The organism is Actinomycetospora aeridis, from assembly GCF_037400275.1.
In the GTDB taxonomy this organism is placed as follows: Bacteria; Actinomycetota; Actinomycetes; order Mycobacteriales; family Pseudonocardiaceae; genus Actinomycetospora; species Actinomycetospora aeridis.
Genome location: NZ_JBBEGL010000003.1, coordinates 1 through 56182, shown reverse-complemented (window position 1 = coordinate 56182; position 56182 = coordinate 1). Strand labels below are relative to the sequence as shown.

The window sequence follows — 56182 nt, the reverse complement described above, 5'->3', positions numbered from 1 at the left end:
GGGTCGCGGGTTCGAGTCCCGTCGTCCGCTCGGGAGGCCTCTCGCCTACTTCTCCACGGTGAGCCGGACGACCTCCGGAAGCCTGGCGCAGTGGCCGAGTGGCTTAGGCAAGGGCCTGCAAAGCCCTGTACGCGGGTTCGATTCCCGCCTGCGCCTCGGGCGATTAGCTCAGTGGGAGAGCACTACCTTGACACGGTAGGGGTCACTGGTTCAATCCCAGTATCGCCCACCACAAAGGCCCTGGTCACAGCCCCGCGAGGGGCACCGACCGGGGCCTTTCGGTGTTCCGGGCCGGAGTCGACGTGCGGCCTCGCCGCCGTGGCCGTGGCGGCGTTGCCGCAACCCGGTGATCGCGAGAACATCGTCGCGTGAGCGAGCTGTCGAACGAATTGCAGCTGGACGACTCGGGTGTCGCCGTCGGACTCCCCCGGCCGACCTCGGACGTCGATCAGATCGCGGACGTGCCCTACCGCGCGGTCGCCTTCCGGGACAACGATCTGGCCTCGGCCCTGGAACGCTCCGCGAGCTGGTTGCGCAGCACCGAGGCGTGGCTCGGCGAGGCCCTCGACGTGTCCGCGATCCATCTCGACTACGACAACGGGGCCGACTCGCCGTACTTCGAGGTGAAGCTCCTGTGCAACGAGGAGGACCTCGCGGGGGCACCTCTCCTGCGGCGCCGGCACGAGCACCGGCCGTGACCCGGCCCTCCCCCGCGGAGCTCCCCGACGACGCCGGCGGCGACCCGGCGTGCTGGATGCACCGGGTCTGCCCGGAGTGCGGTCGCCTCGCCGACGAGGACCCCCCGACGACGTGTCCGGGATGCGGGCAGGCGCTCGAGGCGGACTGACACGGTTTCCTCAGAACGGGATCGTTCCGTCGGCACGGAGCCGTCCCTAGGATCACGTGTCGTGACGATCGAGCTGCCGCTCCCCCGGTCGGGCGATGCCGGACCGACGCGATCGCCGTCGACGCCCGCGCCGGGCACGCTCCGTGCACTGCGGATGCTGGCGGCTCACCCGGAAGGGGTCGACCTCGCGACCCTGGGCAGCCACCTCGGGCGCACGAGCACAGGCGTCCTGCCCGTCGTCCAGGGTCTGCTGCGCTCCGGGCACGCCGAGCGCACCGACACCGGCGCCTACCGCCTGCGCCCGGGTCCCGCGTGGGGCGGGGCCGACCGGCCGGCCCTGCGCCACGAGCTGCCCGAGGTGCTCTCGGCCGCCGTCACCGAGCTCTACCGCCGCACGCGCGCCTGGTCGTACCTCGTCGAGTGGGCCGACGACGACCACCTCGACGTCGTCGACCTGCGGGGTCACCAGGGGCTCGGTCTGTGCCCCGAGCTCCCCGCCCGCATCCCGCCGTCGATGGCGCACGCGCTGGCGGTCAGCAAGGTGCTCGTCGCGTTCGCCCCCGACCGGCGGGCCCGCCTGGCCCCGGGGTGGACGGCCTACACGCCCGAGACGATCACGACGCCCGAGGCCTACGACGCCGAGCTCGTCCGCGTCCGGCGCGACGGCTACGCGCTCGACCGCGAGGAGTACGCGACGGGCTTCGGCTGCGTCTGCGCCCCGATCGCCGACCCCGGCGGCCGGGTCAGCGCCGCGATCGCGGTCTCGCTGCCCGCGTCGCGGTTCCGTGCGGAGCTCGACGAGCTCGTCGCCGACGTCACCGAGGTCGCGCGCCGCGCGCACCGTCGGTGGTACCGCTGAGCCCCAACTCTCGTCGGCTAGCTCTCGTCGTATTTGTCGGCCGCCTCGGTGCGCTGCTTCGCGATCTCCAGCGCGTGCTCGGCCGTCTCCTTGTCGGGGTACGGGCCGAGACGGTCCGCGGAGCGGCAGCCGTCCCACGGCTCCACCCGATGGTGCTTGAGGCAGTAGTACCACTCGTTCTCGTGGGCCACGGTCCCATGCTGGCACGTCCGCTCAATCCCCGTCGTCGAGCTCCGCCGCGGACAGCGTCGGCGGCGGCCCGAGCGGCGGCGGGCGCCCGGTCACGGGGTCGAGGAAGCGGGCGGCGAGGTCGCGCAGCCGCGCCTCCCCGACGCGCTGCGGGTCCGGCCGGGCCGCGTCGCGGCGGACGCACTCCTCGAGATCGGTGACGACGTCCTCGACGTGCCAGCCCGCCCCGCACGCCTCGGCCAGCGCGAGCCAGCGCCGCGCGGGCCCCGCTCGCAGGTTGGTGGCGTCGACGACGACGTCGACCCCGTCGCGCAGCGCCCCGCGGACCAGGCGCCACCCCACGTCGGAGATCCGCCGCTCCACCGCGTCGACCGGCGCCGAGTACGCCGGGTCGATCATCATGCGGCGCAGGTCGTCGCGGTTGACCCGCAGGATCGAGCCGGGACGCCGCGACGCGACGAGCGCCCGCGCCCACGTCGTCTTCCCCGACGCCGGCAGCCCCCGGGTCAGGGTGAGGGTGGGCACCTCACCGGCGGGGCCGCGTCGCCGCGAGCACGAAGTCGGCGACGAGCGCGGGGTCGTCGCCCATCGGGACGTGCCCGCAGCCCGGCAGCACGTAGACGGCGGCGTCGGGCAGGGCGCGGCGCAGGCGCTTCGACTGCCATCGGGGCAGCAGGAAGTCCCGGGCGCCCCAGCCCACGGTGGTCGGGACGGCGGCGCGGTGCGGCAGGGTCCAGCGGTCCAGCCCTGCGAGCATCTTCGCGAACGACGACCGCGGGTGGCTCAGGCCGTGCAGGTCGCCGGTGATCTGCTCCGGGTCGACCCGCGACGGGTGGGCGAGCAGCACCCCGAGCAGGAGCGTGCGCAGGACCGGCGTGGCCAGCAGGCGCCGCAGCCGCGCCGACGGGATCACGGCGAGCACGGCGTGCGCCCCGCCGAGCACGCCGCGGACGTAGACGCGCTCGAGCCGCGACCAGAACCCGGCGGGCGAGAGCGCCGTCGCCGAGCGCACCGTGCCCCGCGCGGCGAGCTCGAGGGCGATGAGCCCGCCGAGGGAGTTGCCGACGACGTGCGGGCGGTCGAGCCCCTGCGCGCGGCAGAACGCCTCGACCGCGTCCGCCAGCGGGGCGATGTCGCCGGTGTACTCGACGGGCAGGTCGGGCGACTCGCCGTGGTCGGGCAGGTCGAGCGCCCACAGCTCGCGGTCCTCCGCGAGCAGGGGCACCACGAGGTCCCACCCCTGCCGGCGGTGGGTGATCCCGTGCAGGAGCAGGACGGGCTCGCCGGTGCCGGTGCGGGTGTGCGCGAGATCCACTAGCTCTCCCGGGGGTGGACGACGACCTTGCCGGTGACGCGCCGCTCGGCCAGCTCCGCGATCGCCGCGCCGGCCTGCGAGAGCGGGTAGGTCGCGCTGATCGGCGGGGCGAGCAGACCGCTCGCGACGTCGTCGCGGATCGCGTCCCACTGCCGGCGCATGAACCCCGGGCGCTTCGACGCGTACGCGCCCCAGCCGGCGCCGACCACCGAGGTGTTGTTGAGCAGCAGGCGGTTGACCTTGACCGTGGGGATGTCGCCGGCGGTGAACCCGACGACCGCGAGCCGGCCGTCGTCGCCGAGGCTGCGCAGCGAGTCGGTGAACCGGTCACCTCCGACCGGGTCGACGACCACGTCGACGCCCTGCCCGCCGGTCAGCTCCTTCGCGGCGTCCTTGAAGCCGTCCACCGGGATCCAGTGGTCGGCCCCCGCGGCCGTCGCCACCTCGCCCTTGGCCTCCAACGAGACGACGGCGATCACCGTCGCCCCGCGGGCCTTGGCGAACTGGATGCAGGCGACCCCGACGCCGCCCGCGGCCCCGTGCACGAGCACCGTCTCGCCCGCCACGAGGTGCGCGCGCGTCTCGAGCACGAAGTGCGCGGTCAGGTAGTTCATCGGCAGGCACGCGCCGACGTCGGACGACACCCCGTCCGGGAGCGGGAACACGGTCTCGGTCGACGACGCGACCGTGCCGGCGAAGCCGCCGAGCACGGGGAGCGCGGCCACCCGGTCGCCCGCCGAGAAGCCGGAACCGTCGGGGGCCTCCCGCACGGTGCCGGCGACCTCGCTGCCCAGCAGGAACGGCAGCTCGGGCCGCATCTGGTACTGGCCGCGGGTCAGCAGGAGGTCGGGGAAGACGACGCCCGCCGCCTCGACGTCGATGAGCACCTGGTCGGCGCCGGCCGTCGGCTCGTCGACGTCGCCGACCTCCACCGCCTCCGGTCCGTCCAGCCGGACGACCTGCACCGCGCGCACCGCGCCTCCCGACACCGCCGAAGAACCGTCAGAGGTGACGGTTCTATCAGGCGGGTTCCGGTCACGTGAACCGGTAGACCGTCGTGCGGGTGGTCGCCCCGCCCTCGAGGTCGGCGGTGCCGGTGATCTCGTAGCTGCCCAGCGCGGTGCAGCGGCGCCGCGGCAGGTACTCGCGGCCGGGGTCGCCGACGACGACGTCGACGCCCGCGCCGCTGGCCTCGTCGCAGAAGCGCTCGACATGCCGCGCCATGGGCTGCTCGTAGAACACGTCGCCGGCGAGGACGAGGTCGACGTCGAGCTCGACCCCGTCGACCAGCACGTCGCCGACCACCTCGACCTCGACCCCGTTCGCGGCCGCGTTGAGCGCGACGGCGGCACGGGAGCGGGCGTCGGTGTCCGAGGCGATCACCGCCGTGGCGCCCGCCTGCGCGGCGGCGATCGCCACGAGCCCGGAGCCCGACGCCAGGTCGAGCACACGGCGGCCGCGCACCAGCTCCGGGTGGTCGAGGACGTGGCGCGCCAGCGCCTGCCCGCCGACCCACGCGAACGCCCAGAACGGCGGCGCCTCCTCGTCGATGGCCGACCAGGTGCGGTGCATGTCGTCGGCGAGCAGGAGCGTGATCTCGGGGACCAATGGCGCGGTGCCAGGGGAGGTCCAGTCACGCACGCCGTCACCGTTCGTCACCGCTTGCCTCCGAAGGGACGCAGCGCCGGACGGTATTGATCCCTACGCTGGATCCGACGCACCATCCGTCCACCCACGAGCGCACCGGGGAGGCCGCCGTGACAGACGAGGACGCCGTGCTGCTCTACGTGGGCGGACCGCTCGACGGCCGCGTCGAGGTGCGCGAGGCGCGCCACGGCGCGCCCCTGCCCGTGGTCACCCACACCCACCTCCACGACGGCCCGAAGGTGGTGCACGTCTACGACCTGCACCCGCTCACCCCGGCCGCCGGTGTCTACCACCTCCGCGCGGCCGAGGTCGCCGAGGTCGCCGCCGATCAGTCGCCGGCCGCGAGGTAGCCCAGGGCGCACAGGGCGCCCCAGCCCGCGGCGACGCCCGCCGCCTTCGCCCGGTACTTCTGGTCGGGCAACGAGGTCCCGAGCAGCACCAGGTCGACGACGTCGGAGCCGACCCGCACGGCCACGGCGGTGCGCAGCGCCTTCCCCGCCGGCGCGAGGGCCATCGCCAGGCCCGAGGCCAGGTCACGGCCGCCGAGCGCGCGCACCCCGATCGCGGTGGCGGTCGGCAGCGGCGCCCCCTCGGCCTGCAGACCGGTGGGCTTGGCGAACAGCGACGGGTTGGCGATGATCGCCACGCTGTAGCCGGCGGTGGCGACGCCGAGCAGGCGCGGGAACCAGGTCAGGTCGCGGGTCTTCTTCGTGGTCACGCGCCTGTCGTACCCGCTGGGAGATCGCTTCGATCGGGAGCGATGAGTTCGGGTCCCGGGCGGCGTCACACTCCCCGACGATTCCCTCTCCTCCGGAGGCCCCCGTGACCGTCCCCGCCGCGACCCCGATCTCCGACGCCCTCGCCGTGCCCGGCGCCCGCCTCCACCACGAGGTCCGCGGCGCCGGCCCGCTGGTGGTCCTGCTCGGCACGCCGATGGACGCCGACGCCTTCGCGGGCCTCGCCAACCTGCTCGCGGCCGACCACACCGTGCTCACCACCGACGTCCGCGGCATCGGCCGCAGCCCGGTGGACGACCCGGACGCGTCGCCCACGCTGTCCACCCGCGCCGACGACGTGGCCCGCCTGATCCGCCACGTCGGCGCCGACGGGCCGGTCACCCTGTTCGGCTCCAGCGGCGGCGCCGTCACCGCGCTGGCCGTGGCGCTGGAGCATCCCGACCTCGTCGACACCGTCGTCGCCCACGAGCCGCCGCTGGTCGAGCTGCTGCCCGACCGCGACGAGCGCCACGTCGGCGAGGACGTCGTCATCGAGCGCTGGTTCGCGGGCGACCACGCCGGCTCGTGGCGCGCGTTCCTGGAGAACGCGGCCATCCGCATGCCCGAGGAGGTGTTCCAGATGGTGTTCGCGGGCGAGCCCGACGCCGCGGCGAAGGCCGACGGCGACTACCAGAACGCGCACCTCCTGCGGCCGACGACGCACTTCCGGCCCGATGTGGACGCCCTGCGCACGGGCACGCCGCGGATCGTCGTCGGCATCGGCGAGGACTCGGCCGGCCAGCTCTGCGACCGCACCTCGCGGGCGCTCGCCGACGCGCTGGGGATCGCACCGACGCTCTTCCCCGGCGACCACGTCGGCTTCGCCGAGGACCCCGCCGCGTTCCTCCCGGTGCTGCGGGCGGTGCTGCCCGGCCGCGCCACGTGACGGTCAGTCGGGCAGGTGCAGGATCAGCCGCAGCACGCGGCTGTAGAGGTCGGCGGGCACGCGCTCCTCGCCGAGGACGCGGCGCAGCCGGATCATGCCGTGGAACAGCGCCGCCGCGGCGACGACGAACTCGTCGTCACGGACCACGCTGCGCACGGCGGGGTCCATCGCGTCCCAGTCGTGCGAGAGGCGGTCGTTCGCGAAGCGGGCCATGCGCATCTCGTGCTCGGCGAGGCGGTCGGCGAACTCCGGGTGGCGCACGGCGTAGAGCCAGGTCTCGGCGTCGAGCAGCGCCTCCTCGCGGGAGTCGGCGACGTCGGAGACGAGGCGGTCGAGCGCGGCGAAGGTCTCCTGGGGGTCGTCGTGCACCACCGCGGACATCGCGGTCACGTCCGCCGAGGTCTGCGCCTCGACGAGCGCGGTGAACAACGCCTCCTTGCTGGCGAAGTGCACGTACACCGAGCCGACCGAGACGCCCGCGGTCCGCGCGATCTCCTCCACCGACGCGGGCCCGTACCCGCGCTCGGCGAACACGCGACGTGCGGCCTCCAGCAGGGCCTCGCGGGTGCGGGCCTTGGTCTCCGCGCGCCGACCGGTCCGCGGCCGCGTCGTCACTTCGTCACTCCGGGTCACGCCTACTCCTCCTGCCACCGAGCGGCCCAACGACGGCAGGCGCTTCCAGTGACGCATCGTAACCCGCGGGGCTCCTCAGGAGTGGCGCCCGATCCACGACAATGGGCACCGTGACCACCTCGACCGCGCTCCTGCCCACGCCCGGCGCGGACCCGGACGACATCTACGAGGGCTTCGCCGCGTGGGCCGCCGAACGGGGTCTCGAGCTCTACCCGGCGCAGTCGGAGGCGCTCATCGAGCTCGTCTCGGGGTCGAACGTCATCCTGTCGACGCCGACGGGCTCGGGGAAGTCGCTCGTCGCCCTCGGCGCCCACGTCACGGCGATGTCGCGCGGGCAGCGGTCGGTGTACACGGCGCCCATCAAGGCGCTGGTCTCGGAGAAGTTCTTCGCCCTGGGCTCCCAGCTCGGGTACGCCAACGTCGGGATGCTCACCGGCGACGCCGCCGTGAACCCCGAGGCGCCGGTGATCTGCTGCACCGCCGAGGTGCTGGCCAACTGGGCGCTGCGCGAGGGTCGTGACGCCGAGGTCGGCCAGGTCGTCATGGACGAGTTCCACTACTACGCCGACGCCGAGCGCGGCTGGGCCTGGCAGGTCCCGCTGCTCGAGCTGCCGCAGGCCCAGTTCCTGCTCATGTCGGCGACCCTCGGTGACGTGTCCTTCTTCGCCGAGGACCTGACGCGGCGGACCGGCCGCGAGACCGCCGTCGTCGCCCACACCGAGCGCCCGGTCCCGCTGTCGTTCCGCTACGCGACCACGCCGCTGCACGAGACGATCACCGAGCTGCTCTCCGGCCAGCAGGCGCCGGTCTACATCGTCCACACCACCCAGGCCGCCGCGATCGAGCAGGCGCAGGCGCTGATGAGCCTGAACGTGTCGTCGAAGGCGGAGAAGGAGCGGATCGCCGACCTCATCGGCGCGTTCCGCTTCACCGCCGGCTTCGGCAAGACCCTCTCGCGCCTCGTGCGCCACGGCATCGGCGTGCACCACGCCGGCATGCTGCCCAAGTACCGCCGGCTCGTGGAGACACTCGCCCAGGCCGGGCTGCTCAAGCTCATCTGCGGCACCGACACCCTCGGCGTCGGCATCAACGTCCCCATCCGCACGGTGCTGTTCACCGCGCTGACGAAGTTCGACGGCCAGCGGGTGCGCCACCTGCGTGCCCGCGAGTTCCACCAGGTCGCGGGCCGCGCCGGGCGCGCGGGGCACGACGTCGCCGGCTACGTCGTCGCCCAGGCCCCCGAGCACGAGGTGGAGAACGCGAAGCGCCTCGCCAAGGCCGGCGACGACGTCAAGAAGCAGCGGCGCGTGGTGCGGGTCAAGCCGCCCGAGGGCTTCGTGTCGTGGTCGGAGAAGACCCTCGAGCGGCTGATCGAGGCCCAGCCCGAGCAGCTCACCAGCCAGTTCCGGGTGTCGACGGCGATGCTGCTGCAGGTCGCCCAGCGCCGGCAGCCGTTCTTCGCCGCGATGCGCCACCTGCTCGAGGACAACCACGCCGACCGACCGACCCAGCGCCGCCTGATCCTGCGCGCGATCGCGCTCTACCGGGGGCTCATCGAGGCCGACGTCGTCGAGCGGATCGAGGGCCCCGACGGCCCCGACGTGCGCCTCGTCGACGACCTCCAGGTCGACTTCGCCCTCAACCAGCCGCTGTCGCCGTTCGCGCTCGCGGCGTTCGACCTGCTGGACAAGGAGTCGCCGACCTACGCGCTCGACATGGTCTCGGTGGTCGAGTCGACCCTCGACGACCCGAAGCAGATCCTGCGCGCGCAGGAGAACCAGGCCCGCGGCGAGGCCGTGCAGGCGATGAAGGCCGAGGGCATCGAGTACGACGAGCGCATGGAGCTGCTCGAGGACGTGACGTGGCCGAAGCCGCTCGCCGAGCTGCTCGAGGGTGCCTACGAGTCCTACCGCTCCGGCCACCCGTGGGTCGCCGACCACGAGCTCTCGCCGAAGGCCGTGGTCCGCGACCTCTACGAGCGCGCGATGACGTTCACCGAGTACGTGTCGTACTACAAGATCGCGCGCTCCGAGGGCCTCGTCCTGCGCTACCTCACCGACGCCTTCCGCGCGCTGCGCCAGACGATCCCCGAGGCGGCGCGCACCGAGGACCTCGACGACCTCGTCGCCTGGCTCGGCGAGCTCGTCCGCCAGACCGACTCGTCGCTGCTCGACGAGTGGGAGAACCTCGCCAATCCCAGCGAGCTGGACGCGGCCGGTGACGACGCCCGCCCCGTCGACCAGGGCCCGCCGCCGGTGACGCGCAACGAGCGCGCGTTCCGGGTGCTGGTGCGCAACGAGATGTTCCGCCGGGTCGAGCTGTTCGCCCGCCGCTCCCCCGCCGAGCTCGCGGCGCTCTCCGACGACGGCCCGGGCGCCGCGTTCTGGACCGAGGCGATCGAGGGCTACTTCGCCGAGTACGACGAGCTCGGCGCGGGCCCCGACGCCCGTGGGCCGGCGTTCTACCGCGTCACCGTCGACGGGCGGACCTGGCACGTCCGCCAGGTGCTCGACGACCCCGAGAACGACCACGACTGGTCCATCACCGCCGACGTCGACCTCGACGCCTCCGACGAGCTGGGCGCGGCGGTCGTGCACGTCACCGCCGCCGGTCCGATGTCCGGCACCTGAGCGATCAGGAATCGAGAAGCCCGGCCCGCGGTGGGTTCCCTAGCGTCGGTGATCCCCTGATCGCCCGACGAAGGAGTGGACCATGGCCCGTACGAGTCGCGTGGTGCGGCAGACCCACCGCTGGATCAGCATGCTGTTCGTGGTGACGGTCGTCGCGACCACGAGCGCCCTGGCCCTCGGCAGCACCTAGTGGCGGGCCCACCACGGCAGGGCCGGGTCGGCCTCGCACCGGGCCCGGCGTTCGGCGAGGATGCGACGCCGGACCGTGCCCTCCGCCATCGCCCGGGCGTGGGTGAAGAGGACGTCACCGAGCCGCACGACGACGCCGGCGACGAGCGAGTGCCGGCCCTCCCGGATTCCCCGCTCGGCAACGAGCACGCGGACCTCACGCCGGAACTGGCCGCGGAGGTCGGCGAGCAGCTCGTCGCGTGCCCGGTGCGGCCTCAGGCGGACGTGGATCTCCTGCTCACGGTCCCGGGCGAGCTCCCGCACCACGTGGCCGTCGGCCTCGAGACGGCGCAGCATCTTCGCGACGGCGCTGCGCGTCAGCCCGAGCTGCTCGCCGAGCCGGCCGCTCGAGATCGGTCCGCGCCGCCGGCAGAGGTCGAGACAGAGCGCCTCCGTCGCCGAGAGCCCGAGCCGGCGGGCGACCTCCTCGCGGTACCACTGCACCGCCGGCCCGAGCTCGTCCAGCACCACGGTGACCAGCTCGTCGGTGGCGTCCTCCTCCTGCTGCTGTCGCTCGGTGTGGTCCACGCGGGCCAGGGTCGCGGACCGCCGGCCGCTGCAGGGCCGGAACAGCAGAAGCCGACCCGTGTCCTCAGGACACGGGTTCGCGGGGGCACCTCGCCCTCCCGCGGCCCCGACCCCACCACCACCACCGCAGGCGACCCGTGTCCTGAGGACACGGGTCAGCCACCCGCTCACGCCCCGAGCAGCAGTTCCTCCCCGCGCGGGCGGGCGCGGACGGAGCCCGGCGGGGTGCCGACGACGCGGCGGAACGCCCGGCTGAACGCCGCCTCGGAGCGGTAGCCCAACGCCGCGGCGACGGCGGCCACGGTCGTGTCGCCCTCGCGCAGGCGGTCGTGGGCGACCAGCATCCGCCAGCGCGTCACGTACGCCATCACCGGCTCGCCGACGAGGGCGGTGAAGCGGGCGGCGAAGGTCGAGCGGGACAGGGCGAGCTCGCGGGCCAGGCCCGCGACCGTCCAGTCGCGTGCGGGGTCGGCGTGGACGAGCGCGAGCGCGCGGCCGATGTCGGGGTCCGCGAGCGCGCCGAGCCACCCGGTGCGGGCCGCCGGGTCGTGGGAGAGCCACGCGCGCAGCATCTGCACGACGAGCACGTCGGCGAGGCGGGTGATCACGGCTTCCCCGCCGGGGCGGGTCTCCTCCACCTCGAGCGCGATCAGCCGCAGCGTGTCGTGCAGGCGGGCGGTCAGCGGCGAGACCGGCACGTGGACGATGTCGGGCATCAGCGCGACGAGCCGCTCCGCCATCGGGTGCTCGAGGCGGACCGCGCCGCAGATCATGGTCGTGGGCGCGCCGTCGCCGCCGTAGGTGATCGTCGCGTAGCGGTCGCCGTACCAGGTGTGCGGCAGCGTCAGGACGTTCGGCGCCGGTGAGCGGGGCGGCGGGTCGACCGAGCGCAGCTCGTGGCCCTCGCCGCGCGGCAGCAGCACCACGTCGGACGGCGCCAGCGTCACCTCGTCCTCGGGGTCGTCGCCGACCACGATCGTCGCCGTGCCCGAGGTGACGACGTGGAACCAGAGACAGCTCGGCGTGCGGGGCAGCATCAGGGCGAACGGCGCCCGCAGGTCCGACGAGCAGTAGAACGTCCCGTTCATCCGCAGGACGTGCAGGGCCGCGCCGACGGCGTCGGACGGGGTCCAGGGCGGCTGGACGACGGTCACGGCAGCCAGGCTCCAGCACCGTGGACGATCGAGCAAGACACTCGGCGTCACGGTGATGGTTCGTCCGGCTCTCCGGCAGCAGGCTCGGAGCAGCAGATCGAGCCACACCGAGGAGACGCCATCATGATCACTGTTCTGGGAGCGAGTGGGAACACCGGCGGCCGGGTCGTCCGCCGGCTGCGGGATGCCGGGGTGCCGGTGCGTGCCGTCGGGCGTGACGCCGCCCGCCTCGCCGACGCCGTCGCCCGCGGCGCCGAGCCGACGGTCGGCGACATCACCGACTCCGGGTTCCTCACCGACGCGATGACCGGTGCCGACGCGGCCTACGTCCTCATGCCGCTCGACGTCACGGCACCCGGCTACCGGACGCAGCAGGAGCAGGTGGGCCGCGCGATCGCGACGGCGCTCGCGGCGGCCCGGGTCCCGCGGGTGGTCGCGCTGAGCTCGCTGGGCGCCGACATCGAACGCGGCACCGGCTTCCTCGAGACGCTGTACGCCCAGGAGCAGCGGCTGGACGCGCTCGACGCGCAGGTGACGCTCCTGCGCCCCGGACTGTTCTTCGAGTCGTTCCTGCCCTCGCTCGCGCCGATGCAGGCGACCGGCGTGCACCACGACACCGTCGACCCGGACGTCGTGCTGCCGATGGTCGCCACCGCCGACGTGGGCGACGCCGCCGCGCAGGCGCTGCTCGACCCGTCCGCCTCCGGGGTGCGCGAGGTGCAGGGACCCGAGGACGTGACCATGCCCGACGCCGTCGCCCGGCTCGGCGCGGTGCTGGGCACGCCCCTGCGCTACGAGCAGGCGCCCGACGACGTCATGCGCGCGGTGCTGGTCGAGGCCGGGCTGCCCGCCGACCTCGTCGAGGAGCAGCTCGCGATGAACGCGGCGTTCAACCGCGGCACCGTGCGCAGCCGCGCGGGCCGGTCCCCGGCGACCACGAGCCCGACGACCCTCGAGCAGTGGGCCGCGACGCTGGTGAGTACCGCGCGCCCCTGACGGGAACGCGCCCCCGTGACGACCGTGTGCCTGTTCACCCGCGACCTGCGGGTCCACGACCAGCCCGTCCTCCACGCCGCCGCCGAGCAGTCCGACGGGCAGGTCGTGCCGCTGTTCGTCGTCGACGACGCGATCGAGGGCTTCCGGGTGCCGAACCGGGCGCGCTTCCTCGCCGAGTCGCTGGCCGACCTCGACGCGGGCCTGCGTGACGCAGGAGCGCGGCTGGTCGTGCGGCGGGGTGACGTGGCCGCGGAGGTCCGGAAGGTCGCCGAGGAGGTCGACGCCACCGCCGTGCACGTCGCCGGCGACGTCAGCGCCTACGCCGGGCAGCGGCGCGGGGCGCTCGAGGACGCCCTCGGCGACCGGGAGCTCGTCGTGCAAGACGCCGTCGTCACCGTCGTCTCCCCCGGCACGATCACGCCGACCGGCGGCGACCACTTCAAGATCTTCACGCCGTACCACCGGAAGTGGGCGGACGTGGAGACCCGCGAGCCCCTCGACCCGCCCCGCGGGCTCCGGCTGCCGAAGGGCGTCAAAGCCGGCGCGGTGCCGAAGGCGAAGGACCTCACCGACGGGGACACCGCGCCGGGCCTGCTGCCCGGTGGCGAGAAGGCCGCCCGCGCGCGCCTCGACGACTGGCTCGACCGCATCGACGAGTACGCGCAGGGCCAGGACCTCCCGGCCCGGGACGGGACGTCGCGCCTCTCGCCGTACCTGCACTTCGGGTGCCTCTCGCCGACGGAGATCGCGCGGCGGGCCGGGACGGGGTCCGAGGCGGCGGCCCAGTTCGTCCGCCAGCTGGCGTGGCGGGACTTCCACCACCAGACGCTCGCCGCCGTGCCCCGCGCGTCGCGGCAGGACTACCGCGACCGCGGCGATCGGTGGCGGCGGGACGACGACGAATTCGCGGCGTGGGCGGAGGGCCGCACCGGGGTGCCGATCGTCGACGCCGGCATGCGCCAGCTGCACCACGAGGGCTGGATGCACAACCGCCTGCGGCTGATCACGGGGAGCTTCCTGACCAAGTCGCTCTACCTCGACTGGCGCCTCGGCGCGCGGCACTTCCTCGACCACCTCGTCGACGGCGACGTCGCCAACAACCAGATGAACTGGCAGTGGGTGGCGGGCACGGGCACCGACACGCGCCCGAACCGCGTCCTCAACGTCATCACCCAGGCCCGCCGGTACGACCCCGACGGCGAGTACGTGCGCCGCTGGGTGCCGGAGCTCGCCGAGCTGGAGGGCAAGAAGATCCACGAGCCCTGGACGAGCGGCACCGAGGTGGACTACCCGGACCCGATCGTCGACCTCGACCACGTCGGCGAGACGTTCCGGGCCGCGCGGGGTGCCTGAGCGCTACTTCTTGCGCGAGCCGCCCTTCTTGGCCCCGAGCGAGGGCGGCGGCACCACGGGACCGATGTCGCCGTCGGGCGCCTCGTCGAGGTCGAGGATCACCGGCGCGTGGTCGGACGGACCGGAGCCCTTGCGCGCCTGGCGGTCGACCCAGAGCGCGGCACGCCGCTGCGCCACCGGTCCGCCGGCGAGCACCAGGTCGATGCGCATGCCGCGGTCCTGGTGGAACGCGCCGCCGCGGTAGTCCCAGTAGGTGAAGACCTTCTCGTCGGGCCAGCGCTCGCGGGTGACGTCGTGCAGCCCCGTCTTCAGCAGGGCCGCGAGGGCCTCGCGCTCGGGGGGCGTGACGTGGGTGGACTCGGCGAACGCCTCGACGGAGTAGACGTCGGGGTCGGCCGGCGCGATGTTGAAGTCGCCCGCGACGACCGCGGAGTCCGCCCCGGCGGACTCGACGCGGGCGCGCAGCGCGGCGAGCCACTCGAGCTTGTAGGCGTAGTGGGGATCGGCCGGGTCGCGGCCGTTGGGCACGTACACCGACGTCACCCGCAGGCCGCCGCACGTCGCGGTGACCGCCCGCGCCTCCTGGTGGGGGTAGCCGGGGCCGCCGAGCAGCCCCTCCTCGACGTCGTCGAGCCCGACGCGCGAGAGCAGGGCGACGCCGTTCCACCGGCCCTCGCCGTGGTGGGCGACCGCGTACCCGCGCTCGGCCAACGGGGCGGCGAACGACTCGGCGAACGCCTCGTCGGACAGCTTCGTCTCCTGCAGGCAGACCACGTCGGGCGCGCGCTCGTCGAGCCAGCCGAGCAGCCGCGGCTCGCGCGCCTTCGCCGAGTTCACGTTCCACGTCGCCAGTCGCACGCCCGTCACGCTATCCGGGGGCACCGACGGGCACGCCGACCGGCGTCGTCACCGGAGATGCTGATTCGTTTCGGTGCCAGGAGCGTTCCGTGACGTCGGGGGCGCGTACTAGCGTTCCGCCCCATGACGGCGTCGAGCTCCGTGACCGACGAGGATCGGCTGCGGCGCATCGAACAGATCACCGACACGACGCTCGCGCACCTGGACACGGAGGACCTGCTCGTCGAGCTGCTCGACCGTGTCCGTGTCCTGCTCGGGGCCGACACGGCCGCCGTCCTGCTGCTCGACGCCGCCGGCGACAACCTCGTCGCCACGGCCGCGCGGGGCATCGAGGAGGAGGTGCGCCAGGGGGTCCGCATCCCGGTCGGGAAGGGCTTCGCGGGGCGCATCGCCGCCGAGCGCCGGCCGGTCGTCATCGACGAGGTCGACCACTCGAACGTCATGAACCCGATCCTTCGCGAGAAGGACATCCGCTCCCTGCTGGGCGTCCCCCTGCTCATCGAGGGCAGCGTCCTCGGCGTCCTGCACGTCGGCACCCTGCGCCCGCGGCTGTTCACCTCCGACGACGCGGACCTGCTGCAGACCGCGGCCGACCGCATCTCGCTGGCCACGCGCACCCACCTCGCCGGCCTCGACCGGGCCGCGGCGTCGGCGCTGCAGCGCAGCCTCATGCCGGGCGCGCTCCCGCGGGTCACGGGCATCGACTTCGCGGCGCGCTACGTGCCCGGCGAGGCCGGCGGGCTCGGCGGCGACTGGTACGACGTGTTCGGACTGCCCTCGGGACGGCTCGGCGTCGTCATCGGCGACGTGGTGGGGCGTGGCCTGCAGGCCGCGGTCGTCATGGGCCGGCTGCGCAGCGCGCTGCGGGCGTTCGCCCTCGAGGAGGAGGACCCGGCGGAGGTGCTCGAGCGGCTGGACGCGAACGTCCAGCACTTCGAGGAGAACGTGATGGCGACCGTGCTCTACGCGATCGTCGAGCCGTCGCTGGAGTCGTTGTCGCTGTCGACGGCGGGGCACCTGCCGCCGGTGATGGCGCGGTCGGGCCACCCGGCGGCGCTGGTCAACGTGCCGGTGGACCTCCCCGTGGGCGTCTCGGTCGGGCCACCGCGGCGGACCACGACGATCGAGCTCCCACCGCAGTCGCTGCTCTTCCTCTACACCGACGGCCTCGTCGAGCGGCGGGGGCGCTCGCTGGACAGCGGGCTCGACGCGATGTGCGAGGTGATCGACGCGGACACCGACGCCGACGCCGTGTGCGCCACGGTGCTGCACCGCATGATCGGCGGGGACCCGGTGCACGACGACGTCGCCATGCTCGTGGTGCGGCGGGGGGTGACGCCGGCGGTGGTGCCGCTGAACATCGTCGTCCCGGCCGTGCCGAAGGTGCTCGCCGACATCCGGGCCGCCGTGCGCCGCTGGCTCGCCGCCGCGGGCGCCACCGGCGAGGACATGGCCGACATCCTCGTCGCCGCGGGGGAGGCCGCGTCCAACGTCGTCGAGCACGCCTACGGGCCGTCCGGCGGCACCCTGACGCTGCAGATGGAGCGCGAGGGCTCCTCGGTGGTGACGACCGTGCGGGACAACGGCCGGTGGCGCTCGGCGCGCGGACACAACCGCGGGCGCGGCACGGCGCTGATCCGGCAGTGCAGTGACGAGATGGACGTCATCGCCGGGGCCGGCGGCACGACGGTGACCTTCCGACGACGCATCACGGGGGACGTGCGATGACCGACGCGAGCGTCGTCGTCCGGCCGGACGGCCACGACGTGCGCATCCGGATCGGCGGCGAGGTCGACCTCGAGAACGCGAACGACGTCGAGGACCAGCTGGCCGCGGCGATCCCGAACGAGACCAACGCCGTGACCCTCGAGCTGGCCGAGCTCGAGTACCTCGACAGCGCGGGCCTGCGCGTCCTGTTCGCGCTGGCCGCGCGCCTCGAGGTCCTGCAGATCGAGCTGCGCGTGGACGTGCCGCCCGGCTCGCACACCCGCCGGGTGCTGCAGCTCTCCGGGTTCGAGAGCCTGGCGTCGCTGGAGGCCTGAGGGGTCCGGGTCCTAGGCCTCGGCCCGGCGGCGCACCGCGTCGAGGGTCTCCTCCATGCCGCGTCGGTTGGCGGCGGGCACGTCCCACGCCCGGGCGCGGCCGACGACGTTGGCGAGCGGTGTGCGGCGGTCCTGCCAGAACTGCTCGACGCGCGTCCCGCCGTCCTGCGGCGTCAGGCGGAAGCCCCACCGCGCGACCGACTGACCCATGAGGGCGACGTCCCAGCTGATCTCGCGCTGCGGGGCGTACTCGACGACGGTGCCCGTGGTCGACCAGCGCAGCAGGCCCTTGCGGTTGTGGCCCTTGAACCGCGCGCCCGGCGCCGGCCCGGTGGCGCCGCCGAGCCAGTCGACGCGGTGGCACTCCGGGGAGATGGCCCCGATCCGGGCCGGGTCGCCCACGAGGTCCCACACGCGCTCGGCGGGGGCCTCGACGGTGCGGGTGACGACGATGTCCTCGGCCACGGGGACCTCCGGGGTCGGCGGGAGATGATCTGGGAGCAGGCGCACTGTAGGGACCGCGGGCGGGCGGCGCTGGGCTATCGTGACCGATACAGACCCGGTAGCACCGTCGCGCCGGTCCCGTGCCCGCCGATGACCCGGGAGTCTCCCGTGACGCTCGAGCTCGACGATCTGCGCGTTCGCACCCTCGGCGAATGCCACCACGATTCCCCGTTCGCCGAGATGCTCGCGACCAAGCGGACGTCGCCGCACTACGTGCACGAGGACGACCGCGTCCTGGTCGACGACACGGTGTCGGTGCTGCTCTCCCGGGGCGTCCCGATCGACCGGCTGCCCAGCCTCGAGGCGGCCGGGCCCCGCCGGAAGGTCTACTTCGACCCGGCGGCCACCCGCGTCGGCATCGTGACGTGCGGGGGGCTGTGCCCCGGGCTCAACGACGTCATCCGCGGCATCGTGCAGGAGCTCACCGAGCACTACCACGTGGCCCGCATCTACGGCTTCCGCAACGGCTACGCCGGGCTGACGCGCCAGCACCGCGAGCGCGTCGTCGAGCTGGACCTGCACGCCGTCCGCGACATCAACAACGACGGCGGCACGATCCTCGGCAGCTCGCGCGGCGACCAGAGCCCCGAGGAGATGGTCGACACCCTCGTCGAGCTCGGCATCCACGTGCTGTTCGTCATCGGCGGCGACGGCAGCATGCGCGGCGCCATGAAGATCACCCAGGAGATCGACTCCCGCGGGCTCGACGTCGCGGTGATCGGCATCCCGAAGACGATCGACAACGACCTGCCCTACACCGACCAGAGCTTCGGGTTCCAGACGGCGTTCGCGCAGTCCACCGAGTTCATCGCGTCGGTGTTCGTCGAGTCGCAGGCCGCGGAGAACGGCGTCGGCATCGTCAAGCTCATGGGCCGGCACTCGGGCTTCATCGCCTGCTACGCCGCGCTGTCCAACAACGACGCCGACTTCGTGCTGATCCCCGAGGTGCCGTTCGTGCTCGAGGGTCCGCACGGGGTGCTGCGCCGCATCGAGGACCACGTCCGCCGGCACGGGCAGGTGGTCATCGTGGTCGCGGAGGGCGCGGGTCAGGAGCTCCTCGAGCAGGAGGGCGGCACCACCGACGCGTCGGGCAACACCAAGCTCGGCGACATCGGGCTCTTCCTCAAGCAGAAGGTGACCGACCACCTCACCGAGGTCGGACTTCCGCCGACGGTGCGCTACCTCGACCCCAGCTACGCCATCCGCAGCGTCGCCGCGAACGCCTACGACAGCGTCTACTGCGTGCGACTCGCCCACGCCGCGGTGCACGCCGGGATGGCCGGGCGCACCGAGACCGTGGTCGTGCGGTGGCGTCGCCGGTTCGTCCACATCCCGATGGGGCTGATCACCTCGCACCGCAACCAGGTGGATCCCGACGGCGACCTGTGGATGTCGGTGCTGGAGGCCACGGGCCAGCCGGCCTCGTTCGAGCCCTGAGCGCACGTTCCGTCAGCACTGTTGGCCCATGTGGGCGATGTCCGAATTGCTCGTGCCCGGTAGTCGTCGCACAATGTGACGGTGGGTGTCGCGGTCGGGCCGCCCGGCCGGGTGCTGCTGGCGCGCGCCCGCGCCCACGAGGGGGCGGGGCGGTACGAGCAGGCGTGGAGCGACCTGCGCCGCGCGGCCGCCGCGGCCCGCGAGGCCGACGACCCGGACCTCGAGATCACCGTGCTGCGCCGGCTCGGCGGCGACGTCCCGATCGCCCTCGGCGTGCCGCCCACCGAGTGCGTGACGCACCTGCGCCACGGGCTGCGCCGGGCCGCGTCCGTCGGTGACCGCGCCGCGGAGGCCGACCTCCGCGCCCGCCTCGCCGTCCTCGCGACCCACGACCTGCGCTTCGGCGAGGCCCTCGAGCAGGGCCGCCGCGCGGTGGCGGCCGGCCGGGCCGCCGGGGACGGGCACGCCCTGCTCGCCGGGCTCGACGGGCTGCGGACCGTGTACGCCCATACGGGGATGGTCGACGAGCTCGCCGGCGTGGTCGCGGAGCTCGCGACGGTGCCGGACCCGCGGTCCTGGACCGTGTTCGAGGGCGCCCTCCCGGCGGTCGCCGCCGGCCGCTTCGGCGAGGCCCGCGCCCGGGTCGCGGAGGCGATCGTCCTCGCCGGGGACGGCGCGCACGCCGGCTGGTTCCTCGCGCACGAGGGCTGGATCGCGCGTCAGCAGGGCGACCTCGACGAGGCCGCCGAGGTCGGCCGGCGCGCCGTCGCGCTGACCACGGCGCCGATCGGGGAGCACCGGTGGTGGACGGCGGCCGCGTGCGCCCTGCTCGCCACGACGCTGCTCGCCCGCGGCGAGACCGCCGAGGCCCGCGGCGTCGCCGGGCACGGGCTGGCGGCCGCCGGACCGGGCGCCGTGGCCGGGGCGCGGTTGCGGTGCCTGGCCGTCCTGGCGGAGGCGGGGGACGCGGTCGAGCATCCCGCGCTCCCCGCCGACATCGCGCTCCTGGAGGCCGATCGCCTGCTCGCCGGCGTGACGGGGCCACCGGCCACGGCCTGGCTGCTCGGCGCGGACGCCTACGCCTCGGTGGCCCGCGCCTGGCGCGCCCGCGGCCGGGCCGCACGGGCGCGGGACACGCTGGACCCGCTGCTCGCCGCGGCTCGGGCCCACGGCTGGCGCCGGCTGGCCGAGCAGGCCGAGCGGCTCTAGTTGACCTTGACGAGGTCCACGACGAACACCAGGTGCGCGTTCGCCGGGATCACCGGCGGCACACCGCGGTCGCCGTAGCCCTGGTGCGGCGGGACGACGAGGATCCGCCGGCCGCCCTCACGCATCCCCGAGATGCCGAGCTTGAAGCCGTCGATGACACCGTTGAGCGGGAACTCGACCGGCTGGCCGCCGCGGCCCCAGGACGAGTCGAACTCGCCGGAGTCCGAGACGCGGATGCCCTGGTACTGAACCTGCACGGTGTCGCGCGGCCCGGCCTCGGTGCCGCCGCCGACCACGAGGTCGGTGATGTCGAGGTCGTTCGGCAGGGTGTCGGGGGTGACCGACGCGCCGGGGGCGCGGGTCAGGTCGTCGGTGTTGTCCACGGTGACTGCCATGTCCGAGACCCTACGGACGTGACGAGCCGGCCCCGGCAGCGGTCGCGAGCTCCTCGTCCTCGCGCGGGTCGTGGTCGCGGCCCAGCGCCAGCCCGACCGCGGAGAGCACGCAGGCGAGCGCGACGTAGCCCGCCGCAGCGGCCCAGCCGAGGTCGGCCTGCAGCGAGGTGAGCAGCAGCGGGGCGAGCGCGCCGCCGAGGACCCCCGCGACCGTGTAGCCCAGCGACGAGCCGGTGGAGCGCAGGCGCGGGCTGAACTGCTCGGTGATGAACGCCGCCTGGGGTCCGTAGGCGGCGGCGTGCAGCGCGAGCCCGACCACGACGCCGAGCACGAGCAGGCCGAACGAGCCGGAGCCGACCATGGGGAAGAGCGCGAACACCCAGACGCCGATGCCCACCACCGCGGCCAGCGACACGGCGCGGCGGTTCCAGCGGTCGGACAGCGCCCCGAACGCCGGCACGAGGCCGAGCTGCAGCGCCGAGCCGACGAGCACGGCGGAGAGCACCGCGGCGCGCTCGAACCCGGCGGTGCGGGTGGCGTAGGTGAGCACGTAGACCGTCAGCAGGGAGTAGGCGACGTCGGGCCCGAGGCGGGAGAGGATCGCGGCGGCGAGCCCGCGCGGCTGGGTGGTGACGACCTCGCGGACCGGGCTGGCCGCGGTCTCCCCCGACTCCTGCAGCGCCCGGAACACCGGCGTGTCCTCGAGCGTGAGACGGATCCACAGCCCGAACGCGACGAGCACGGCCGAGAGCAGGAACGCGACGCGCCAGCCCCACGACAGCAGCTGCTCGCCGGTGAGCGTGGCGGCGAGGACCGCGAAGACGCCGTTGGCCATCAGGTTGCCCGCCGGCGGCCCGATCTGCGCCGCCGAGGACCAGAACCCGCGACGGCGGGGATCCCCGAACTCCCCGGAGAGCAGCACCGCGCTCCCCCACTCGCCCCCGACGCCGACACCCTGGGCGAAGCGCAGCAGCACGAGCACGATCGGCGCCGTCACACCGATCGTCCCGTAGGTGGGCAGCAGGCCGATGAGCACGGTGGCCGCGCCGATCAGCAGCAGCGTCGTCACCAGGACGCGCTTGCGCCCGAGGGTGTCGCCGAGCCGCCCGAACACGAACCCGCCCACCGGCCGCGAGATGTAGCCGACCGCGAACGTCGTGAAGGCGAGCAGGACGCCGGTCAGCGGGTCCGAGCCCGGGAAGAACAGCTGGGGGAACACCAGCGCGGACGCCGTGCCGTAGACCGCGAAGTCGTAGTACTCCAGCGACGTCCCCGACAGGGACGCGACGAACGCCTTCCCTCTGGCTGCCATGTGAGTGAAATTCCCGGTCATGGCCGGGAATATCACTCACATGGCTAGGTCTTCGGTGGGAGCCCCAGGACCGAGCGCGCCTTGGCGCCGACGGTCTCCCGGATGCCGTTGGCGATGATCGACAGCGCGTCCGGGTCGCCCGCGATCTGAGACCGGGCGGTGTTGAGGGCCTGCTGGATCGTCACGTGCGGCGGCACGAGCGGGATGTCCTTGTCGACCTTCGCGTCGACCACGAACGGCCGGTCCGCGGCGAGCGCCCGGTCCCAGACGGCACCGATGTGCTCCCGCTCCCGCAGCTCGATGCCGTCGAGGCCGAGCAGCATCGCCCACCGGGCGTAGGGCACGTCGGGCACGGCCTGGGACTGCGGGTCGGGCGCCTCGCCGAGCATCCCGCGGGTCTCCCAGGAGACGTAGGACAGGTCGTCGTTGGAGAGCACGAGCACGACGAAGCGCGGGTCGCTCCACTGCTCCCGGTAGCGCGCCACGGTGATCAGCTCGTTGACCCCGTTCATCTGCATCGCGCCGTCGCCGACGAGCGCCACGACGGGCCGGTCGGGGTGCGCGTTCTTCGCCGCGATCGCGTAGGGCATGCCGCCGCCCATGGAGAGCAGCGTCCCCGACAGCGAGCCGTACTGACGCCCGTGCAGGGTGACGTCGCGGGCGTACCAGGACGTCGCCGTGCCGCAGTCGACGGCGAGCAGCGCGTCGTCGGGCAGGCGGTCCGAGAGCTCGCGGACCACGAGCTCGGGGTTGAGTGCACTGGTGTGGGCGTGGGCCCGCTGGAGCGAGTACTCGTCCCAGGCGCTGGTCCAGCGCTCCACCTGGGCGCGCCACGCGTGGTCGCCGCGGGTCCGCAGCCGCGGCAGCAGGGCCGACAGGGTGGCGCCGGCGTCGCCGGTGAGGTTGACCTCGGTGTCGTAGCGGATGCCGCACCGCGCGCCGTCGACGTCGATCTGCACCGCCCGCGCCTGGCCCGGTGCCGGGTAGTACTCGGTGTAGGGCATGGTCGAGCCGACGATGAGCAACGTGTCGCACTCGCGCATGAGGTGCCACGACGCCGTCGTCCCGAGCAGCCCGATCGCCCCGGTGACCCACGGCGAGCGCTCGTCGACGACGCCCTTGCCGAGCAGCGCCGTCGCCATCCCCGCCCCGAGGACGTTCGCGACCTCGGTGAGCTCGGCGGAGGCCCCCAGCGCGCCGGCGCCGGCGAGGATCGCGACCTTCTCCCCCGCGTTCAGCAGCTCCGCCGCGGCGTCCAGCGCGGCCTCCGGCGGGGTCGTGATCGCGGACGAGGGCACCGCCGAGGTGTGGTAGTAGCCGTGGGCGTCCGGGGGCTCGGGCACCGCGTCCTGCTCGAGGACGTCGGAGGGCAGGATGATCGCCGTGACGGTGCGGTCGGCCAGGGCGGTGCGGCAGGCCCGGTCGACGACGTGGCGCACCTGGCTCGGGTCCTTCACCTCGGCGAGGTAGCCCGTGACGTCGGCGAGCAGGGCGCCGAGGTCGAGCTCCTGGTAGTAGCCCCCGCCCTGCGCGGTCTGCGCGGTGTGGCCCACGAGGGCGACGACGGGCTGGTGGTCGAGCTTCGCGTCGTAGAGCCCGTTGAGGGCGTGCACCGCGCCCGGCCCGCTCGTGACGACGCAGCAGCCGATCGGGGAGCCGCCGTACTTCACGTCGGCGCAGGCGGCGAACGCGGCGGTCTCCTCGTGCCTGACCTGCACGAGCTCGGCGTCCTCCCGCTCGGGGAGCGCGGTGAAGATGCCGCCGATGCCGTCGCCGGGGTAGCCGTAGTACCGGTGGACACGCCACTCGGCGAGGCGGGCGAGCACGTGCTGGGCCACGTTCTTCGGGGTCGTCGATCCACTCACCCCGGAGGGCTCCCCGGAAGCACCGCCCGCCACCCGTCGACGAGCAGCGCGTCGTACCGGTGCCCGTGGTCGGGCGGCACCGACTGGGCGCGGGCCAGGTCGACGGTGGTCACCCAGAACGTGATCACCGGGAGCCAGGGCTGGCGACGGGGGACGTCGAACCCCGCCGGCTCGGCGAGCCGGTCCGGGCGGCGCCAGAGCAGGTCCGGCGACCACCAGACCACGGGGTCGGACGGGTGCTGGAGGTAGAGCACGCGCGGCCTCTCCCATGGCGTCGCCGACGCCAGGTCGCTCGCCCGCCCCGCGAACCGCACCGCGCGCCCGCCGTCGACCAGCGGCAGCACCTCCGGCGACGCCGGGTCCCGGCGGGCGGCGAGCCCCGCCCAGGGCTCGCTCGCGTGGGGTGGCCCGACCCACAGGACGCCGTCGACCTGCGCACGGACCTCGTCGAGCGAGCCGAACGCGGCCTGGGAGCCGAACGAGCCCAGCGACTGGCCGTACAGCAGCAGCCGCGGCCGTCGGTCCGGCGGTCGCCGGTCGAGCCGCTCCCGGACCGCGGCCACCAGCGCGCGCGTCTGGTCCTGCGCCGCGGTGCCGTCGAGGAGGAACGACAGGTCGCTGGGCAGCGTCGAGTACTGCACGGCCGCCATCGCGGTGTCGCCGCCACCCGCCAGCTCCAGGCTGTCGGGCACCTGGGGGTCGACCGCGCCCGACCCGGTCGGGGTGGCGAGCGCGAGCACCGCGCGGTCGAACCCGCCCGCACGCTCGATCTCCGCGGCCGCGAGCGCCGCCCGCTGCGGCGGGTCCGGCGCGCTCGTAAGACCGACGTACACCCGGACCGCGCCCGGCGCGCCGCCGGTGACGAACCGTTGCCCGTCCCGTCCCAGGGTGTCCCACGCGACGAGCGAGGTCGGCGAGCCCGACCGGGTCGTGCCCACCGGTGCGGTCGCCGCCCCGGGCTCCCCGTTGCGCGCCAGGAACGCCCGCTCGGTCAGCGCGAGCCCGCCCCCCACCACCGCGGCGACGACCAGCAGCGTCACCGCGACGACGACCAGCGCGGCGCCACCCCGGCGGCGGACGCCGCGCCGCCGGACGAGCCGGGTCAGGGCGCGGAACCCCCGGCCCACGGCCGCGGCCACCACCACCGCGCCGACCGTGACCGGCAGCGCCAGCAGGAACTCCGGCGTCGACGGGCCGCGGGCACCGATCAGCGCGGCGGCGTCGCGCTGCCACCCCGCCGCGACCACCAGGGCGGCCCCGAACACCGCGACACCCACCAGGGCGACCACGCGGCCGCCGCGGGGTCGTCCCACGACCGACGAGAGCAGCGCCCCCACCCCGTACCCCAGGGCCGCCACGCCCCCGGACACGACGCCCTGGACGATCCCGTCCCGGGGCAGGAGCCCGGGGGCCAGCGCCAGCACCGCGACGGCGGACGCCACGCCGGCCCCGAGCGGGTCGACGTGCCACCACCGCGTCACACCGCGAGCCTCACATGTCCAGCGGCGGCAGGGGGCGCAGCGGGCCCTCCAGCGGCTCGGGCGGGGTGCCCTCCGGCCCGAACGGCGAGCCGCCGAGCTCCTCGCGGTGGTGCGGCTCGAGCCAGGCCGACGGCTCGGGCCCCAGCGGCACGATCTGGGTCGGGTTGATGCTCGTGTGCACCTGGTAGTAGTGCCGCTTGATGTGGTCGAAGTCGACCGTGTCCCCGAAGCCCGGCGTCTGGTAGAGGTCGCGGGCGTAGGGCCACAGGTGCTCGAACTCGGCGAGCTTCTGCCGGTTGCACTTGAAGTGGCCGTGGTAGACGGCGTCGAAACGCACGAGTGTCGTGAACAGCCGGATGTCGGCCTCGGTGATGTGGTCGCCGACCAGGTAGCGCTGGTTCGCCAGGCGCTCGTCGAGCTCGTCGAGGCGGGCGAACAGCGCGGTGTAGGCCTCCTCGTAGCGGCTCTGCTTCGTCGCGAACCCCGCCTTGTAGACGCCGTTGTTGACGTCGTGGAAGACGCCCTCGTTCACCGCGTCGATCTCGGCGCGCAGCTCCGGCGGGTAGAGCGTCGGCGCGCCGGGGCGCGCGAACTTCGCCCACTCGATCCCGAGGTCGATCGTGATCTGCGGGAAGTCGTTGGTGACGAGCAGCCCGGTCGATTCCTCCACGAGCGCCGGCACGCTCACGCCGTTGTCGGTGCCGTGCTCCGGGTCCCGCGCGAGGTAGGCCTCCTCGAGGTAGCGGTACCGGAGCACGGGGTCGAGGCCGTCCTCGTCGAGCGAGAAGCGCCAGGACCGGTCGTCCTGCAGCGGGTCGACGATCGCCAGCGAGATCGCGTCCTCGAGTCCCATGAGGCGCCGCACGATCAGCGAGCGGTGCGCCCAGGGGCACGCCAGCGACACGACGAGGCGGTAGCGCCCGGCCTCGACCGGCCACTCGGTGTCGCCGGAGGGCTCGGCCACGACCCGGTCGGTGAACTGCGGACCGTGCCGGCGGTAGGAACCGCTGGCGTCGGCGGAGGGCTTGTTGCCCACGGACCCGTCGGTGGGAGTGCTCACGGTGCTACGGGTGCCCCACCGGCGGGGCCGGGCAACGTGACGCTCCTGCGCGACCGCAGGATCCACCACTCCGCGATCAGCAGGTTGACGATCCAGCTCGTCCACACCGACGCCGTCGCCGCGTGCGGGATCAGCTCGGGGTCGGTCGGGTCGACCAGCGAGAGCAGCACGACGTAGACGACGACCCAGAGGCGGTTGACGACGATCGAGAACGTCAGCGCGACGCTGCGGATCATCCAGGCGCGGTGGTCGGCGTACCGGCGTGCGCGGACGGCCCAGTAGCCCGCGACCGACGTGGCGATCCAGAGGACGGCGAGGAAGGTGTTGCCGACCGCCGAGGCGAACCCCGTGCTGCTGACCGGCGCGACGCCCAGCACGACGAGCCCGCCGGGCAGCACGCCGCCGAACAGGTAGGCGCGGCCCGACCAGCGGTGCACGCGCGGGTGCCGTCGCCGCAGCCACGGCCAGATCTGCAGGCAGGCGGTCAGCAGGGCCACCGAGCCGAACACGATGTGCGCCCACAGCAGGGGGTAGTGCAGCGCATAGTCGGCGCGCACCGGGACCCGCGACCGCGCCGGGTCGAGGCCGAGGTAGGCCGGCAGCTCGAGGACGAGGAACACGACGCACACGAGCGCCGTGAGCGCGAGGCCGACCCGCACGCGGCGCGGGTCGCGGCGGGGTCGCCGGTGGGTGGTGGGTGGAGCCGTGGTCGCCATGCGCGTAAGCCTTACGCACAACGCGTAAGTCTGTCTACACTGAGGTCGTGCGACCATCAGTGCCGTGTCCGATCCCCGCTGGGCGCCCGCGGCTCCCCCGACCGCCCGCCGTCCGTTGACCCGGGCCGCGATCGTCGAGGCCGCCGTGGCCCTGGCCGACGCCGAGGGGATCGAGGCCGTGTCGATGCCCCGCCTGGCCCGCACGCTCGGGGCGGCCCCGATGTCGCTCTACCGGCACGTGCCGCACAAGGACGCGCTCGTCGACCTCATGCTCGACGCCGCGATCGGCGACCCGCCGCGGACCGACGGCTCCTGGCGCGCGACCCTCGAGGCGTGGGCACGGGCCAACCGGGCGGTGTTCCTCGACCACCCGTGGACGCTGCCGCTGGTCAGCGGTACCCGGCGGATGGGCCCCGCGGAGTGCGCCTGGGCCGAGGCGGCGCTGCGGGCGGGCGTCGACGCCGGCCTGTCGGTGCCCGACGCGCTCGCGGTGCTGCACGCCGTCAACAGCTACGTCCGCGGCGCCTCCGCCCCGCTGGGCGACCGCGCGCCGCGCGCGGAGGACCTGCACGGTTCCGGGCGGGCCGCGGAGTTCCCCCTGCTCCTGCGGCTCCTCGAACCGGCCCCGGAGGACGTGCCCGCCGAGGACCCGTTCGAGAACGGCCTGACCCGCGTGCTCGACGGCGTCGCGGCCCATGTGGACGACCCAGCAAGGATGCCGTCCTGACCCTGCTCGTCCGTCCGGGATCACCGGCTCTTGACCAAGACCTGGAGCGCCGCCCGACGTCGGGGTGACCGGACACACCGAGCACCCAGGAGCACTCGATGCGCACCGTCAGCGCCAACATCACCCTCTCCCTCGACGGCTTCGCCGCCGGCCCCGGTGGCGACATGTCGTGGCTGATCCGGACCGCGCTGGACGAGCAGTGCGCGTCCGGCTTCGCCGGCTGGTACCGCGGCGTCGACACCGTCCTGCTCGGCCGCACCAACTACGAGGGCTTCCACGGCTACTGGCCCGCCGTCGCCGACGACCCGGCCGCGGACCCCCGCAGCCGCGACTTCTCCCGCTGGTTCGACGCCGTCGACAAGGTCGTCCTGTCCCGCACCCTGGACGAGGCGACCTGGGCGAACGCCCGCGTGGCCCGCGACCTCGAGGCGAGCGTGAAGGAGCTCCGCGAGGCCGCGGGCGGCACGATCGCGGTGTTCTCCAGCATCAGCCTCATCCGCGCCCTGCTCGCCGCCGACCTGCTCGACGAGCTGCGGATCACCCGCGTGCCGGCGGTCCTCGGCGCGGGCGTGCCGTTCTGGCAGGCGGGCGTCGCGCGCTCGACCTGGGCCCTGGCGTCGCTGCAGACGATCCCGACCGGCGCCGTCGTCACCACCCTCGTGAAGGAGACGTCATGAGCAGGATCGTGCTCTTCATGTGGATGTCCCTCGACGGGTTCGTCACCGGACCCGACGACGGGCCGGGCCAGGGCCTCGGGGTCGGCGGCGAGCGCCTGCACGACTTCCTGACCTTCGACGGTCCCGACCACCCCGGGGCTGCGCACACCGCCGACGAGGTCGGGGCGGCCGTCATGGCCGCGGCGATGGCGAGCGGCGCCGTGCTCACCGGCCGGCGCACCTTCGACCTCACCGACGGCTGGGGTGGCGACCACCACGACGGCGTCCCGATCATCGTGCTCACCCGCTCGCCCCGGCCCGCGTCCGGGAACGTCCGCTACGTCGCCGACGTCCGGGAGGCCGCCGCCCTCGCCCGGGAGGCCGCCGGCGGGAAGGACGTCCTCTTCCACGGCGCGGCCGCCGCGCAGGCCCTCCTGCGGGCCGGGGAGCTGGACGAGATCGCGATCCAGATCGTCCCCGTCCTGCTCGGGCAGGGACGCCGGCTGTTCGACGATCTCCCGCCCGAGCACGTGGAGCTCGAGCTGATCGACGGCCGCGACGGGCCGGGCCAGGTGCACCTGCGCTACCGCGTGCTGCGGGGTGGGTCGTGACGGCGATCCGGCTCGACATGACGATCTCGCTCGACGGCTTCGTCGCCGGCCCCGACGACGGCCCGCAGGATCCGATGGGCAAGGGCGGCTTCCGCCTCTTCGACTGGCTCGACCGCCGGAACGACCCCGGCCCGAGCGGCGAGGTGTTCGCCGAGGCCATGGCCACCCGTGCCGTGCTCTCGGGCCGGCGCACCTACGAGCTGGCCGGGCGCTGGGGCGGGGACCACCACGACGGCGTCCCGATCGTCGTCCTCACGCACGTCGTGCCCGACGAGCCCCCGCCGGGCTCCGTCGTCTACGCCACCGACGTCCGCCAGGCCGCGGCGCGGGCCCGCGCAGCGGCCGGTGACGGCGACGTCATGGTGCACGGGGCCGGTGCCGCGCAGGCCCTGCTGCGGGCCGGCGAGCTCGACGAGATGGAGCTGCACCTCGTCCCCGTCCTGCTCGGGCGGGGCCGGCGGCTGTTCGACCACCTCGCCGTCGAGCACCCCGAGTACATCGAGCTCGAGCTCGTCCGCCGCCTGACGACGCCGGACAGCGAGGACCTCGCGCGGCGGGTGACCCACCTGCGATACCGGGTGCGCCGAGCTGTCGATTCCCGGGACGGCTCCGTGGACGGTTAGGCGGGCCCCGTCACCGCGAACCGCAGGTGCGCCCCGCCGGAGGGGAACACCTCGCCGGTGATCTGGCGCAGGCCCAGGGGTCGGCCGACCAGCGGCGTCCCGCGGCCGAGCGCGACCGGGGCGACGAACAGGTCGAGCTCGTCGACCTGACCCGCGTCGATCAGCATGCGCATGAGGGCCAGGGAGCCCCAGACCAGCACGATCCCGCCGGGCTCGGCGCGCAGCCCCCGCACGTGCTCGACGGCGTCCGGCACGACCCGGGCGGGCGCGTGGTCGCCCCAGGGCGCCGCGGCCAGGGTGGTCGAGGCGACGACCTTGGGCACGGCGTTGACCAGCGGGGCGACCGGCACGTCGCGGGCGGCCTCGGTGGGCCAGAACCGCACGAACGCCTCGTAGCTGCGCCGGCCCAGCAGCACGGTCTCGACCTCGGGGATCAGGGTCTCGTTGAGCTCCATGCTCCGGGCGTCGCTCTCCGCGGGCACGCCCGCGAAGATCTCGGTCTCGTCGGTCGGGCCGGCCGCGAACCCGTCGACCGAGATCCACTGCTGGGCGACGACGCGGCGGTGCACGGGCTCACCCTACGAACCGTCGCGTGCACCCGGTACCGGGTGCGAGCATCGGACGATGACCAAGGCGGTCCAGGACATGATGGTCGCGGTCGAGCGCACCCTCGACGCGTTCACCGCGGCCGTCGGTGCGGGCGACGTGGACGCGGCGCTCGCCCTGGTCACCGACGACGTCACGCTGACGACGCTCCCGGCGGGCCTCGGTGCCCGCGGCGCGGACGCGGTGCGCCGCCACCTCGCCGAGGACGTGCTGCCGCACCGTCCCGCGGACCTCACGACCACCCGCGTCTCGCGCACCGGCGACCGCTGGCGGGTGGTCGACGAGCAGCGCGTCGCGTTCACCCACGACCGCGAGCTGCCCTGGCTGCTGCCCGGCGTCGCGGCGACCGGCCGGCGGGTCGAGGTGCTCGCGATCTCGGTGGTCTCCGTGCGGCGCGAGCGGATCACCGAGCACCGCACGCTCTGGGACCACCACGGCCTGCTCGCGCAGCTCGGCCTGCTGCCCGCCGACGTCACGGTCACCGCCGACGCCTGAGCAGGTGTCCCGGCGCCCGATCGGGGGCACAATCCCCGGGCGTCCCCACCGTCGCGGACCCACCTCCGACACACCGTGGGCAGGCCGACCAGGAGGACGTCCCCCGTGACTGAGAGCCAGACCGAGAACACCCGTCCCGCGCGCGCCGACCGGATCCCCACCGAGAGCAGCGTCGCGTCGGAGTCCGAGCACTCGGCACTGCGGGCCGACATCCGGCGCCTGTCGACACTGCTCGGCCGCACCGTGGCCGCGCAGCACGGCGACGACATGCTCGAGCTCGTCGAGAAGGTGCGGCGGCTGGTCCGTGACGTCCCGGAGCGGGGCGACACGGCCATCCGCGACCTGCTCGCCGACCTCGACCCGGGCACGGCCGCGGTGCTCGGCCGAGCGTTCGCGACCTACTTCCACCTCGCCAACCTGGCCGAGCAGCTGCACCGCAGCCAGGAGCGGGCCGCCGTGCACGCCGAGGGCCGCGGCCCGCTGCACGTGCTCGTCGACCGTCTCGTCGAGGAGGCCGACCCCGACGAGCTGTCCACCGCGCTGTCCCGGCTCGAGCTCGAGCCCGTGTTCACCGCGCACCCCACCGAGGCGCAGCGGCAGTCGGTGCTCGGCAAGCTGCGCGCGATCGCGACGGTCCTCGCCGACGACCTCGCCGACGACGTCGCCGAGACCCGCCTGCACCGCCTGGTCGACCTCATCTGGCAGACCGACGAGATCCGCCCCGAGCGCCCGACCGTGCTCGACGAGGCCCGCTCCGTGTCGTACTACCTCGAGCAGCTGGGGCGCCGCACGCTGCCGGAGGTGCTCACCGGGCTCGACGAGGAGCTGGACCGTGTCGGGCTGCGCCTGCCCGAGCACTCCCGCCCGCTCGTCCTCGGCTGCTGGGTGGGCGGCGACCGCGACGGCAACCCGAACGTCACCGCCGACCTGACCCTCGAGACCATGCGGATCTACGGCGAGCGGGGCGTGCGCATCCAGAGCGAACTGCTCGAGGACCTCGTCCAGGAGCTGTCGCTCTCGACGCGGCTCGTCGGGGTGAGCGAGGACCTGCGCCGCAGCCTCGCGCGCGACCGCCGCGCCCTGCCCGAGGTGTACGACCGCTTCGTGCGGCTCAACGCCGAGGAGCCCTACCGGCTCAAGTGCTCCTACATCCACGCGCGCCTGGAGAACACCCGGCGCCGCTACGCCGAGGACACCCCGCACCGCCCGGGCCGCGACTACCTGGGCGCCGACGAGTACCTGCGCGACCTCGAGGTCATGGACGCCTCGCTGCGCACCCACCAGGGCGAGCGGATCGCCGACGGCGGCCTGCGCGACGTCATGCGCAGCGCCAACGCCGTCGGGCTGCACCTCGCGAGCGTCGACGTCCGCGAGCACACCACCTACCACCACACGGCCCTGGCGGCGCTGTTCGACCGGCTCGGCGAGCTGGACACGCCGTACGGGGAGCTGGACCACGGCGGACGGCGGGAGGTGCTCTCGCGCGAGCTCGCCGGACGCCGGGCCCTCACCCCGCGCCGCGACCGGCCGTTCGACGACTCGGTGACCGAGACCCTCGAGGTCTTCGACTGCATCCGCACGGTGCAGGAGACCTACGGTCAGGAGGCGCTGCACACCTACGTCATCTCCATGGCGCAGAACGTCGACGACATCCTCGCCGTCGCCGTGCTCGCCCGGGAGGCGGGGCTGGTCGAGCTGACCGCCGAGGGGGCCGAGTCGAGCCTGGACATCGTGCCGCTGTTCGAGACCGCCACCGAGCTGAAGATCTCGGGCGACCTGCTCGACGGCATGCTCTCCGACCCGTCGTACCGGGCGCTCGTCGCGGCCCGCGGCGACGTCCAGGAGATGATGCTGGGCTACTCGGACTCCAACAAGGGCGCCGGGATCACGACGTCGCAGTGGTCGATCCACCAGGCCCAGCGCCAGCTGCGCGACGTCGCCGCCAAGCACGGTGTGCGGCTGCGGCTCTTCCACGGCCGGGGCGGGTCGGTCGGGCGCGGCGGCGGGCCCGCGGGCGAGGCGATCGCCGCCCAGCCGCACGGCGTCGTCGACGCGGTCATGAAGGTCACCGAGCAGGGCGAGGTCATCTCCGACAAGTACTCGCTGCCCACGCTCGCCCGGGACAACCTCGAGACGATGCTCTCGGCCGTGCTCGAGGCCACGCTGCTGCACCAGACCTCGCGGGTCGAGGCGGCGACGCTGAAGCGCTGGGACGAGGCGATGGACGTCATCTCCGACGCCGCCCAGGAGGCCTACACGCGGCTGATCTCCCACGAGGGCCTGCCCGACTTCTTCACCCAGGCCACGCCCGTCGACGAGCTCTCGATGCTCAACGTGGGCTCGCGGCCGGGCAAGCGCCCGGGCGCGGGCGGGCAGACGTCGCTGGACGACCTGCGGGCGATCCCGTGGGTGTTCGGCTGGACGCAGACCCGCATGATCGTCCCCGGCTGGTTCGGCCTCGGGACCGGGCTGAAGGCCGCCCACGACGCCGGCTACTCCGAGGTCGTCGACGAGATGCGCGACTGGGCCTTCTTCGCGAACCTCCTGTCCAACGTCGGGATGACGCTCGCGAAGACGGACATGCGCATCGCGGGCTTCTACGTCGCCGAGCTCGTCGACCCCGAGCTGCAGGAGGTCTTCGAGATCATCAAGGACGAACACCGGGTCACCGAGCGTGAGGTCCTCAAGCTCTCCCCCGGCAACGAGCTGCTCGGCGGCAACCCGCTGCTGCGGCGCACCCTCGACGTCCGCGAGGGCTACCTCGAGCCGCTGCACCACCTGCAGGTGCACACGCTCGCGGAGCGCCGCAAGGTCGACGATCCTGACCCGGACCTGCAGCGCGCGCTGCTGCTCACCGTCAACGGGATCTCGGCGGGGATGCGCAACACGGGCTGACACCGGGCCGGGGTCGGACCGAGTCGGACAGGCCCGCACGGTCCACCGTTCGCCGCCCTGCGTGGTCCTTTCGACGCACCCGCTGGCGCTCCGAGGGTCACTGCTCCCACCGTTGGGGGTACTGCAACATCACTCGGACGGGTGCTGGCGACGACGCTGAGCACCCGCCGTCGGACGAAGGGGCTGCGGTGGTCGACGAGGACGCGGGCACGTGGAACACCGGGGCCGGCACGGGTCGCTGGTCGCCCGACCGGCCGACCACGGCCTCGAAACGGTCCCTCGTCGCGGTGTCCCACGCCATCGAGTCCGCCGTGCTCGCGGGGGCGACCCACGCGCCGACGGTCGTGGTGGCGCTGTTCCAGCACGAGGCCTACTTCTCCCGGGAGTGCGCCGTCTACGAGCGCATCGCCGCCTCGGGCGTGGTGGTCGTGCTCGCGTTCGCCGACGGCGAGCCCCACGACGTGCCGCCTGGCTGCCAGCTCGTCGTCCTCGACCCCGCCGAGCCGCTCGCCGACGAGTGGTCCGTCGTGGCCGTGGGCCCGGAGGCCGGGGCGTTCCTCGTCGCGACCGACGCGCACCGCATCGACCCCACCGAGTACACCCTCGAGGCCGGGCGCGAGTTCATCGGGCGCTGGGGCTGGTCGCGGGTGCAGGCGGCCAACGAGCTCGCCCGGATGCGCTCGGCGCTCGGGCCCCGCCTCGACACGGCCGTCGGGTACACCATCGACGGGCTGCTCGCGCGGGTCATGCCGGCCGGGGGCGTCGCCGCCGCGTCCGGGGGCACCGACGGCGAGCGCTGGGCCACCCACGCGCTGCACCGGATGGTGCAGCGGATGCAGGACGCGCGGGAGGGCACCCGTGTGCTGCGGGCCCAGCTCGTCGACGCCCACGCCGCGGTCGCGGCCCGCACCGCCGCGACCACCGACCCGCAGTCCGGGCTCACCACCCCGGAGTTCCTGGCCCGCTGGACGAACACCGGCGGCCCCACCGCGCTGCCCGTCGGGGTCGCGCTCATCGACGTCGAGGCGCTCGACGACGCCGAGAACCGCCTCGGCCGCCGGGCGGCCTACCACGCCGCCCGCCGCGTCGCGACCGCCGTCAGCGAGCCCCTCGGGCCGGTCGACGCCGCGATCCGGCTCTCCGAGCGGGAGTTCGCGCTCGTCGTGCCCGGCGCCTCGTCGCGACACCTGGCGGGCCTGGTGGACGCGGTCGTCGAGCAGCTCGAGCTGTCCTCCGACGGCTACCCGAACGTGCCGCTCGCGGGCCCGGTGGCGTGGACGGTGACCCTCACCCGCCCCCTGCCGCTCGACGACCTGCACCTCGCCCTCGGCACCCCCGACCAGCCGGCCACGACCCTCGCCGGCGACCCGATCACCGTGCGCGAGCTCGGCGGCGCGGCGTCGGGGTCGGGGTCGGGCGCGCACCACCGCCAGGAGCCGGTCACCGACCGCATGCCGCGCGTGCGGGTCCCGGACGCCGCGACGACCGCGCCCCCCGAACTCTCCGAACTCTCCGAGCCCGCCGAGCCGGTGCTGCCGCGCGCCGAGCTGCTCGAGCCCGTGCCCGGGGTTCGGGAGGCCGACCCGGTGGGCGCGGCGGGCGACGACGCGCTCGGCGAACCGGGCGTGCCCGACGACGTCGCCGGGGATCCCCTGGGCCTGGGCCCGGGCGGCGAGCCGGACGAGGAGCCGGACGACCGGGCCGACGACGGGGCCGACGACCGGCCCGACGAGCTCGACGACGAGCCCGGGGACCGGCGCGGTCGGGAGGCCGGCGGCCCCGACCTCCCCGACAGCCCCGAACGCCCCGACCTCCCTGACCGACCTGACCGACCTGACCGGCCTGGTCGCCCGGGTCCCGGACCCGCCGGGTCGCCGGGTGCCCGCCCCGGTCCGTGGGCGGTGCCCGACCCGGTCGGCGCCGGGTCCGGTCCCCCCGGCCCCGGTCGCGCCGGCCCGGGCCGATCGGACGGCTTCGACCCGTTCGGCGCCGCGGTGCCTCCGCGCTCCGGGCCGTTCGGCGCGCCGGTGACGGGCAACGGGACGCGTGGCGGTCCCGCCACCGGTCCCCCGACGAACGGCAACGGCGCCGCGAGCGCTACCGACACCCGTCCCGCCGGCCCGTCCCGTGGCCAGGGCCCGGCACCCAGCCCGTCCCCGCGGGGAGGTCGTCGGCGGCTGACCGGCGGGGAGTCGGCGCTCAGCATGCTCCAGGACCTTCCCCGCCGGCCCCGGCGTGACGGGCTGGGACCGGGTCGCACCGGCCGCGGCGGCGCCCCCTCGGCAGGGGGTGACGGCGGCACCGGCGGCAGCTCCGACGGCACCGGCACCTCCCCCACCCCGGGGTTCCGGACGTCGGGCGACGCCGGGGGCGACCCGCCGCCGACGGCGTCCTGAGCGGTACGCCGGGCCGCCGCGACGCCGCAGCACGGGCCACACGTGGTCTCGCTGCGGTAGGCGGCCCCACCGGACGGGGGACACACGGCTGGGCGGACCACCCGTCGCGGAATCGGTTCAGCTCGGCGCGGACCGCCGCGCGGCGCTCGTCGGGGCGACGCCCGGCGGGCTTCACTGGGTGGCGTCGGTCCGATCCGGGCGCCGCGTCCGTGGCGCCGCCGGCCCGGCGGGAGGAGAACCGGTGACCTACGACGCGGTCAGTGCGTACACGGTGCTGTTCGGGGACGGCGAGTCCCCGGCGACCGTCAGCGTGCACGGCTCGGCCGAGGACGCCTGGGGGGCCCTGGACGTCCTCGTGCGCGGTCGGTCGCGCCGCTGGCGGGCACGGACGGGCACGGTGGACCAGGAGCGGGTCACCGAGCTCGCCGAGCGCTGGCGCCGGACCGACCCGGAGCGCCGCTACTGGCAGGTCGCGCCGCACCGCCTGCGCGTCACCATGCCGGCGATCGCCGACCGCGGGCAGCCGCGGCCCGCCTGACGGGGGAAAACCCCACCCACTCGGCGGGACTGCCCGCCCGACACCTGCCGACGATCCCGGCACGCTCGTGACCAGCAGAGATCGCGGTCACGGAGGTGGGGTCATGGACAGCACGTCGTCGTTGCGGCGCCACCTCCGCGAGGTCCGGTCGGCGCTGCGGGTGGTCGTCAGCGTGCTCGGCACGCTGCTGCTCGCCGCGCTGGCCACCGGTCGGGCGCGGGCACCGCGGCCCGAGACTCCGATCGCCGCCGCACGCTCGCTCGTCGTGCTGGTGCACGGCTTCGGCGCCGGCCCGGACTGCTGGGACGCCGTCGCCGGCGCGCTGGGCGGTCCCGGCGTCGCCGTCGTCACGCACCGCTACACGTGGACCGCGCGCGTCGAGGAGCTCGGGGCACGGCTGGCCGACGAGGTCGAGGACCTCGCGCGGCGCAGCGGCGCCCGGTCGGTGACGCTGGTCGGCCACAGCCTGGGCGGCGTGATCGTCACCGCGGGCCTCGCCGACGGGCGCCTGGCGGGCGTCGTCACCCGGGTCGTGACCGTCGCCGCCCCGCTGCGCGGCACGCCCCTGGCGCGGCTGTTCCCCGTGGGCGCGGTCCGCGACCTGCGCCCCGCCTCCCCCGCCCTGCGCGGCCTCGCCGACGTCCCCCGCCGGGCCGGGGTGCCGTGGACCGCGGTCGCGTCGCACACCGACGTCGTCGTCGCCGCGCGCGCCGCCGTGCTCGACGGCACCACCCCGGTCGTCGTCGACGGGGTCGGGCACTGCGGCCTGCTGCGCGACGCCGGCGTCGTCACCCGCATCGCGGGCCTCACCCGCCCCGCCCGCCCCACGGGCCGTCGCCGCGGACCCGCCGCGGTGCACGCGCTGCCCGCCACCGCGCGCCCGGCGCTCACGCTCGTCGCCTGAGCCTCCCCTGAGCCCACCGGAGATCAGGAGCGCGCCACGCACCCCCGACCCGCCGGCGAGGTGCGTCAGGCGCTCCTGATCTCCTCGGCTGGCCGGGCGCCGCACCCACTCACCTGCGCGAACGCGGACTCTGCGCGCCTAGAAGCAGCGAACAGCACGTTCGCTGCGTAAAGGGAACCGCGTCAGGCCATCGCGCGGTCGGTGGGGTTGATCGGGCGCGGGAGGACGTCGCGCCCGGTGAGGAACGCGTCGACCCCGGCGGCGGCCGAGCGGCCCTCGGCGATCGCCCACACGATCAGCGACTGCCCGCGTCCGGCGTCGCCTGCGGCGAACACCCCGGGCACCGAGCTCTGGTAGTCGTTGCCCCGCCGCACGTTGCCGCGGTCGTCGTAGTCGACGCCGAGGCTGTCGAGCAGGCCCTCCTTCTGCGGGCCGAGGAAGCCCATCGCGAGGAACACCAGGTCGGCGGGGATCTCGCGCTCGCTGCCCTCGACCGGGACGAACTTCCCGTCGACGCGCTCGACGTCGACGAGGCGCAGCGCGCGCAGCTCGCCCTTCTCGTCGGCGAGGAACTCGTCGGTGTTGACCGAGAACACCCGCTCGCCACCCTCCTCGTGCGCCGAGGAGATCCGGAAGACCATGGGGTAGGTCGGCCACGGGTTGGTCGACGGCCGCTCGTTCGGCGGGATCGGCATGATCTCGAGCTGGGTCACCGACCGCGCGCCCTGGCGGTGGGCCGTCCCGACGCAGTCGGCGCCGGTGTCGCCGCCGCCGATCACGACGACGTCCTTGCCGGCCGCGTCGATGAAGGAGCGCTCGTAGTCGCCCTGCTGCACCTTGTTCGACGGCGGCAGGTACTCCATCGCCTGGTGCACGCCCACCGCCTCGCGGCCGGTGATCGGCAGGTCGCGCCACGCCGTGGCGCCGACCGAGAGGACGACGGCGTCGAACTCGGAGCGCAGCTTCTCGACGGAGATGTCGGTGGCGGCCGGCCCGCCGACCTCGACGCCCGCGATGAACCGCGTGCCCTCGGCCACCATCTGCTCGAGGCGGCGGTCGAGGCGCTTCTTCTCCATCTTGAACTCGGGGATGCCGTAGCGCAGGAGCCCGCCGATGCGGTCGGCGCGCTCATAGACGGTGACGTCGTGCCCGGCGCGCGTGAGCTGCTGGGCGGCGGCGAGGCCCGCGGGCCCGGAGCCGACGACGGCCACCGACTTCCCGGTCCTCGACTCCGGCAGCTGGGGCCGCACGAAGCCCTCGTCCCAGGCGCGGTCGATGATCTCGATCTCGACCTGCTTGATCGTCACGGGGTCGGAGTTGATCCCGAGCACGCAGGCCGACTCGCACGGGGCCGGGCACAGCGTGCCGGTGAACTCCGGGAAGTTGTTCGTGGCGTGCAGGCGCTCGATGGCCTCGGCCCAGTCGTCGCGCCAGACCAGGTCGTTCCACTCGGGGATCATGTTCCCGAGCGGGCAGCCCTGGTGGCAGAACGGGATGCCGCAGTCCATGCAGCGCCCGGCCTGCTTGCGCAGCGTCGCCGGGTTGAACTCCTCGTAGACCTCGTGCCAGTCACGGATCCGGATGTCGACGGGCCGGCGGCGCGGGAGCTCCCGGCCGGTGGTCATGAAACCGCGAGGGTCAGCCACGAGCTGCCTCCATGATCGCTTCGTTCACGTCGCGGCCGTTGCGCTCCGCGTCCGCGGTCGCCTGCAGCACCCGCTTGAAGTCGGTGGGCATCACCTTGGTGAAGCGCGGCAGGGCCGCGTCCCAGTCGGTGAGCAGGTCGTGGGCCACGGCGGAGTCGGTGGCCGCGTAGTGCCGTTCCACCAGCGAGCGCAGTTCGGCGGCGTCCTCGGCGCCGACGACCTCGAGCTCGACCATCTGGTGGTTGACCCGGCTCTCGGACAGGTCGAGCACGTAGGCGATGCCGCCGGACATGCCCGCCGCGAAGTTGCGGCCGGTCGGGCCGAGGATGACCGCGCGACCGCCCGTCATGTACTCGCAGCCGTGGTCGCCGACGCCCTCGACGACCGCCACGGCCCCCGAGTTGCGCACGCAGAACCGCTCGCCGACCTTGCCGCGCAGGAAGACCTCGCCGGCCGTCGCCCCGTAGAGGATGACGTTGCCCGCGACGATGTTCTGCTCGGCGACGAACGGGGCCTGCGGGTGCGGGCGCACCGAGAGCCGGCCGCCCGAGAGGCCCTTGCCGAAGTAGTCGTTGGTGTCACCGATGAGGCGCATCGTCACGCCGCGCGGCAGGAACGCCCCGAACGACTGCCCACCGGAGCCGGTGAAGGTGATGTCGATGGTGTCGTCCGGCAGGCCCTTGCCGCCCCAGCGGCGGGTGACCTCGGAGCCGAGCATCGTGCCGACGGTGCGGTTGACGTTGCGCACCGGCAGCTCGAGGCGGACCGGGGTGCCGTCGGCGATCGCGCCCTCGGCGAGCTGGATCAGGGTGTGATCGAGCGCCTTCTCGAGCCCGTGGTCCTGGCCCTTCGTCCGGTGCAGCGCCTGGCCGGCGAAGTTCTCCGGCGGCGCCGGGCGGTGCAGCACCGCGGAGAGGTCGAGGCCCTCGGCCTTCCAGTGCGACTCGGCGGCCCGGGTGTCGAGGACCTCGGTGTGCCCGATGGCCTCCTCGATGGTCCGGAAGCCCAGCATCGCCAGGTGCTCGCGCACCTCCTGGGCGATGAACTCCATGAAGGCGACGACGTACTCCGCCTTGCCGTCGAACTTCTGGCGCAGCACGGGGTTCTGGGTCGCGACGCCGACCGGACAGGTGTCGAGGTGACAGACGCGCATCATGATGCAGCCGCTGACCACCAGCGGGGCCGTCGCGAACCCGAACTCCTCGGCGCCCAGCAGGGCGGCGATGACGACGTCGCGGCCGGTCTTGAGCTGCCCGTCGGTCTGCACGACGATCCGGTCGCGCAGGCCGTTGGCGATCAGCGTCTGCTGGGTCTCGGCGAGGCCCAGCTCCCAGGGACCGCCCGCGTGCTTGATCGACGACAGCGGCGAGGCGCCGGTGCCGCCGTCGTGCCCGGAGATCAGGACGACGTCGGCGTGCGCCTTCGACACCCCCGCCGCGACCGTGCCGACGCCGACCTGCGAGACGAGCTTGACGTGCACGCGCGCCTGCGGGTTGGCGTTCTTGAGGTCGTGGATGAGCTGGGCGATGTCCTCGATCGAGTAGATGTCGTGATGCGGCGGCGGCGAGATGAGGCCGACGCCCGGCGTCGAGTACCGGGTCTTCGCGATCCACGGGTAGACCTTGTGGCCGGGCAGCTGCCCGCCCTCGCCGGGCTTCGCGCCCTGGGCGATCTTGATCTGGATGTCGTCGGCGTTGACGAGGTACTCGCTGGTCACCCCGAAGCGCCCGGACGCGACCTGCTTGACCGCCGAGCGGCGCGAGTCGCCGCCCGGGTCGCGGGTGAAGCGGTCCGGGTCCTCGCCGCCCTCACCGGTGTTGGAGCGCCCGCCGAGACGGTTCATGGCGATGGCCAGGACCTCGTGCATCTCCTGCGAGATCGACCCGTAGGAGATGGCGCCGGTGTTGAAGCGCTTGACGATCTCGGCCACCGGCTCGACCTCGTCGATCGGGACCGGGGCCCGCTCGCCCTCCTTGAACCCGAAGAGCCCACGCAGGGTCAGCAGCGACGAGCTCTGCTCGTCGACCGCCCGCGTGTACTCCTTGAACGTGTCGTAGTTCTGGGTGCGCGTGGAGTGCTGCAGCTTGAACACCGTGTGCGGGTTGAAGACGTGCAGCTCGCCCTCGCGGCGCCACTGGTACTCGCCGCCGACCGCGAGCTCGCGGTGGTCGGCCTTCACGCCGTCCGCGGGCCAGGCCTGGCGGTGGCGCAGGGCGACCTCCTCGGCCAGCACGTCGTAGCCCACGCCGCCGAGGCGGGAGGTCGTGCCCGCGAAGCACTCGTCGATCACCTCGGTGCCGAGGCCGATCGCCTCGAACACCTGGGCGCCCATGTAGGACGCGACGGTCGAGATCCCCATCTTGCTCATGACCTTGCGGACGCCCTTGGCGAGCGCCTCGACGACGTTGCGCGTCGCGGTGCCGGACGTGACGCCGGTGATGACGCCGCGGTCGATGAGGTCGTCGACGGAGTCGAGCGCGAGGTACGGGTTCACCGCGCTCGCGCCGTAGCCCAGCAGCAGCGACACGTGGTGGGTCTCGCGGACGTCGCCGGCCTCGACGACGAGGTCGACGCGGGTGCGCGTCTTCTCGCGGACGAGGTGGTGGTGCACCGCGCCGGTGAGCAGCAGCGACGGGATCGGCGCGTGCTCGGCGTCGGAGTTGCGGTCGGACAGGATGATGATGCGGGCACCGTCCGCGACGGCGGCGCCGACCTCGCGGCGGATCTCCGCGAGCCGCTCGCGCAGCGCGTCGCCGCCCCCGGCGTGGCGGTAGAGCCCGGAGACGACGTAGGGCGCGAACCCCGGCATGTCGCCGTCGTCGTTGATGCCGACCAGCTGCGCGAGCTCGTCGTCGTCGAGCACCGGCAGCGGCAGCACGACGCGGCGCGCGGAGGCCGGCGAGGCGTCGAGCAGGTTGGTCTCCGAGCCCAGGTGCACCTGCAGCGAGGTGACGAGCTCCTCGCGGTAGGCGTCCAGCGGCGGGTTGGTGACCTGCGCGAACAGCTGCACGAAGTAGTCGAACAGCACGCGGCTGCGCGAGGAGAACGGCGCGAGCGGCGCGTCGTTGCCCATCGAGCCGGTGGCCTCGGCGCCCGTCGTCGCCATCGGGCGCAGCAGCAGCGAGACCTCCTCGCCGGTGTAGCCGAACGACTGCTGGCGGCGCACGAGGGTGTCGTGGACGAACCCGATGCGCTCGCGCACGGGCAGGTCGGCGAGCTCGACCATCCCGGCGTGCAGCCACTCGTCGTAGGGGTGCTCGGCGGCGAGCTCGCCCTTGATCTCGTCGTCGTCGACGATGCGCCGCCCGACGGTGTCGACGAGGAACATGCGGCCGGGCTCGAGGCGGCCCTTGCGCACGATCGTCGTCGGGTCGATGTCGAGCACGCCGACCTCGGAGCCGAGCACGACGAGGCCGTCCTCGGTGACCCAGTAGCGGGCCGGGCGCAGGCCGTTGCGGTCGAGCACCGCGCCGATCACCGAGCCGTCGGTGAACGCCGCGAGCGCGGGGCCGTCCCAGGCCTCCATCAACGTGGAGTGGTAGCGGTAGAAGGCGCGCCGGGCCGGGTCCATCTCGGCGTGGTTCTCCCACGCCTCGGGGATCATCATCAGCACCGCGTGGGGCAGCGTGCGCCCGCCGAGGTGCAGCAGCTCGAGCACCTCGTCGAAGGTCGCCGAGTCGCTGGCGTCTGGCGTGACGACCGGGAAGAGGCGGTCGAGCTCGGCCTCGCCGAACGCGCCGGTGGCGAGCATCGACTCGCGCGCGGCCATCCAGTTCCGGTTGCCGCGCAGGGTGTTGATCTCGCCGTTGTGCGCGAGGTAGCGGTACGGGTGCGCGAGGCTCCACGCCGGGAAGGTGTTGGTGGAGAAGCGGCTGTGCACCAGCGCGATCGAGCTCGTGGTGCGCTCGTCGCCGAGGTCGGCGAAGAACGGCTCGACCTGCGGCTCGGCGAGCATGCCCTTGTAGACGACGGTGCGCCCGGACAGGCTCGGGAAGTAGGTCTCGACCCCCGCGGCGCGCGTCTCGTGCTCGACCCGCTTGCGCACGGCGAAGGCGCGCCGCTCGAGCGTCATCACGACGCCCGCGTCGTCGTCCCCCGCGTTCGGCGTGTCGACGACCTCCGTCACCCCCGACGGCAGGCCCAGGAAGAGCTGGCGGAACCGCGGCATGACCGCCCGGGCGGTGTCGCCGATGCCGGCGCCGTCGGGGTCGACGGGCAGCTCGCGCCAGGCGAGGACCTCGAGGCCCTCCTCGGCGGCGATGCGCCCGACGATCTCCTCGACCGCGGCCGGGTCGGCGTCCGCGGGCAGGAAGGCGTTGCCGACCGCGTAGCGGCCGGCCTCGGGGAGCTCCACGCCGGCCTCGGCCAGCACGGGGCGGTACAGCCCGTCCGGGACCTGGATGAGGATGCCGGCGCCGTCACCGGTTTCGGGCTCGGCGCCGCGGGCACCCCGGTGTTCCAGGTTGAGCAGGGCGGTCAGGCCCCGGCCGACCGTGCGATGGTCACGACGTCCGGCGATGTCGGCGACGAAGGCCACACCGCAGGCGTCGTGCTCGTACGCCGGGTCGTAGAGCCCCTCGGAACGTCGAGTCTCCACGTGCGCCTCCGATCGTCGCTTCCGTGCAGGTGGTGGTTCGCCGGGTCCGGCGTGGTGGTCGCGGGTCCCCCGGAGCGCTCGGTGTGGCGGCGCTCGTCGGGGGGAAGAGGCCCCGGCAGACCGGTCGGTGGCGGGCGACCGGAGGGGCAACCTGACGTTAACCTCCGCGGCCGTCGCCGCGCACCGTGCCGACGCCGCCGAAAGAGTGCTGATCGCCATAGCGCGGCAACCCGCCCCGACACGGTGCGCACTCGACGGAGCAGGTGTCCCTCGCCGTTGAGGGGGTAACCGCGTCAGTGTCTCGAACGTCTGTTCGAGGGACCGTACGGATCGCGGCCGGGCAGACCGGCCGCGGCGACGTCGCCCGACGAGCGAGGAGTGCTCATGACCGATCCCGACACGCCGACCAGTCTGGCCGACGACACACCGTCGGGCCAAGAGGCCGCTACCGGGCAGTACCAGGGATCGGGCGACGCGGCACCCGACCCGCACGCCGTGAAGACCCCGGGTGACGACTCCCCCGCCGCCAAGGACAACGCCGCCTGGGTGACCGGCGACGAGCCCATGACCGGACCGCAGGCGAGCTACCTCGAAACCCTCGCCCACCAGGCCGGGGAGGAACCGCCGACCGGTCTGACCAAGGCGCAGGCCTCCGACGAGATCGAGCGTCTGCAGGGCTCGGTGACGCCCGGCGACGGCAACGGTGACGGGAGCGCGGACGGCGGGCCCGACCTCTCCCGCCAGGAGCGACCGACCACCGAATGGGTGACAGGTGACGAGCCCATGACCGGGCCCCAGGCGAGCTACCTCGAGACGCTGGCGCAACAAGCGGGCGTCGAGCCGCCGACGGGACTGACCAAGTCGCAGGCGTCGCGGGCGATCGACGACCTGCGGCAGAAGGCCGGTTCGTGAGGGAGGTCGGACCGGTCCCCGCTGCAGGATCCGCTGAGCTGGACCGGGACGACCTCGCGCACCGCTACGCCTATCCCCCCGACCCCGACCGCCCCTGGGTGCGCGTGAACTTCGTCGCCAGCGCGGACGGTGCCGTCGCGGTGGGCGGGCTCTCCACCGGGCTGCACGCCCCGGGCGACCGCGAGGTGTTCGGTGTGCTCCGCGAGCTCGCCGACGTGGTGCTCGTCGGGGCGGGGACCGCGCGCGCCGAGCGCTACCGCGGCGCCCGCACCACCGCCGAGCGCCGCGAGCGACGCCGTACCCGCGGCCAGGCGCCCGTGCCGCCGATCGCCGTCGTCAGCACCCGCGGCGACCTCGACCCCGGGGCGGGGCTGTTCACCGACACGTCCGTGCCGCCGCTGGTCCTCACGGCCGCCGCGCACGCCGACGGGGCCCGCGCCCGGCTCGGCGCCGGCGCCGAGGTGGTCGCGGCGAGCGGGGACGACCCGGAGAGCACCGACCCCGGCCCGGTGCTCGACGCCCTCGCCGCGCGGGGCATGGTGCGGGTGCTGTGCGAGGGCGGGCCGGCGCTGTTCGGCTCCCTGCTCGCCGCCGGGCGCGTCGACGAGCTGTGCCTGAGCCTCGCCCCCCAGCTCGCGGGCGGGGGGATCGACCGCATCGTCTCCGGGCCCGCGCTCGATCCCCCGCGCGCGCTGCGGCTCGCGTCGGTGATCACCCACGACGACGGGCTCCTGCTGCGCTACCGACTGGACACCGTTGGTCCTTTCGGGTGACACCGCATGACGTTCCGACGCCTGCGGTGTCCCACGGGTACCGGGTCGGCAACCGGCCCGCCCGGCCACCAGTCAGAGACGCCAGCGCACCAGGAGCGCCACACCATGACGCAGAGCCCCAGCACCGCCACCGGCTCCGAGGCCGCAGCCGTGTCGAGCGGTCGGACCGGGGGTGCCACCCCGGCCCGCCTCGCCGACGACACGGGGCAGGGCAAGACCACCATCGCCTCCGGCGTGGTCCAGAAGATCGCCGGCATCGCCGCTCGCGACGTCTCGGGCGTCTACTCCATGGGCGGCGGGGTCTCGCGCGCCTTCGGCGCGATCCGCGAGCGCATCCCCGGCGGCAGCGGCACCTCGCAGGCCGCAGGCGTGCAGGTGGAGGTCGGCGAGAAGCAGGCCGCCATCGACCTCGACATCATCGTCGAGTACGGCGCCGGCATCGTCGAGCTCGCCCGCGCGGTCCGCCGCAACGTCATCGCCGCCGTCGAGCAGATGACCGGTCTCGAGGTCATCGAGGTCAACATCGCCGTCAACGACATCCACATGCCGGGCGACGAGGACGACGACGACCAGCCCGCGGCGCAGTCCTCGACGCGGGTCGAGTGAGCACGCCCCACCCCGCTGCGGGGACCCGGCCGCCCGGGGCCGCCGTGGCCCCGGGGGCCGCGGGGGTCGCGGACGCGCCGGGCCTCGGTCCGCTGCCGGAGCGGATCGCCGAGGCGCTGCTCGCCCACCCCGCGGTGGCGGCGCTCTCGGGCGGCCCGTTCGGCACCCTCGCGACCTACCTGCCCGGGCGCCGGCTGCCCGGCATCGTCCTCGGTGACGGCGGGGAGCCGGACCGGATCGCCGTGGTCCTGTACTACGGCGCCCCGGTCGGGGCGACCAGCGACGAGCTGCGGCGGATCGTCGCCGCGGCGTCGGGCAACCGGCGGGTCGACGTCACCGTCGCCGACGTGGAGATGCCGGCGTGAGCGCACCCGTCGACCCCCACGCCGACGTCCGGGCCGCACGGCGTGCGTTCGTCCGCACGCACCACCCGGACGTCGGCGGCGACCCGGTCGCCTTCCGGGAGGGACTGGCCGCCCTCCGGGCGCACCCCGCGCCGGACGACCCGCGGCTCGACGCCCCGATCGTGGTCGTCCCCGCCGGGCGGCTCGCCCGGCTCGGCCGGTTCGGGCGACGGCTGACACGCCGGCGCCGCACGGCCCGCGTGCTCTAGAACTCGGCTTCGAAATCCCTGGGCTTCCGCCGATCGGCGCGGAGCCTGCACAACGTGGAGGTAGTGGTCATGAGCGCCACCCGCGCCGGCATGTTCGTCGGCCTCATCCTGGGCGTGGCGGCCGCCGCCGGCGGTCTCCAGGGCTTCTTCGTGGCCCTGGTCCTCGGGGTCCTGGGCTTCGTCGTCGGGCGCGTGCTCGACGGCGAGCTCGACGTCAACCAGTTCGTCGGGCGCGGCCGCGACCGATGAGCTCCCCGACCGACGTCACCGTGCCGACGGGCGTCCCCGTGCCGGGCGGGCCCGATGCGGGCCCCGCGCCGGACGAGCCGGCCGAGCGCGGCCGTCTCGACGTGGCGCTCTCCGTGGTCCGCAAGATCGCGGAGTACGCGGCGGACCACACCGCGGGCACCGTGCGCACCCAGCGACGCCTCGCCGGGCTGGACCTCGGCGAGTCCGGCACCAGCGCCAAGGTCTCGGGCTACGGGGAGCAGGTCGACCTGCGCCTCGAGGTCCCGCTGGCCTACCCGGCGCGGATCGCCGACAGCGCCGCCGCGGTGCGCGACGCCGTGCGCGACCGCGTGCAGGAGCTGACGCCCTACCGCGTGCGGTCGCTCGACATCGGCGTCTCCGCGCTGACCGATCCCGACCTCCGGGCCACCTCGTCCCGGACCCCCGCCTCCCGGACGGAGTGAGAAGTGCGCCTCCTGCTGCGCGTGCTCGCGCCGCTGCTCGGGCTCGTGCTGGCCGTCGTCGGCCTCGCCCTCCTGGTCGAGACGATCACGGCCTGGATCGCGCCCGCCTCGAGCCCGCTCGTCGTGCCCTGGCCGACGTGGCGCACGGCGATCGAGGGTCTGACCTGGTCGTCCGGGTCGGTGCGTGCCACCGCGATCGTCGTCGGGGTGGTCGGGCTGCTCGTGCTGCTGATCGGGCTGGTCTCGCGGCGCCACGACGTGTTCCTCGCCGACCCGGTCCCCGAGGTCACCGTCACCACCTCCCCGCGGTCGCTGGCCCGCGCGGTGGGCCACGAGGTCCGCTCGCACGACGACGTCCTGTCGGCGTCCGTCGTCGCGTCGGCCTCGAAGATCACCGTCAAGGCCGCGACCCTCGACCCCGCCGAGGGCGTCCGCGCCGCGGTCCGCGACCGGGTCACCGAGATGCTCGTGCGCCTGCCCCTGGCCCGCCGTCCGCGCGTGTCGGTGTCGGTCACCACCACCAAGGGGGTCAAGTGAGCCGCCGCTCCCGCGCCGCCGTCGCCCGCTCCGCCGGGGGCGACCGCACGCTCACCACGATCGTCGGCCTGGTGCTCGTCGCCGCGTCCGTGCTCGCCCTGCTCGTGGGCTACGGCGTGTTCGGGTCCTTCCGCGCCCAGCGCCCGGTCGTGGACCCGATCGCGGTGGGGTGGGTGACGACCCACGCCGACGCCACCCGCTGGATTGCCATCGGCGCCGGGGTGCTGCTCTTCCTCGTCGGCCTGTGGTGGACGCTGCGCTCGCTGCGCCCGGAGCCCCGCCCGGACGTCTCGCTCTCCGAGCTCCCGGGCGAACGGCTCACCGTCGAGCACTCCGCGATCTGCGACGCCGTGCGTCACGACGCCGAGGGCATCGACGGCGTCAGCCGCGCCCGCGTGCGCCTCGTCGGGGACCCGATGAAGCCCGCCCTGCGGATCGCGCTGACCCTCGTCGAGGGCACCGACGTCCGCGACGTCTGGGCCGACCTCGACGGGCGGGTCCTCGCCCGCGCCCGCGAGGCGTTCGCGGTGTCCGCGCTGCCCACCGCCGTGCGCCTCGAGCTGGACGCCAGCTCGGCCCCGACGCCGGCGCGGGTCGAGTAGGCCCTACTAGGCCCTACCGAGCAGTGAGCACCTCGGCCAGGTCGAAGCGCACCGGCCGGTCCAGCTGGGCGAAGGTGCACGAGGCCGGGTCGCGGTCGGGCCGCCAGCGCTTGAACTGCGCGGTGTGCCGGAAGCGCACGCCCTCCATGTGGTCGTACTTGACCTCCACGACGCGCTCCGGGCGCAGCGGCACGAACGACAGGTCCTTCTGGGCGTTCCAGCGGCTGTGCTCGGCCTCGCGGGGGGTGCGGGTGCCCTCCTCCTGCGCCGCCCAGGCCCAGGGGTGGCCCTCGAACGAGGTGACGAGCGGCTGGAGCTCGGTGAACAGCTCCTTGCGCTTCGCCATCGGGAAGGCCCCGATCACGCCGATGCTCTGCAGCGAGCCGTCCTCGGTGTGGAGCCCGAGCAGTAGCGAGCCCAGCGCGTCGGGACCCGACTTGTGGACGCGGTAGCCCGCGACGACGCAGTCGGCCGTGCGCTCGTGCTTGATCTTGCTCATGACCCGCTTGTCGGGCTGGTAGGTCAGGTCCGCCTTCTTGGCGATGAGCCCGTCGAGCCCCGCGCCCTCGAACTGCTCGAACCAGTCCCGCGCGGTGTCGAGGTCCTCGGTCATGGGCGTGAGGTGGATGTCGGGACGGTCGAGCCCGCCGACGACCTCGGCCAGGCGCTCCCGGCGCTCGGTGAAGGGACGGCCGGTGAGGTCGTCGTCGCCGAGGGCGAGGAGGTCGAACGCCACGAAGTGGGCCGGGGTCTCGACGGACAGCTTCTTCACGCGCGACGCCGCCGGGTGCACCCGCTGCAGCAGCGCCTCGAAGTCCAGGCCGGTGCCCTCGGCGTCGACGACGACGATCTCCCCGTCGACGACGCAGCGGGGCGGGAGCGCCGCCTGCACGGCCTCGACGAGCTCCGGGAAGTAGCGGGTCATCGGCTTCTCGTTGCGGCTGCCGATCTCGACCTCGTCGCCGTCGCGGAACACCACCGACCGGAAGCCGTCCCACTTCGGCTCGTAGCGCTGGCCGGCGGGGATCTCCGCGACGGCCTTGGCCAGCATGGGGGCGACGGGTGGCATCACGGGCAGGTCCACGGGCACATCTTCCCGCCCCCTCACGGAGACGCCACCCGCGGCCGTCAGACTCCACGGCGTGTCGAGCACGGAGCCGCTGATCGGGGCGCGCAGCGGATCCCGTCCCGCCGGGGTCCTGATCGTCCTCGTGCTCGGCGCCCTGCTGCTGGGTGGCTGCGCCGTCGGGCCCTCGCAGCGCCCGCCGGTGGCCACCGTGGTCGACGAGCCGCCGAGCGAGGAGCCCGCGCCGGAGACCGGCGCGCCCGGTCCGGCGCCCTCGCTGCTGCCGCCGCTGCTCCCCGCGCCCGGGGCGGCCGCCGGCTTCTCCGACTGCACCGCCGAGATCCGCGGGACGATCCCGCCGGCCGACCTCGGCGGGCGCGACCTGCGCTTCGGCTGCCAGAGCGTGGCGGTCGGCGGGGGCGGCTCGTCCCGCGCGGAGGTGGGCGTCCTGCAGGTCACCGTCGGGCCCCCGCCGCCCGGGGGGCCGATCCCGGTCGTGGTGGTCGGCGAGGCCGGCGGCCCGTCCGGCAGCGACCGCGCGATCCGGCTCGCCGCGACCGCGCCGGAGCCGTTCCTCGCCGGGACCGCGCTCTACGGCGTCGACCTGCGCGGCACCGGCAACTCCGAGCCGGTCGACTGCATCACGCCCACGATCCGCGAGTCGCTCGTCGACGCCGACCCGGTCGCCGCGGACCCGGTGTCGCTCGTGCCGCTGCGCGACGCCGCGGCCGCCGCCGCGCGCACGTGCACCCAGGTGCTCGAGAACGCCCTCACCGACTTCCGCACCGGCGTCGACGCCCAGGACCTCGAGGACGTCCGCGCGACGCTCGGGGTGGAGCGGATGCACGTCATCGGCGTCGGGGAGGGCGCCGGGGTGGCCGCGACGTGGATCCGGCGCCACCCGACGGCGGTGGGCCGCACGGTGCTCGACGGCGCCCCCGACGCGACCAGCACGTTCTCCCAGCTCGCCCGCGAGCGGGCCACCGCGGCCCGGGGGGCGCTCGACGCCTTCGCCGCGGACTGCACCGCGCGCCCGGACTGCCCGCTCGGGCTCGACCCGGCGACGACGGTCGCGGGCATCCTGTCCAACCTGCGTGCCGCACCCCTGGCCGGCCCGGCCGGGCGCCGCGTCACCGACGGCACCGCCACCCGCGCGCTGGTCACCGGACTGGCCGAGCCGCAGCGGTGGCCCGCGCTCGCCACGGCCCTCGCGGCGGCGGGCGGCGGCGACCCGGCCGGCGTCCTGGCCCTGCTCGCCCCGGCCGAGGCCGACGGCGGCGGCTTCGACGCGGGCGTGCTCCTGACCTGCAACGACACCCTCGAGCGGCCCACGCTCGACCAGGTCGCGACGGACGCCGGGCAGGCGCGGACCGCCGACCCGCTCTTCGGGGCCTACTTCGCCCACGACGCGCTGCTGTGCAGCTCGTGGCCGGTGCCCACCGACCTCCCCCCGCCGAGCAGCGCCACCGGGCCGCCCTCGCTGGTGCTGGGCACGCGCGGCGACCCCCTCACCCCGTTGCCCGGCAGCGAGCGGCTGGTCGGCCAGCTGGGCTCCGCGAGCCTGGTGACCTGGCTCGGCGCGGGCCACGGCGCCTTCCCGGCCACCCCGTGTGTCCAGAACGCCGTCGCCGGCTACCTGCGGGACGGGGTGCTGCCGCAGCAGGGCACGGTCTGCCCACCTTGAGTTCCGTCTTGGTGATCTTTGTCCGGTGCGCCCGGGCCGCCTCGAGCCGTCGTCGTGGTTAGCCTGCCCCCGTGCAGCTTCCCCGCCTCGTCGACGCCGCGCTGGACCGCCTGGTCGTCCCCGGTTACTCCCGCCTGGGGTACGTCGCGCGGCGTGCGGGCTGGAGCGCGCTGCCGTCCGGGTGCCTCGCGGGCCGCACGATCCTCGTCACCGGAGCGTCCGGCGGGCTCGGGGCCGCCACCGCGCGCGGGCTCGCGGCGCTCGGCGCACGGGTCGAGCTGGTGGTCCGGGACCGCGCCCGCGGTGAGCAGGCCCGGGACGCGATCCGGGCGGACCGTCCGGGCGCGGCCGTCGACGTCGCCGAGTGCGACGTCTCGTCGCTCGCGGACGTGCGCCGCTACGCCGCCGAGGTCCGCGACCGCGAGGCGGCGGTGCACGGGCTCGTGCACAACGCCGGCGTCATGCCCCCCGAGCGCACCGAGACCGCCGACGGCCACGAGCTCGCGCTGGCGACCCACGTGCTCGGCCCGTTCCTGCTGACCCGCGAGCTGCGCCCGGTGCTGCGGGCCGGCGCCTCGCCCACGTCGCCGTCGCGGGTCGTGTTCGTCTCGTCCGGCGGCATGTACACGGCGTCGCTGCCCACCGACGACCCCGAGTTCCGCTCCGGGACCTACTCCGGGGGTGCCGCCTACGCGCGCACCAAGCGGATGCAGGTGGTGCTCGCCGAGCTGCTCGCCGACGACCTCGCGAGCGACGGCATCGTCGTGCACAGCATGCACCCGGGGTGGGCCGACACCCCCGGCGTCGCGAGCTCGATGCCCGGCTTCCACCGCGTCACCGGGCCCCTGCTGCGCACCGACGAGCAGGGCGCGGACACCGCGGTGTGGCTGCAGGCGGCCGCGGAGGCCGGCCACAGCACCGGGGTGTTCTGGCACGACCGGGCACCACGCCCCACCCACTACCTGCCCCGCGGCGCCGAGACCCCGCAGGCCCGCGCCGCGCTGTGGACGCTGTGCGTGGACGCGACGGGGGGCGAGCGGTGAGCGAGACCTGGAAGCGCCGCGGGCTGGGCGAGGTGACGACGGCCGCCCCCGTCGACGCGCTGCCCCTGACCCCCGAGCGCCGGGCCCTGCAGCACACCGCGCGGGCGTTCGCGATGGAGGAGGTCCTGCCGGTCGCCGACGAGCTCGACCCGCGGCGCGAGGACATCCCCGGCTCCCTGCTCGACCGACTCGGCGAGCTCGGGTTCTTCGGGCTGCTCGTCGACGCCGAGCACGGCGGGCAGGGCCTCGGGGTGTTCGAGTACTGCCTCGTCTCCGAGGAGCTGGCCCGCGCCTGGATGAGCGTCGGCAGCATCATCGCCCGGGGCAACGGCACCGGGTGCGCCTCGCCGGACACGTCGCGCCGCGCGGAGCTGCTGCGGGCGAGCGCCGCGGGACGCTGGGTCGGGGCGATCGCGTTCTCCGAGCCCCACGCGGGCTCCGACCTCGCGGGGGTCGAGTGCACGGCTCGCCGGGTGGACGACGGCTGGGTCGTCGAGGGGACCAAGCGCTGGGTGGGCCACGCCCTCGCCGCCGACTTCCTGCACCTCCTGGCCCGCACGCGCCCGCCCGGTGAGGGCGAGAGCCGCTCCGACGGCCTGGAGCTCTTCCTCGTCCCCAAGGAGCGCGGCCGGTTCCCGGACGGCGTGACCGGTACGCCCATCGACAAGATCGGCTACTTCGGCCTGACGACCTGGGAGCTGCAGCTCGACGGCCTGCGGCTGCCGGAGGACGCGCTGCAGGACACCGGCCAGGCCGAGGGGCAGGGCTTCAAGGACAGCCTGCGCTGGCTGGGCACGGCCCGGGTGCAGACCGCCGCGCGCGCCGTGGGGCTCGCCCGCGGGGCGCTCGAGGACGCGGTGGCCTACAGCAGGCGCCGCGAGCAGTTCGGGCACCCGATCGCCGACCAGCAGGCGCTCCGGCACAAGCTCGCCGACATGGCCGCCGCCGTCGACGCCGCCCGGGCGCTGTGGTGGCACGCCGCGTGGCTGCTCGACGAGGGGGCGCCGGGCGGCGACGTCGCGGCGTCGTCGGCCAAGCTGTTCGCCTCGGAGACCGCGGAGCGGGTCACCAGCGACGCCCTGCAGATCTTCGGCGGCAACGGCTACACCACCGAGCACTCGGTGGAGCGCTACTGGCGCGACGCCCGCCTGACGACCATCTTCGAGGGGACGTCGGAGATCCAGCGGAAGATCATCTCGGACGCGCTGCTCGCCTGACACCCGTCCGGCGGAGATCTCTTCACCCGACTGTCATGGTTGTCGTTCACCCGGTCGGACGCGGTGCCGGCGGCTTTCCCGACCGTTCACCCGCCGATCGTGCCGGACGGACCGTTCGTGTCGTTGGTGGTCGACCTCTCCGGTGACGGTCGCGCACCGTGGGCATGCGGTGCCGAGGCGTGACCAGGATGTGACCGACGGGGTCGCAGACGGTCCGGGCACGCGACCAGCCGGGCGGGGGACCTGATGACCGACGCAGTGGAGTTCGCGCGGGCTGTGCATCCAGCTCGTGTCGACGAGGCCCAACGGATGCGGCACGAGGCCAGGGACTGGCTGGCGGGGCTGGACATCGACCAGGAGGCGCGCGAGCGCGTCCTGACCGCGGTGTCGGAGGCGGTCGAGAACGCGTGCGAGCACGCCTACCCGGAGGACACCGAGGGCGTCGTCGAGCTGACGCTGTGGTGCGAGAAGGACGCGGTGAACGTGCGGGTCACCGACCACGGGCAGTGGACCGAGGGGTCCCAGCCCGCGGCACCGGGGTCGCACGCCCGGCGCGGGCGCGGGTTCGTGCTCATGCACCGCAGCGTCGACAGCGTGGCGATCCGGCACACCGCCGGGGGCACCACGGTGGCGCTGCGGCAGCACCGGGAGCCGGCGGGGTAGCTCAGCGGACGGTCATCCCGGCGATCATCTGGTCGAAGAACCCGAGCAGCTCCTCGCGCAGCGCGGGGTGCTGCTCGGGCGGGGCCTGGCCGAGCAGCTGACCTGCGCTCGAGAGCATCCCGAGCACGAGCGTCGGGTACGACGCGCCGGGCGTGCGCACGAGGATCCCCTCGCGGGCCAGCCCGTCGAGGATCCGGGCGATGAAGGCGTAGGCGTAGTCGCGCTCGCACTCCCGCCACCGCTCCCAGCCGAGCGCGAGCGGGCCGTCGCGGAAGACGATCCGGCCGTAGCGCGGCTCGCTGCAGGCCTCGAGGAAGGTCGCGAGGGCGGTGCGGGCGCCCGTGAGGAGGTCCGGGGCGTCCTCGAGGGTGCGGGTCAGGCGCTCGTGCACCTCCGTCTCACGCGCCGAGAACACCGCCTCGAACAGGGCGGCCTTGCCGGCGAAGTGGTGGTAGACCGCGCCCTTCGTCATGCCCGCGACGGCGGCGACGTCGTCGATGGAGGTCTCGGCGAACCCGCGCTCGGCGAAGAGCGCGGTCGCCGCCTCCACCAGCCCCGCCCGGGTCGCGGCGGTGGCCTCGGCGCGGGGGGACGTCACGCGGGGCACCGCCGAAGGGTACGGCCCCTACGGTGGCGGGATGGCCGAATCCCCTCCCGTCCTGCGTGTGCTGGGGTACGTGTCGTCGCCCCTGACCGACCGCTCCGACGCCCCGCGCCAGGGCGACGAGGGCGGGCCCGACGCCGTCGTGCGCCTCGAGCCCGACCTCGCCCCGGCGCTGGCCGACGTGGCCGTCGGGGACGAGGTCCTCCTGATCACCTGGCTGGACCGCGGCGACCGCTCCGTCCTGCGCGTCCACCCGCGCAACGACACCTCCCTGCCCCTGACGGGGGTGTTCTCCACCCGCTCCCCCGACCGCCCCAACCCCCTGGGCCTGCACCAGGTCCGCGTGCTGGCGATCGACGGGACCGAGCTGCGGGTCTCGGATCTGGAGGCCGTGGACGGCACGCCGGTGGTCGACATCAAGCCGGTGCTCGGGCCGATCGGGTCGCGGTGCCACAACCCGTCGACCTAGAATCAGGTACCTGTTCCTGATCGGAGGTCGCCGTGGCGAGTCGTCTGGGCCGTCGGACGCGCCGGGTGCTGGTGTTCGTGCACGTGGTCGTCTCGCTGGGCTGGATGGGCGCCGGGGCCGCGAACGTGGTGCTCGCGGCGACCGCCCTGACGTCGCCGCTCGGACTCGCGCACGCGTGCTACGTGCTCATCGACCGGATCGACCTGTGGCTGGTCATCCCGGGCGCGTTCGGCGCGCTGGGGACCGGGATCGCGCTCGGGCTGCTCACGCCGTGGGGGCTCGCCCGCCACTGGTGGGTGCTCGTCAAGCTTGTGCTGACGGTCGGGGTGATCCTCTTCAGCACCCTCGCCGTCGGGGTCTGGGTGCTGGAGAGCATCGAGGCGACCGCTGCCGGGATGGCCCACCCCGGCCCGCTCGCGGCGCCGCTGGTGTGGGGTGGCGCGACGAACCTCGTCGCCTTCCTGCTCATGACCTGGGCGTCGGTGGCGAAGCCCTGGGGCACGACGCCGTGGACACGTCGCCCGACCCGCCGGCGCACCGGGGCGACGGCCTCGGTCCCGGCGGTGTCGTGAGACCACGGGTCGGCGTGGTGCGGGGTGTGTCAGCCTGGCGGCCACGCTGACGTTGGACGTCAGGATCGCCACCAGCTCGATCGCCGCGACACGCCGGGCGTCTGCTGGGCGCTCGTTCTGTGCTCTGACCTGGGATTCTTGATCCACATCGGTTGTCGGGGGTCGGGTCTAGCGTTCTGATCGTGAGCATCGACGACCGCGCGACCGGCACGGCGCTGCCGCTCGGGCTGTATCGGGTGCTCGGTGTGCTCGACGCGGTCGATCCCACGTCGTTGGCCGGCGCGGAGGTGGTCGGGTACGCGCACGCCTGTTTCCGGGCCCGTAACCAGGCCTCGGCGCGGTTCCTGACCGCGCTGCACGAGGCGGGCCGGGCGGTGGCCGGGCAGAAAGGGCGCCGGTCGCTGCTCGACGAGTTCTCCGGCGACGAGGCCGCCGCCGCGCTCGGCTGGTCGCGGGCGATGGCCTCCCGCTGGCTGGACCTGGCCGACGATGTGCTGGTCCGGCTGCCCGAGGTG

Annotated in this window: 59 protein-coding genes and 3 tRNA genes (1 of these 62 cut by a window edge); 40 read left to right on the top strand and 22 right to left on the bottom strand. The window is 74.5% G+C overall.

Annotated features, from left to right (window positions below):
* The 6 genes from WCD41_RS10785 to WCD41_RS10760 form a co-directional block, all read left to right on the top strand.
* Nucleotides 1–30 (top strand) — tRNA-Gly (locus tag WCD41_RS10785); it begins 43 nt to the left of the window's first position.
* Nucleotides 31–84: 54 nt separating this feature from the next.
* Nucleotides 85–156 (top strand) — tRNA-Cys (locus tag WCD41_RS10780).
* Nucleotide 157: 1 nt separating this feature from the next.
* A tRNA-Val gene (locus WCD41_RS10775) sits at nt 158–232 on the top strand.
* A 136-nt stretch (nt 233–368) separates the two neighbouring features.
* Nucleotides 369–698 carry a hypothetical protein gene (locus WCD41_RS10770; protein WP_337713429.1) on the top strand — a complete coding sequence of 110 codons (330 nt, stop codon included), beginning with the start codon at nt 369–371 and terminating at the stop codon, nt 696–698.
* Nucleotides 695–847, top strand: a complete 153-nt coding sequence (locus WCD41_RS10765; RefSeq protein WP_337713428.1) for a hypothetical protein — start codon at nt 695–697, stop codon at nt 845–847. Before WCD41_RS10770 ends, WCD41_RS10765 begins: the two co-directional genes overlap by 4 nt.
* 61 nt (nt 848–908) lie before the next feature.
* Complete coding sequence (locus WCD41_RS10760) at nt 909–1706, top strand: IclR family transcriptional regulator (protein ID WP_337713427.1); 798 nt, start codon at nt 909–911, stop codon at nt 1704–1706.
* A gap of 17 nt (nt 1707–1723) precedes the next feature.
* On the opposite strand, the gene WCD41_RS10755 is transcribed toward WCD41_RS10760, so the two are convergent.
* The 5 genes from WCD41_RS10755 to WCD41_RS10735 form a co-directional block, all read right to left on the bottom strand.
* Nucleotides 1724–1897 carry a hypothetical protein gene (locus tag WCD41_RS10755; RefSeq protein ID WP_337713426.1) on the bottom strand — a complete coding sequence of 58 codons (174 nt, stop codon included), beginning with the start codon at nt 1895–1897 and terminating at the stop codon, nt 1724–1726.
* Between the two features lie 22 nt (nt 1898–1919).
* Nucleotides 1920–2420 carry an AAA family ATPase gene (locus WCD41_RS10750; RefSeq protein ID WP_337713425.1) on the bottom strand — a complete coding sequence of 167 codons (501 nt, stop codon included), beginning with the start codon at nt 2418–2420 and terminating at the stop codon, nt 1920–1922.
* Nucleotide 2421: 1 nt separating this feature from the next.
* Nucleotides 2422–3210, bottom strand: a complete 789-nt coding sequence (locus tag WCD41_RS10745) for an alpha/beta fold hydrolase (protein ID WP_337713424.1) — start codon at nt 3208–3210, stop codon at nt 2422–2424.
* A complete protein-coding gene (locus tag WCD41_RS10740) occupies nt 3210–4184 on the bottom strand; it encodes an NADPH:quinone oxidoreductase family protein (RefSeq protein ID WP_337713423.1) in 975 nt (324 codons plus the stop codon). The genes WCD41_RS10745 and WCD41_RS10740 overlap by 1 nt, the downstream gene beginning before the upstream one ends.
* A gap of 61 nt (nt 4185–4245) precedes the next feature.
* The gene (locus WCD41_RS10735) at nt 4246–4851 is read right to left on the bottom strand and encodes a class I SAM-dependent methyltransferase (protein ID WP_337713422.1); all 606 of its coding nucleotides are present in this window, start codon (nt 4849–4851) and stop codon (nt 4246–4248) included.
* 116 nt (nt 4852–4967) lie between these two features.
* On the opposite strand from WCD41_RS10735, the gene WCD41_RS10730 reads away from it, so the two are divergent.
* Nucleotides 4968–5207 (top strand): DUF8847 domain-containing protein, encoded by a 240-nt coding sequence (locus WCD41_RS10730; RefSeq protein WP_337713421.1) that lies wholly within the window; start codon nt 4968–4970, stop codon nt 5205–5207.
* Here WCD41_RS10730 and WCD41_RS10725 read toward each other — a convergent pair.
* Nucleotides 5186–5575 carry a hypothetical protein gene (locus WCD41_RS10725; protein ID WP_337713420.1) on the bottom strand — a complete coding sequence of 130 codons (390 nt, stop codon included), beginning with the start codon at nt 5573–5575 and terminating at the stop codon, nt 5186–5188. The two genes, WCD41_RS10730 and WCD41_RS10725, sit on opposite strands and share 22 nt — an antisense overlap.
* A gap of 104 nt (nt 5576–5679) precedes the next feature.
* Between WCD41_RS10725 and WCD41_RS10720 the strand changes: the two genes are divergently transcribed.
* Nucleotides 5680–6519, top strand: coding sequence for an alpha/beta fold hydrolase (locus tag WCD41_RS10720; RefSeq protein WP_337713419.1), 840 nt, complete (start codon nt 5680–5682; stop codon nt 6517–6519).
* Nucleotides 6520–6522: 3 nt separating this feature from the next.
* On the opposite strand, the gene WCD41_RS10715 is transcribed toward WCD41_RS10720, so the two are convergent.
* Complete coding sequence (locus WCD41_RS10715) at nt 6523–7152, bottom strand: TetR family transcriptional regulator (protein WP_337713418.1); 630 nt, start codon at nt 7150–7152, stop codon at nt 6523–6525.
* A 101-nt stretch (nt 7153–7253) separates the two neighbouring features.
* Here WCD41_RS10715 and WCD41_RS10710 point away from each other — a divergent pair, with 101 nt between their 5' ends.
* Nucleotides 7254–9782: a DEAD/DEAH box helicase gene (locus WCD41_RS10710; RefSeq protein WP_373695114.1), complete on the top strand. Its 2529-nt coding sequence runs from the start codon at nt 7254–7256 to the stop codon at nt 9780–9782.
* Nucleotides 9783–9968: 186 nt separating this feature from the next.
* On the opposite strand, the gene WCD41_RS10705 is transcribed toward WCD41_RS10710, so the two are convergent.
* Together WCD41_RS10705 and WCD41_RS10700 are read right to left on the bottom strand one after the other, a co-directional pair.
* Nucleotides 9969–10538 (bottom strand): MarR family transcriptional regulator, encoded by a 570-nt coding sequence (locus WCD41_RS10705; protein WP_337713416.1) that lies wholly within the window; start codon nt 10536–10538, stop codon nt 9969–9971.
* A 167-nt stretch (nt 10539–10705) separates the two neighbouring features.
* Nucleotides 10706–11692 (bottom strand): AraC family transcriptional regulator, encoded by a 987-nt coding sequence (locus WCD41_RS10700; RefSeq protein ID WP_337713415.1) that lies wholly within the window; start codon nt 11690–11692, stop codon nt 10706–10708.
* Nucleotides 11693–11815: 123 nt separating this feature from the next.
* On the opposite strand from WCD41_RS10700, the gene WCD41_RS10695 reads away from it, so the two are divergent.
* Both WCD41_RS10695 and WCD41_RS10690 read left to right on the top strand, forming a co-directional pair.
* Nucleotides 11816–12688, top strand: coding sequence for an NmrA family NAD(P)-binding protein (locus WCD41_RS10695; RefSeq protein ID WP_337713414.1), 873 nt, complete (start codon nt 11816–11818; stop codon nt 12686–12688).
* Nucleotides 12689–12703: 15 nt separating this feature from the next.
* Complete coding sequence (locus tag WCD41_RS10690) at nt 12704–14041, top strand: cryptochrome/photolyase family protein (protein WP_337713413.1); 1338 nt, start codon at nt 12704–12706, stop codon at nt 14039–14041.
* A gap of 3 nt (nt 14042–14044) precedes the next feature.
* Here WCD41_RS10690 and WCD41_RS10685 read toward each other — a convergent pair whose 3' ends face one another.
* Nucleotides 14045–14899: an exodeoxyribonuclease III gene (locus WCD41_RS10685; RefSeq protein ID WP_337713412.1), complete on the bottom strand. Its 855-nt coding sequence runs from the start codon at nt 14897–14899 to the stop codon at nt 14045–14047.
* 123 nt (nt 14900–15022) lie between these two features.
* Between WCD41_RS10685 and WCD41_RS10680 the strand changes: the two genes are divergently transcribed.
* Together WCD41_RS10680 and WCD41_RS10675 are read left to right on the top strand one after the other, a co-directional pair.
* The gene (locus WCD41_RS10680) at nt 15023–16627 is read left to right on the top strand and encodes an ATP-binding SpoIIE family protein phosphatase (RefSeq protein WP_337713411.1); all 1605 of its coding nucleotides are present in this window, start codon (nt 15023–15025) and stop codon (nt 16625–16627) included.
* A complete protein-coding gene (locus WCD41_RS10675; protein ID WP_337713410.1) occupies nt 16624–16941 on the top strand; it encodes an STAS domain-containing protein in 318 nt (105 codons plus the stop codon). The genes WCD41_RS10680 and WCD41_RS10675 overlap by 4 nt, the downstream gene beginning before the upstream one ends.
* 12 nt (nt 16942–16953) lie before the next feature.
* Here WCD41_RS10675 and WCD41_RS10670 read toward each other — a convergent pair whose 3' ends face one another.
* The gene (locus tag WCD41_RS10670) at nt 16954–17406 is read right to left on the bottom strand and encodes an SRPBCC family protein (protein WP_337713409.1); all 453 of its coding nucleotides are present in this window, start codon (nt 17404–17406) and stop codon (nt 16954–16956) included.
* A 147-nt stretch (nt 17407–17553) separates the two neighbouring features.
* Here WCD41_RS10670 and WCD41_RS10665 point away from each other — a divergent pair, with 147 nt between their 5' ends.
* Nucleotides 17554–18882, top strand: coding sequence for an ATP-dependent 6-phosphofructokinase (locus WCD41_RS10665; RefSeq protein ID WP_337713408.1), 1329 nt, complete (start codon nt 17554–17556; stop codon nt 18880–18882).
* Nucleotides 18883–18963: 81 nt separating this feature from the next.
* Nucleotides 18964–20091 (top strand): hypothetical protein, encoded by a 1128-nt coding sequence (locus tag WCD41_RS10660; RefSeq protein ID WP_337713407.1) that lies wholly within the window; start codon nt 18964–18966, stop codon nt 20089–20091.
* On the opposite strand, the gene WCD41_RS10655 is transcribed toward WCD41_RS10660, so the two are convergent.
* From WCD41_RS10655 to WCD41_RS10630, 6 genes are read right to left on the bottom strand one after another with little or no spacing between them, the layout of a single operon-like run.
* A complete protein-coding gene (locus tag WCD41_RS10655; protein ID WP_337713406.1) occupies nt 20088–20486 on the bottom strand; it encodes an FKBP-type peptidyl-prolyl cis-trans isomerase in 399 nt (132 codons plus the stop codon). The genes WCD41_RS10660 and WCD41_RS10655 overlap by 4 nt on opposite strands.
* A gap of 10 nt (nt 20487–20496) precedes the next feature.
* Complete coding sequence (locus tag WCD41_RS10650) at nt 20497–21798, bottom strand: MFS transporter (RefSeq protein WP_337713405.1); 1302 nt, start codon at nt 21796–21798, stop codon at nt 20497–20499.
* A 44-nt stretch (nt 21799–21842) separates the two neighbouring features.
* Entirely contained in the window at nt 21843–23663 is a 1821-nt protein-coding gene (locus WCD41_RS10645) for a thiamine pyrophosphate-requiring protein (protein ID WP_337713404.1), read from the bottom strand.
* On the bottom strand, nt 23660–25144 hold the full coding sequence (locus WCD41_RS10640) for an alpha/beta-hydrolase family protein (protein WP_337713403.1): 1485 nt from the start codon (nt 25142–25144) through the stop codon (nt 23660–23662). The genes WCD41_RS10645 and WCD41_RS10640 overlap by 4 nt, the downstream gene beginning before the upstream one ends.
* 10 nt (nt 25145–25154) lie before the next feature.
* Nucleotides 25155–26204 carry a glutathione S-transferase family protein gene (locus WCD41_RS10635; protein ID WP_373695113.1) on the bottom strand — a complete coding sequence of 350 codons (1050 nt, stop codon included), beginning with the start codon at nt 26202–26204 and terminating at the stop codon, nt 25155–25157.
* Nucleotides 26201–26920, bottom strand: a complete 720-nt coding sequence (locus tag WCD41_RS10630) for a DUF2306 domain-containing protein (protein WP_337713402.1) — start codon at nt 26918–26920, stop codon at nt 26201–26203. Before WCD41_RS10630 ends, WCD41_RS10635 begins: the two co-directional genes overlap by 4 nt.
* A gap of 64 nt (nt 26921–26984) precedes the next feature.
* Between WCD41_RS10630 and WCD41_RS10625 the strand changes: the two genes are divergently transcribed.
* The 4 genes from WCD41_RS10625 (at nt 26985) to WCD41_RS10610 (ending at nt 29537) form a co-directional block, all read left to right on the top strand.
* Nucleotides 26985–27647 (top strand): TetR/AcrR family transcriptional regulator, encoded by a 663-nt coding sequence (locus tag WCD41_RS10625; RefSeq protein ID WP_337713401.1) that lies wholly within the window; start codon nt 26985–26987, stop codon nt 27645–27647.
* Between the two features lie 98 nt (nt 27648–27745).
* Nucleotides 27746–28324: a dihydrofolate reductase family protein gene (locus tag WCD41_RS10620; protein ID WP_337713400.1), complete on the top strand. Its 579-nt coding sequence runs from the start codon at nt 27746–27748 to the stop codon at nt 28322–28324.
* On the top strand, nt 28321–28914 hold the full coding sequence (locus tag WCD41_RS10615; RefSeq protein ID WP_337713399.1) for a dihydrofolate reductase family protein: 594 nt from the start codon (nt 28321–28323) through the stop codon (nt 28912–28914). The genes WCD41_RS10620 and WCD41_RS10615 overlap by 4 nt, the downstream gene beginning before the upstream one ends.
* Complete coding sequence (locus tag WCD41_RS10610) at nt 28911–29537, top strand: dihydrofolate reductase family protein (protein WP_337713398.1); 627 nt, start codon at nt 28911–28913, stop codon at nt 29535–29537. Before WCD41_RS10615 ends, WCD41_RS10610 begins: the two co-directional genes overlap by 4 nt.
* On the opposite strand, the gene WCD41_RS10605 is transcribed toward WCD41_RS10610, so the two are convergent.
* Nucleotides 29534–30106, bottom strand: coding sequence for a dihydrofolate reductase family protein (locus tag WCD41_RS10605; RefSeq protein WP_337713397.1), 573 nt, complete (start codon nt 30104–30106; stop codon nt 29534–29536). The genes WCD41_RS10610 and WCD41_RS10605 overlap by 4 nt on opposite strands.
* 55 nt (nt 30107–30161) lie before the next feature.
* Here WCD41_RS10605 and WCD41_RS10600 point away from each other — a divergent pair, with 55 nt between their 5' ends.
* The 5 genes from WCD41_RS10600 to WCD41_RS10580 all read left to right on the top strand — a co-directional run bounded on the left by WCD41_RS10600 (nt 30162) and on the right by WCD41_RS10580 (nt 37371).
* Nucleotides 30162–30638, top strand: a complete 477-nt coding sequence (locus tag WCD41_RS10600; protein WP_337713396.1) for an ester cyclase — start codon at nt 30162–30164, stop codon at nt 30636–30638.
* 105 nt (nt 30639–30743) lie between these two features.
* On the top strand, nt 30744–33533 hold the full coding sequence (gene ppc / locus WCD41_RS10595; RefSeq protein WP_337713395.1) for a phosphoenolpyruvate carboxylase: 2790 nt from the start codon (nt 30744–30746) through the stop codon (nt 33531–33533).
* 188 nt (nt 33534–33721) lie between these two features.
* The gene (locus tag WCD41_RS10590) at nt 33722–35929 is read left to right on the top strand and encodes a DICT sensory domain-containing protein (protein ID WP_337713394.1); all 2208 of its coding nucleotides are present in this window, start codon (nt 33722–33724) and stop codon (nt 35927–35929) included.
* Nucleotides 35930–36170: 241 nt separating this feature from the next.
* Nucleotides 36171–36467, top strand: coding sequence for a hypothetical protein (locus WCD41_RS10585; RefSeq protein WP_337713393.1), 297 nt, complete (start codon nt 36171–36173; stop codon nt 36465–36467).
* Between the two features lie 103 nt (nt 36468–36570).
* Nucleotides 36571–37371 carry an esterase/lipase family protein gene (locus tag WCD41_RS10580; protein WP_337713392.1) on the top strand — a complete coding sequence of 267 codons (801 nt, stop codon included), beginning with the start codon at nt 36571–36573 and terminating at the stop codon, nt 37369–37371.
* A gap of 182 nt (nt 37372–37553) precedes the next feature.
* On the opposite strand, the gene WCD41_RS10575 is transcribed toward WCD41_RS10580, so the two are convergent.
* Together WCD41_RS10575 and gltB are read right to left on the bottom strand one after the other, a co-directional pair.
* On the bottom strand, nt 37554–39017 hold the full coding sequence (locus WCD41_RS10575) for a glutamate synthase subunit beta (protein ID WP_337713391.1): 1464 nt from the start codon (nt 39015–39017) through the stop codon (nt 37554–37556).
* A complete protein-coding gene (gene gltB, locus WCD41_RS10570; protein ID WP_337713390.1) occupies nt 39010–43614 on the bottom strand; it encodes a glutamate synthase large subunit in 4605 nt (1534 codons plus the stop codon). Before gltB ends, WCD41_RS10575 begins: the two co-directional genes overlap by 8 nt.
* A gap of 384 nt (nt 43615–43998) precedes the next feature.
* On the opposite strand from gltB, the gene WCD41_RS31120 reads away from it, so the two are divergent.
* The 9 genes from WCD41_RS31120 to WCD41_RS10520 all read left to right on the top strand — a co-directional run bounded on the left by WCD41_RS31120 (nt 43999) and on the right by WCD41_RS10520 (nt 48349).
* Nucleotides 43999–44526, top strand: coding sequence for a DUF3072 domain-containing protein (locus tag WCD41_RS31120; RefSeq protein ID WP_373695112.1), 528 nt, complete (start codon nt 43999–44001; stop codon nt 44524–44526).
* A complete protein-coding gene (locus WCD41_RS10555) occupies nt 44523–45299 on the top strand; it encodes a pyrimidine reductase family protein (protein ID WP_337713389.1) in 777 nt (258 codons plus the stop codon). Before WCD41_RS31120 ends, WCD41_RS10555 begins: the two co-directional genes overlap by 4 nt.
* 105 nt (nt 45300–45404) lie before the next feature.
* Complete coding sequence (locus WCD41_RS10550; protein WP_337713388.1) at nt 45405–45905, top strand: Asp23/Gls24 family envelope stress response protein; 501 nt, start codon at nt 45405–45407, stop codon at nt 45903–45905.
* Nucleotides 45902–46270: a hypothetical protein gene (locus tag WCD41_RS10545; protein WP_337713387.1), complete on the top strand. Its 369-nt coding sequence runs from the start codon at nt 45902–45904 to the stop codon at nt 46268–46270. The genes WCD41_RS10550 and WCD41_RS10545 overlap by 4 nt, the downstream gene beginning before the upstream one ends.
* A complete protein-coding gene (locus WCD41_RS10540) occupies nt 46267–46518 on the top strand; it encodes a hypothetical protein (protein WP_337713386.1) in 252 nt (83 codons plus the stop codon). Before WCD41_RS10545 ends, WCD41_RS10540 begins: the two co-directional genes overlap by 4 nt.
* A gap of 69 nt (nt 46519–46587) precedes the next feature.
* The gene (locus WCD41_RS10535) at nt 46588–46767 is read left to right on the top strand and encodes a hypothetical protein (RefSeq protein WP_337713385.1); all 180 of its coding nucleotides are present in this window, start codon (nt 46588–46590) and stop codon (nt 46765–46767) included.
* Nucleotides 46764–47210, top strand: a complete 447-nt coding sequence (locus WCD41_RS10530) for an Asp23/Gls24 family envelope stress response protein (protein WP_337713384.1) — start codon at nt 46764–46766, stop codon at nt 47208–47210. The genes WCD41_RS10535 and WCD41_RS10530 overlap by 4 nt, the downstream gene beginning before the upstream one ends.
* Before the next feature lie 3 nt (nt 47211–47213).
* On the top strand, nt 47214–47747 hold the full coding sequence (locus WCD41_RS10525) for a DUF6286 domain-containing protein (RefSeq protein WP_337713383.1): 534 nt from the start codon (nt 47214–47216) through the stop codon (nt 47745–47747).
* A complete protein-coding gene (locus tag WCD41_RS10520) occupies nt 47744–48349 on the top strand; it encodes an Asp23/Gls24 family envelope stress response protein (protein ID WP_337713382.1) in 606 nt (201 codons plus the stop codon). The genes WCD41_RS10525 and WCD41_RS10520 overlap by 4 nt, the downstream gene beginning before the upstream one ends.
* Nucleotides 48350–48362: 13 nt before the next feature.
* Here WCD41_RS10520 and WCD41_RS10515 read toward each other — a convergent pair whose 3' ends face one another.
* Nucleotides 48363–49433: an ATP-dependent DNA ligase gene (locus WCD41_RS10515; RefSeq protein ID WP_337713381.1), complete on the bottom strand. Its 1071-nt coding sequence runs from the start codon at nt 49431–49433 to the stop codon at nt 48363–48365.
* A gap of 58 nt (nt 49434–49491) precedes the next feature.
* Between WCD41_RS10515 and WCD41_RS10510 the strand changes: the two genes are divergently transcribed.
* The 4 genes from WCD41_RS10510 to WCD41_RS10495 all read left to right on the top strand — a co-directional run bounded on the left by WCD41_RS10510 (nt 49492) and on the right by WCD41_RS10495 (nt 54022).
* Entirely contained in the window at nt 49492–51099 is a 1608-nt protein-coding gene (locus WCD41_RS10510) for an alpha/beta hydrolase (RefSeq protein ID WP_337713380.1), read from the top strand.
* 71 nt (nt 51100–51170) lie between these two features.
* On the top strand, nt 51171–52142 hold the full coding sequence (locus WCD41_RS10505) for an SDR family NAD(P)-dependent oxidoreductase (protein ID WP_337713379.1): 972 nt from the start codon (nt 51171–51173) through the stop codon (nt 52140–52142).
* Complete coding sequence (locus WCD41_RS10500; RefSeq protein ID WP_337713378.1) at nt 52139–53359, top strand: acyl-CoA dehydrogenase family protein; 1221 nt, start codon at nt 52139–52141, stop codon at nt 53357–53359. Before WCD41_RS10505 ends, WCD41_RS10500 begins: the two co-directional genes overlap by 4 nt.
* Nucleotides 53360–53605: 246 nt before the next feature.
* The gene (locus WCD41_RS10495; protein WP_337713377.1) at nt 53606–54022 is read left to right on the top strand and encodes an ATP-binding protein; all 417 of its coding nucleotides are present in this window, start codon (nt 53606–53608) and stop codon (nt 54020–54022) included.
* A 1-nt stretch (nt 54023) separates the two neighbouring features.
* Here the strand turns inward: WCD41_RS10495 and WCD41_RS10490 are convergent, their stop codons facing one another.
* Nucleotides 54024–54620, bottom strand: a complete 597-nt coding sequence (locus tag WCD41_RS10490) for a TetR/AcrR family transcriptional regulator (RefSeq protein WP_337713376.1) — start codon at nt 54618–54620, stop codon at nt 54024–54026.
* 40 nt (nt 54621–54660) lie between these two features.
* Here WCD41_RS10490 and tsaA point away from each other — a divergent pair, with 40 nt between their 5' ends.
* The 3 genes from tsaA to WCD41_RS10475 all read left to right on the top strand — a co-directional run.
* Nucleotides 54661–55095, top strand: a complete 435-nt coding sequence (gene tsaA / locus WCD41_RS10485; protein WP_337713375.1) for a tRNA (N6-threonylcarbamoyladenosine(37)-N6)-methyltransferase TrmO — start codon at nt 54661–54663, stop codon at nt 55093–55095.
* Between the two features lie 32 nt (nt 55096–55127).
* Nucleotides 55128–55667 carry a hypothetical protein gene (locus WCD41_RS10480; protein ID WP_337713374.1) on the top strand — a complete coding sequence of 180 codons (540 nt, stop codon included), beginning with the start codon at nt 55128–55130 and terminating at the stop codon, nt 55665–55667.
* A gap of 182 nt (nt 55668–55849) precedes the next feature.
* A partial coding sequence (locus WCD41_RS10475; RefSeq protein ID WP_337713373.1) for a hypothetical protein occupies nt 55850–56182 on the top strand: 333 nt, incomplete at its 3' end.

Coding starts and splice junctions, on each gene's coding strand:
- WCD41_RS10710 (WP_373695114.1), top strand. CDS start 7,254: ATGGGCACCGTGACCACCTCGACCGCGCTCCTGCCCACGCCCGGCGCG.
- WCD41_RS10695 (WP_337713414.1), top strand. CDS start 11,816: ATGATCACTGTTCTGGGAGCGAGTGGGAACACCGGCGGCCGGGTCGTC.
- WCD41_RS10680 (WP_337713411.1), top strand. CDS start 15,023: ATGACGGCGTCGAGCTCCGTGACCGACGAGGATCGGCTGCGGCGCATC.
- WCD41_RS10675 (WP_337713410.1), top strand. CDS start 16,624: ATGACCGACGCGAGCGTCGTCGTCCGGCCGGACGGCCACGACGTGCGC.
- WCD41_RS10655 (WP_337713406.1), bottom strand. CDS start 20,486: ATGGCAGTCACCGTGGACAACACCGACGACCTGACCCGCGCCCCCGGC.
- WCD41_RS10650 (WP_337713405.1), bottom strand. CDS start 21,798: ATGGCAGCCAGAGGGAAGGCGTTCGTCGCGTCCCTGTCGGGGACGTCG.
- WCD41_RS10630 (WP_337713402.1), bottom strand. CDS start 26,920: ATGGCGACCACGGCTCCACCCACCACCCACCGGCGACCCCGCCGCGAC.
- WCD41_RS10620 (WP_337713400.1), top strand. CDS start 27,746: ATGCGCACCGTCAGCGCCAACATCACCCTCTCCCTCGACGGCTTCGCC.
- WCD41_RS10615 (WP_337713399.1), top strand. CDS start 28,321: ATGAGCAGGATCGTGCTCTTCATGTGGATGTCCCTCGACGGGTTCGTC.
- WCD41_RS10600 (WP_337713396.1), top strand. CDS start 30,162: ATGACCAAGGCGGTCCAGGACATGATGGTCGCGGTCGAGCGCACCCTC.
- WCD41_RS10580 (WP_337713392.1), top strand. CDS start 36,571: ATGGACAGCACGTCGTCGTTGCGGCGCCACCTCCGCGAGGTCCGGTCG.
- WCD41_RS31120 (WP_373695112.1), top strand. CDS start 43,999: ATGACCGATCCCGACACGCCGACCAGTCTGGCCGACGACACACCGTCG.
- WCD41_RS10550 (WP_337713388.1), top strand. CDS start 45,405: ATGACGCAGAGCCCCAGCACCGCCACCGGCTCCGAGGCCGCAGCCGTG.
- WCD41_RS10535 (WP_337713385.1), top strand. CDS start 46,588: ATGAGCGCCACCCGCGCCGGCATGTTCGTCGGCCTCATCCTGGGCGTG.
- WCD41_RS10530 (WP_337713384.1), top strand. CDS start 46,764: ATGAGCTCCCCGACCGACGTCACCGTGCCGACGGGCGTCCCCGTGCCG.
- WCD41_RS10495 (WP_337713377.1), top strand. CDS start 53,606: ATGACCGACGCAGTGGAGTTCGCGCGGGCTGTGCATCCAGCTCGTGTC.
- tsaA (WP_337713375.1), top strand. CDS start 54,661: ATGGCCGAATCCCCTCCCGTCCTGCGTGTGCTGGGGTACGTGTCGTCG.